Below are 54,399 nucleotides of genomic sequence, written 5' to 3' on the forward strand. Positions count from 1 at the left end.
GAGAGCGGCGAGGCCGGTGAGCACCATCCACGGGCCTACCGACTGCATCACGCTCGGCGCAACGTAGCTCGCGAAGCCGCTGGGACCGCTGGCGTACGATCCGCTGAATAACAGCGTCTGCGACCACGCCTGCCCGATCACCCCGCCGAGAACGAACACCGGGGCGATCACCCACAGCACCCTGATCCAGGGATTCCCCTGAAGCGAGACCGGGAGAGGTTCGGGATGCGCCTGCGCCTGCGCCACCGCCGCGTCTCGCGACTCGAGCGGCTCCAGCGGCGCCGGCCCGACCGGCCCTGCCCCCAACCCGAGCGCTTCGATGCCGCGATACGGCTGCGGCGCGCCGGAACCGTCATCCTTGTATCCGCGCTGGAATGCCGGATCGAACCGGGGGTCGAAATTGCGCGTATCACTCACACGGTAACCCTATCTCCGCGTTCGCCGCCCCTCCAGTGTCGCCCGCGCGATCTAGGCTTGCGGCATGGCCAGAGTCACCACCAACTTCCGCTGCACAGAGTGCAGTTGGCAGAGCATCAAGTGGGTGGGTCGCTGCGGCGAGTGCCAACAGTGGGGCACTGTTCAGGATTCCGCGCAGCCCGCCGCGCGGGTCAGCGCCGTGAGCGTGCCCGAGGGCCGCGCTGCCCGCGCGATCACCGACATCGGCGCCGAATCCGTGGCGCACTGGCCCAGCGGCATCGCGGAGTTCGACAGGGTGCTCGGCGGCGGTGTCGTGCCGGGCGCTGCGATCCTGCTGAGCGGCGAGCCGGGGGTCGGCAAGTCGACGCTGCTGCTGGAGGTGGCCTCCCGGGCCGCGGCCTCCGGCCAGCGCGTGCTCTACGTCAGCGCCGAGGAATCCGTCAGCCAGGTGCGGCTCCGGGCCGAACGTACGCGGGCGCTGCAGCCGTCGCTCTTCCTCGCGGCAGAGACAGATCTCGCCACGATCCTCGGCCAGATCGACCAGGTGCAGCCACAACTCGTGATCGTCGACAGCGTGCAGACCGTGTCATCGGGGCTGACCGACGGGCTCGCCGGCGGTCCGTCACAGGTACGGGAGGTGGCATCCACCCTCATCCGCATCAGCAAAGACCGCAACCTGCCGGTGCTGCTCGTCGGCCACGTAACCAAAGACGGCAGCATCGCGGGGCCTCGCCTGCTCGAACACCTTGTGGATGTCGTGCTGCAGTTCGAGGGCGACCGCCAGACCAGCCTGCGCTTCGTGCGGGCCCACAAGAACCGCTTCGGCCCGACCGATGAGGTGGGTTGTTTCGAGATGACCGGCGACGGCATCGCCGAGGTCGCCGACCCGAGCGGGCTGTTCCTGTCCCGAGCGCGCACACCCACCAGTGGGACATGCGTCACCATCGCGGTCGAAGGCCGACGCGCGTTGCCCGTCGAAGTTCAGGCCCTAATCGTCAAAACGCAGGCGCCCCAGCCGCGGCGGGTCGTCAACGGGGTGGATTCGTCGAGGGTCGCCATGCTGCTCGCGGTGCTCGAGCGGCGCGCAGGGCTGCCGCTCTCGAGCTTCGACGTGTACGTCTCCACCGTGGGCGGCATCCGGGTCACAGAGCCCGGCGCAGACCTGGCCATCGCCCTCGCGATCGCCAGTGCCTACAAAGACAAGGCCTTCCCGGTCACCCAGGCCGTGATCGGCGAGATCAGCCTGGCCGGCGAGATCAGGCCGGCGTCCCAAGCGAAGCAGCGCGTCACCGAGGCGAGGAGGCTCGGTTTTTCCACCGTGATCGACTCAGACGCAATGCACCTTCGGGAGGCGATCCGCCTCGCGTTTGCGAGTTCCACGGCTGAGCGGGTTGACATTCCCGACTTTTAGGTGCCGCGGGTACTCGGGTCAGCTGTAATTTTTGAGGCGGTCTTCCTCATCCTGGGGAAGGTCGGCGTCTTCCAGCTCTTTGGCGTCAGCGATATCCTTCGAATGCTCTTCGGCGCTGTGGATGCGGTTGTCGCCCGTTGGCGTGATGTTTGTCATAGCTCCAGCACACTCGTATCGAGTGTTTCCGTATAGGGCTGTCATTCCGCCCGGATTCGTGGCAGGGCTCGTCGGCGTGGTGGCCGGGCTGGCTAGTCTGCCAGCGTCCAGGAGCCCCAGTCCTTCACGCGCCAGGCGATCCAGCCATTTTCACGCTCGAGTGCGATGGAGACGGAGTCCGTCTCCCCGCTGGCCTTGGTCGCGATACAGGCGAACGTGTCGCCGATGACGAGCGGCGGTGTCGGGCAGGCCAGCGTGATGTCGCCGCCGATCGACAGCGCGGTCGCCTGGGCAGACTGCGCGGCTTCGGCAGCGAAGATGCCCGGCAGCGCCGCGATGAGGATTCCGGGCACCACGAGAATGCCGACCAGCACCGACAGCCCGGCCTGCGTGAAGATCACGAGCGGAACGAACCCCTTGCCCGACTGGCGGTAGGTGCGAATCGCCCTGACGACCAGGTAGGCCGGAGCCGTGAGAATTGCCCAGAAGCCACTGGCGGGTTTCGCATGCCCTCGAACCTCGAGCACAAGCCGGTCATACGATGCCAGCCCGATCACGATGAAATACGGCAGCACAATGGTGACGATGATCAGCGGCCAGTTGCTTCCGAGCTCGAGCACGGTCACGAAGATGACGAGGGCTGCAAGCTGAAAAAGTGGCACCAGGGCAATCGCCCACACCGCAACGGTGTAGGTCTTCACCTTTTTGATGGCGCGCGCTGGTGCTGCCTCTTCGGCAACGGGAAGGTCCTCCGCGAGCGCGGAGAGAAATGACTCCATCGGCAGGGCGTTCGTGTGTGAGCTGGCGCGCCGGGGGCCGGGGGTGGCCTCATCGAGTGTGTCGGTGAGTGGCGGCTCGAGCTCACGCAGGGTCATCGCGAGCAGCGGCTGGGCGCTCAGTTCGTGGTGCTCCTCATCGATGTCCAGACCGAGCTCGATATCGGCATCCGGAGTCGACTCTGTGGCTGCTTCGATCTGCATGTCCGAGGCCTGCAGCAGGTCACCGTTCTCACGACGTTCGCGGGCACGCTGTTCGCGCCGAGAGAGAAACTCCTCCTCGTGCGCCGGGGTACGCCGTTCTTCGTCTTCGTCTTCGTCAGCGAACCCGAGGATGGTCGTGGGATGCACCACGATCGGGGCCCTGGCCTCCGAGGTGTGTTCGGTCCAGGCCTGGGAATCCCACCAGCGAAGCTGTGGAAGACCGAGCGGGTCGGGATACCAACCCGCCGCCACACCGAAATTGTCGTCCACAAGATCAGAGTAACGGCAGAGCGAGTTCATAGAAAGCCTGTTCTACCCGCGGCCCACGCCCAAAAAGGGGGACAATTCGGCCATTATTTCCGGAGCAAAACTCAGTGCGTCATTCGCGCAGCCCGAGCAGGTCGTCATTCATCGCGGCGGTAAGGGCGGAATCCATCGGGACATCCACGGCGTCGATGCGTCGGATCGGCGCCACCAACCTGACGCTCGACACCAGCCACGCGGCATCCGCACCGAGCAGCTCGCTGAGGGTGGGCCGCTCGAACGCGGTGTGCATTCCGCGGGCCTCTGCGAACCGGAAGAGGTTGGCCTGGGTGGTGCCGTCAAGCACACCGAGGTCGTGATCGGGCGTCACCATCGTGTCGCCCCGGCGGAAGACGAGCGTCGACGTCGGACCTTCGAGCAGGATGCCGTCGCTCGAGACGAACACGACATCGTCAGCTCCGCGCCGCGCGGCTTCCCGCATCGCCGCCTTGTTCACCGCATAACTCAGGGTCTTCGCTCCGGCGAGCAGCCACGGCGAGGTGCTGGCCACGTCGTGGCGATACCCGCGGTCGAGGGTGACCACCGAGATTCCTGTCGCCCGCACCTGCGCATGGTCGGGCGAATGGGCCGCGTAGACCCAGCCGGTCGGTGCCTCAGCACCCTCGACTCCCCGGCTGAGCACGATCTTCACGAACGACTCATCGGCGGCGTCGAGCTCGAGCACGGCGGCACGAATCGCCCCAGCCCATGCCACCAGGTCGGGCACAGGCAGGTCGAGCATCGCGGCGGAGCGTGCAAACCGTGCGAGATGGTGATCGAAAGCCTGCGGGTACCCGCCGCAGACGCTGAGAGTCTCGAAGATTCCGTCACCGCGGGTGGCCGCGAGATCCATCACGCTGAGTTGTGGTCGCCCGACGTCGGCGATGGTAAACGACGGCGCTTTCGGGTCGTGCGCGGGGGCTTCGACCGAGGGCTGGTTCAGGATGATCAGGACGTGTTCAGGCACCGGGTCATTCTCTCAGGTCGCGTGACTGGGGGGGTATCCAGCAGCACGGAACGGCTGCGGTCGATCAGTGAGCGTAGATCAGTGAGCGTAGATCAGTGGGTGTCGAGCTGGAGTGCGTCGAGTACGTCCTGCGGAGCCGCCTGCATCGCATGCGGGCCCGCCACATCGAACCAGACAGACTCGAGCACTCCGATGTTCTCGGTGAGAAACTCCCGGAGCGCCGGGGCGTCGTAGCCGAGCATCCGATGGTCGTCCTCCTCGGGCACCATCTGCTTGTAGGCGTCCGGCGAGGAGAAGAGCAGCAGCATGTAGCGGTCGGCATCCCCGCGCCGGAATACCCTCACCTGCGGCGGGCCGTCGACCGGGAGCATCGGCACGACCACGTGATCGTTGCGCAACGCGAAGGCCACCGCCGCGACATCCTGTGCCTCAAGCGCTGCAGCGAGTTGCTCAGAGCCGAGCTGGGATGTTTCGTCGCTCATCAGTTCAGCAGGAACGGCTGCTGCGTGACGGAGTCGAGGTCACCGATGTTGACCTCGACGCGGTAGGTAGCACCGCTGGCATCGACCTGCGGCCGATCGGTCTCGCAGGTGTCCTTAGCAGAGCGGGTGCGATCCCAGGTGACCGAGGATCCGGCGAGAGGAACGCCCGGCAGCAGTGTCGCTGTAGCCGCCACGGGGTCGACCTGGCAGTCTTTGGAACTCCAGATGCGGTCGCTGCCACTGGTGATGATGAATTCCTGCTGGTCAGAGCCCGCTGAGATAGTGCATGGATTGGTCATGCGACTCGTGAGCGCGAAGGACAACACCGGGGCGATACCGGCGTCGTAGGCCGCGGCGTCCGTGGTCGGCTCGAGCGTCACCATGGTCGGGTCGCAGGAGACAGTCTCGCCCGGTGCGGCTGTCGGCCCGGTCGGAGCCGCTGAGAGCGGCGACGTCGTGCTGCCGGGAGTCTGTGTCGCCGCCGGCGTGCTGCCACCCGGCCGGTTCACAATGAGGATCACGATGATGATGACAGCGACCAGGCCCAGCGCGAGGAAGAGGCGGCGGCGCCAGTACACCCTGCTGGACTGGGGGCCGACAGGAGTTCGGAACGTCGACATGCACACAGGCTAGGCGCGGCAGGGCGAAACCCGCGCCAGGGCACGCCCATGCTGGCTGGATACTCAGGCAGCGGCTTTCCGGATGAAATCGAGGTACGCCTCGACGCTCTGCTCGGCGGTGACCGCCCGGAGAACCACCTCGTCGACAGACCGCTCGTATTCTGCAACCCGCGCAGCGAGCGCTCCCGACACCGAGCCGTCGATAGTGGTCTCGATCGCGGTCGCACCGATGCGCTCTAAGTTCGACGCGTATGACGGATAGCTGCCATAGCGCTCCGCCTCCGCGTGCAGCGCGCCACGGGCATCCTCGGTCATAGCGGTTCTCACGTAGAGCACGCCACGCACATCACGGGCGTTGCCGCCGCGGCCGCCCGCATCGCGGCGCAGGTCGTTCATCGCATCGGCACTGGCGGCAGGGGTGAGCCAGTTGAAGAGCACACCGTCGGCGGTCTCGGCGGCCATCCTGCGCATCTTCGGCCCGAGTGCTCCCACGAAAATGGATGCCTCGCTGCGCTCGGTAAGCTCCCGAACTCCCCGCGACACCAGGCCCAGTGGATGCCGGGCAGCACCCGAGCCGACGCCGAGCGACAACCGCCCCTGCGGCAGGCCAGCGAGCGCCCCGACGATCTCGGAGGCATCCCGTCGATCGAGCGGGATCACCCCGGTGCCCAGCCGCAGCGTCGTCGTGACCCCGGCCGCGACGGCGAGACCGGCGAGCGCGTCGCCATCCGGGGTGTCGTTGAGCCACAGTGCACGGAATCCGAGGGACTCGATGGCGGGTGCGAGCTCCGCGATGATTGCATGGTCGAGGGCGCCGGCGAGGCCGATCGACACCCGCGAGACATCCATCACAGCAGTTTAAGCATGCGAGTGTTGCCGAGGGTGTTCTGCTTGACGCGGGAGAGATCGAGGAATTCGGCCACGCCCTCGTCGGGCGAGAGTGCGAGCTGGGCGAAAACCTCGGGCGCCACCACGTCTTCCGCGATCGCGCTGAATCCGTGCCGCCCAAAGAAAGCGGTCTCGAAGGTGAGGCAGAACAGCCGCGTGAGCCCGAGTTCGGCGGCGTGCGTCTCGATGTTTCCGAGAATCGCGTGCCCGGCACCCGTGCCGAGCCAGTCCCGCGCGACGGCCAGCGTGCGAACCTCGCCGAGATCTTCCCACATCACATGCAGCGCGCCACACCCGACGACTTCACCCGCCTCGTTTTCGGCGATCCTGAATTCCTGCACGGCCTCGTACAGCACCACCCGGTCTTTGCCCAGCAGGATGCGCTGCTGGGCGAGCGGTTCGACGAGCGCCTGGATGAGCGGAATGTCGCTGGTGCGGGCTGGTCTGACGGTGAAAGTTGTCACGCTGCAGTTTAAACGGATCGAGCCCGCCGGAACCGCCCGAAGGCAAATTCTGACGGGCTCGAAGCCTGGTGAAGCTTTACGCCTCGACCGCTTCCGGCTCCTTCTCGGGGAGACCGGCCTGGCGACTCGTGGTCAGCACGAACTTCGCATCGACGTAGTCGACGTGCACGTGGTCACCGGCGTTCAACTCACCGTGCAGGATCTGCTCACTCATGCGGTCCTCGATCTCGTGCTGCACAGCACGGCGCAGAGGTCGGGCACCGAGCGACGGATCGAAGCCGATCTTGATGAGCTGCTGCTTGGCGGCGAGCGTGAGCTCGACCGTCAGGTCGCGATCCATCAGTCGATCGCTGAGTCGCTTGATGAAGAGATCGACGATCTGCAGCAGCTCTTCCGGGCTGAGCTGCGGGAAGACAATGGTCTCGTCCACGCGGTTCAGGAATTCCGGCTTGAAGTGCTTCTTCAGCTCCTCGACGACCTTGCCGCGCATCCGGTCATAACCGGAGGCGGTATCTGTCGACGAGGTGAATCCGATCGGGGTTCCCGAGATGTCCCTCGTACCGAGGTTCGTGGTCATGATGATCACGGTGTTCTTGAAGTCGACCACGCGACCCTGGCCATCGGTCAGTCGTCCCTCTTCCAGGATCTGGAGGAGCGAGTTGAAGATGTCGGGGTGAGCCTTCTCGATCTCGTCGAACAACACCACGGAGAACGGCTTGCGGCGCACCTTCTCTGTGAGCTGGCCACCCTCTTCGAAGCCGACGAATCCGGGAGGAGCACCGAACAGTCGCGAGACCGTGTGCTTCTCGCCGTACTCCGACATGTCGAGGGAGATCAGCGCGTTCTCGTCGTCGAACAGGAACTCGGCGAGAGCCTTGGCGAGCTCGGTCTTTCCCACACCGGTCGGGCCGGCGAAGATGAACGAACCACTGGGGCGCTTCGGGTCTTTGAGCCCTGCGCGAGTGCGTCGGATCGTCTTGGAGAGAACCGAGATGGCCTCTTCCTGTCCGATGACGCGCATGTGCAGTGCCTTCTCCATGAAGATGAGACGCGAAGACTCTTCCTCGGTGAGTTTGAAGACCGGGATGCCGGTGGCCGCTGCGAGGACTTCGGCGATGAGACCTTCATCCACCTCAGCGGTGGTCGAGACGTCACCCGACTTCCACTTCTTCTCGAGTCGCAGACGCTCACCGAGCAGCTTCTTCTCCTCGTCGCGCAGCGAGGCCGCCTTCTCGAAGTCCTGGTCTTCGATCGCGCCTTCCTTCTGGCCGCGGACCAGGGCGATTTTCTCGTCGAATTCGCGCAGCTCTGGCGGCGCGGACAGGATCGAGAGGCGAAGGCGTGCGCCAGCCTCGTCGATCAGGTCGATCGCCTTGTCTGGCAGGAAGCGGTCGGAGACGTAACGGTCTGCGAGGTTCGCCGCAGCCACGATTGCGCCGTCGGTGATCGACACCTTGTGGAACGACTCGTACCTGTCGCGCAGCCCCTTGAGGATGTTGATCGTGTGCGGCAGGGAGGGCTCGTGCACCTGCACGGGCTGGAACCTGCGCTCGAGGGCGGCATCCTTCTCGAAGTGCTTGCGGTACTCATCGAGAGTGGTGGCACCGATGGTCTGCAGTTCACCTCGCGCCAGAAGCGGCTTCAGGATGCTCGCAGCATCGATCGCGCCTTCGGCGGCTCCCGCACCCACCAGGGTGTGGATCTCGTCGATGAAGGTGATGATGTCACCGCGCGTGCGGATCTCCTTCGTCACCTTCTTGAGGCGCTCCTCGAAGTCACCGCGGTAACGGCTGCCGGCAATGAGCGAGCCGAGGTCGAGGGTGTAGAGCTGCTTGTCTCTCAGCGTCTCTGGAACGTCGCCGCGCACGATCGCGATGGCGAGGCCTTCGACGACAGCGGTCTTGCCGACGCCCGGCTCACCGATCAGCACGGGGTTGTTCTTGGAACGACGGGAGAGAATCTGCATGACCCTCTCCATCTCCTTCTCGCGCCCGATCACGGGGTCGAGTTTGCCGTCACGAGCCGCCTGGGTGAGGTTGCGACCGAACTGGTCGAGAATCTGCGAGCCCTTGTCGGGAGCAGCGTCGCTGCCGCCGACGGCGACAGCCTCCTTGCCCTGGTAGCCCGAGAGCAGCTGGATGACCTGCTGGCGCACCCGGTTGAGGTCGGCCCCGAGCTTCACCAGCACCTGGGCTGCGACACCCTCGCCCTCGCGGATCAGCCCGAGCAGGATGTGCTCGGTACCGATGTAGTTGTGGCCGAGTTGCAGCGCCTCGCGCAGGGACAGCTCGAGCACCTTCTTGGCGCGCGGGGTGAACGGGATGTGGCCGGTCGGCTGCTGCTGGCCTTGGCCAATGATGTCCTGGACCTGCTCGCGCACGGCGTCGAGCGATATGTTGAGGGACTCGAGGGCCTTGGCGGCGACGCCTTCGCCCTCGTGAATCAGCCCGAGCAGGATGTGCTCAGTGCCGATGTAGTTGTGGTTGAGCATCTTGGCCTCTTCCTGGGCCAGGACGACAACACGACGAGCTCGGTCTGTGAAACGTTCAAACATCTTCTTCACTCCTTTAGCACCGGGGAGGATTCGGTGCCGATATAAAGAGAATAACTTCGTGGCCCGTGAAAAAGTCCGCTGTTCGCCCTAGGCGTGACGGGGTTGTGCGGTGGTCGACGCTACGGAAGCGGAATTAGGCCTTCGGTTCGGCCGAGGTCGTTGCAGGGGCCGCAGGCATGCCGAGCTTCGCGCGTTCCTCGGCCTCGATTTGGGCCCTGACCTTGCGCTCAGTTCCGTCTGCCCTGAGGATCGCGCGGATGATGAACCAGAACACGAGCCCGACAAGGATGGTCGGGGAGACCGAGTAGATCGCGTTAGACCAGAAATCCTGAGGCATACCTCAAGGGTAACTGTTGATGATGAACACCACGGCAATGATCACCAGCATCCCAGCCAACGCTAGGCCTGTCACAAGTCGCGAGGTGCGTCGATTCATTGGTTCGCTTTGACCAGGATCCCGATGATGCCCGAGGCCAGCAGGTACAGGCCCACACCGCCGACGAGCACCCAGATCGCGATGCGGTTGAACGAGGGGCCCTTTTTCTTGTCGTCTTCGCCCGGAAGCTTCAAATCGCTCATCACTTCACCAGGGGAAACAGGATCGTCTCGCGGATGCCGAGCCCCGTGATCGCCATCAGCAGCCTGTCTATTCCGAGCCCGATACCGCCGGTCGGCGGCATCCCGTGTTCGAGCGCCCGCAGGAACTCTTCGTCCAGGCGCATCGCCTCGACGTCACCCTGGGAGGCGAGCAGAGCCTGCTCGACGAAACGTTCTCTCTGGATGACCGGGTCGACCAGCTCGGAATATCCGGTCGCCAGTTCGAACCCGCGAATGTACAGGTCCCACTTCTCGACGACCCCGGCGATGGTGCGGTGATCGCGAACGAGCGGGCTGGTGTCGACGGGGAAGTCCATCACGAAGGTCGGGCGAGTCAGGTTCGGCTTGACGAAGTGCTCCCACAGCTCCTCAACGAGCTTGCCGTGAGTGGGATGTTCGACCTCGATGCCGACCTTCGCCGCCTCGGCCAGCAGGTAGTCGCACGGGCTGTCCGGGGTGATGTCGAGCCCGGATGCCGCGGCTGCCGACTCGTACATCGACACCCGATCCCAGTCTCCACCCAGGTCGTACTCGGTGCCATCGGCCCATGTCACAACGAGCTGTCCGGCCACGGCGAGCGCCGCGTTCTGCACCAGCTGCTGGGTGAGGTCGGCCATGCGGTTGTAGTCGCCGTACGCCTCGTACGCCTCGAGCATCGCGAACTCCGGGGAGTGGGTGGAGTCGGCGCCTTCGTTTCGGAAGTTCCGGTTGATCTCGAACACCCTGTCGACACCGCCGACGACGGCGCGCTTGAGAAACAGTTCCGGCGCGATACGCAGGAAGAGCTCGGTGTCGAACGCGTTGCTGTGCGTGGCGAACGGACGCGCGGAGGCCCCACCGTGCATCACCTGCAGCATCGGCGTCTCGACCTCGAGGTAGTCCTGCGCGGCGAAAGTCGCGCGCAGCGAGGCGTTGACCTTCGCCCTGGCGCGGACCGTGAACCGTGCCTGCTCGCGCAGGATGAGGTCGAGGTAGCGGCTGCGCACGCGGGACTCGTCACTCAGGTCGGAGTGCAGGTTGGGCAGCGGAAGCACCGCCTTCGAGGCGATCTGCCACTGCCTCACCAGAACGCTCAACTCGCCGCGTCGGCTCGAGATCACCTCGCCACTGACGAATACGTGGTCGCCGAGGTCGGTGAACTCTTTCCATTCGTCGAGCGACTCCTGCCCCACCTCGGCGAGACTCACCATCGCCTGCACGCGGGATCCGTCACCGGCCTGCAGCGTCGCGAAACAGAGCTTGCCCGTGTTGCGGGCGAACACCATACGACCGGCGATGCCGACAACGTCACCGGTGGTGTCATCCGTCACCAGGTGCCCGTACTTCTCGCGCAGGGCCGGAATCGTCGTCGTCACCGGCACGGCCACTGGGTACGCCTCGCGACCGCTGGAGATGAGCCGCTCGCGCTTGGAGAGACGCACGGCTTTCTGCTCGCTGACCTCGGCTGCGCTCAGTTCATCGGCGGGCGGTGTGGGCTCAGTGGTTTCGTCGCTCATATCGCTCCCATGTTACCGGGGGTTGCGCAGGTGATCAGGGGGCGCACGTGACGTGGGTCGTCGCCGAGGGCCGAGCCTCGAGTCGCGCGGCCGGGATGGGCAGCCCGCAGACGATGCACATCCCGTAGGTGCCGTCATCCAGCCGCGCAAGCGCCGCATCGAGGTCAACCTGCTGGCGGTGCACCTCCACGATGGTGGCATCGAGCTGCGCTCGCTCGAACGCGATGGTCGCGCCCTCGGGATCGTGCTCGTCGTCGGCATTGGACTCCCTGGATGCCTCGACCATCGCCGAGCGTTCCCGCTCGAGTGTGGCCTCCAGTGCTCGAACGTCGCGCATGCGTTCCTCGAGCCGCGCGCGCTGGACTGCCGCACCCATGTCATCCATCAGGAGACGAAGCCTACGCGCGTTCGGCCGGGTACGCGTCCGGCCCGCACCTCAACGCCGGGCGGATGGAGGGGGTGGGGCGAGCACAGCGGAACCTCGGCCGGACGGCCTCAGCCCAGGTAGATCGGCTCGTTGTCGATGAGGCGCGTAGTTCCGAGCATTGCGGCCAGAATCACGATCGCGGGGCCGTGGTGGCCGTCATCCACCGGCATGAAGGTCTGTGGATGCACGATTTTCAGGTAGTCGAGCTGCACAAGCGACTCGCCCATGAGTGCGCCCTGCGCGGCCGCGAGTGTCGCGTCGAGCCCGCGTTCGGCTGACGACGACGCCGCCTCGAGCGCAATGGAGAGGGATCGCGCGGCCCTGCGCTGGTTCGTGTCCAGGAAACGGTTGCGGCTGGAGAGCGCCAGGCCGTCGGCTTCCCGCACCGTCTCGATGGCTTCGATGCGCACCGGGAGGTTCAGGTCTCTCACCATGCGGCGCACGAGGAAGAGCTGCTGGGCATCCTTCTGGCCGAAAGTAGCGACATTCGGGGTGATGATGTCGAGCAGTTTCGCCACGACCGTCAGCACACCGTCGAAGTGGCCGTGACGTGACGCACCCTCGAAGAGCGTGCCGACCCTGCCCGCGGTGACCACGGTCTGGGTCGGCCCATCCGGATACATCTCCTCGACGGTCGGTACGAAGACATAGTGCACACCCGCCGCCCCGAGGGCGAGCAGGTCGGCCTCGAGGGTGCGGGGATATTTGTCAAGATCTGCCGCATCGCTGAACTGGGTCGGATTGACGAAGATCGAGACCACCATCACGTCGGCGAGCTCGGCGGCGCGATCGAGGTGCGACAGGTGGCCGTCGTGGAGCGCACCGAGCGTGGGTGTCAGCGCTATCGTGCGGCCAGCGGCGCGTTCGGCGGCGAGCGCTTCGCACATTCCGCGGACCGTCTCGATCACGACAGGTTTCTGTGTTGCTCTCACCGTGGATCCTCCCCATAGATCGTATAAGCAGCGAACCAGCACGCTCGACAATGACGATGGGCCGCTCTACTCGGCGCCAGCGCCTGGCCGATGGCTGGGCCGGATAATAGGTTGGGCGATTATTCCAGGATTCCGCGCAACCGGTCGATATCCCCACCGGCCGCCTGGAGCGCCGTCTCGACTGACGACCGCAGCAGCGGCCCCAAAACTGTGGCCGGCGACTCGATACCGAGGTCGGCCAGCAGCGCGGTCGACTGGCGCACGATGGATGCCGAGAAGTTCGACGCCGTCGACACCGCCTCCGCGTAGGCGGCCCGGTCCGTCTCCGCGATCACGATCGGCTCTCCGCCCATCTCGACCACGAGCGCCTGCCCGATCGGGAGCACCGGGGTCGGTGCGGTGACAGCGAAGTAGCTCTCGCGCATCCTGACCAGGTCGAGGGAGGTGCCGGTGAAGACCATGGTCGGGTGGATGGCCAGCGGGATGACGCCCGCCGCGACGGCCGGCGCGAGCACGGAATAGCCGAGGCCCGGCGCCGTATGCAACACGAGCTGCCCGGGCTGCCACGATCCCGTCGCTGCGAGCCCGGCGACGAGCGACTCGATCTCGGCTTCGGGGATGGCGAGGATCACCAGTTCACTGCGCTCGAGCAGCTCAGGAATCTCCAGGATCGGAACCTCTGGGAGCAGTGCGCGCGCGCGATCCCTGTTGTCTTCCGAAATCGAGGCGATACCGACAATGGCATGCCCGGCACCCGCGAGCGCGGCGCCGATCACCGGCCCCACCCGTCCGGCGCCGATGATACCGACCCCGAGCCGACCCGATTGCGTGGCCATCAGGGATACCCCGCCCCGGGAGACAGCGGCGGGGGTGGCGGCCCGGCTGCGGTCCCGGGCTGTTCGGGCTCAGTCGACGGCGACGGCTCGGTCGACAGGCCGGTTGACTGTGACACGGACGGCTGTGGCACGGTCGACGGCCCGGTCGACTGTGGCACGGTCATCCGCCATCGATGGCTCGTGTCGATGTCGGCAGAGCTCACGGCGGCACTCTCGATCGCAGCGAATGCTGCGACGGCATCGTCCCTGTCGATCGCGCCGAGTCGTGCGATCACCGGGCCCGCGACGGTGTGAACGGCCAGCGACGCGAGGCCGAGCCTGCGCAGCAACGGACCCTGTCGTAGATCGAGACTCTGCAGCCTCGCCTGCGGCACGACCACTAGTTCGCGCCAGACCGAACCGGTGCGGAACATGACCGCGCCCGGCACGATCGCGAAACCGTTGCGTCGCCACGAGAACCAGCGGAGGATGCGTGCGCGCTTCGGTGAATTGGTGAAGCCGTCGTCCCCACCCCTGGAGCGCATGCCGCGCTCGAGCAGGCCGATCGCGGCGGGGTCGACCAGCCCCGGCAGCACGAGTTCGAGCACGCGCATGGTGTCTTCGGCGTTGCCCACGGGAAGGATCGTTGTAGTCGCCTGTCCGGCTGCGCCACTGGCAGAGGAGTTGGATGCCCGGTTTATCTTGATCTCCCACCAACCGGCCGGGCGCCAGAGCAACGGCTGGCTGACCTGCACCGCGTGGATCCGGCCGGGAGGAAGCGTCTCATTGCTGGTCGAGAGCAACCCGAACCCCACCCGAATCCCGTCCGATGTCGACGCGATGCTGTAGCGGAGGGAGCGCGTGAACCTCGACACGTAGTATCCGCCCATGCCAATGATGGCCGGCACGAAACCTAGCAGGAAGAACGGCTCGCGCGTAGTGGTCGTGACCACGACGAGCGCGATGATCGCCCCGATGATGATGACCGTGAAGCCACTGAGCAGAAGCGACCCCATGAGGCGGCCGAGATTCATCTGCACCACAGACTCGGGCGGGGCCGCATCCGGGTCGAGCTCGGGGCCGAGAAACTCTGCGACTCGCTGGCCGATGACGCCACCCGGCAGGGGCGTGCCTTTCGCGGCGGTCGACTGGGTGCCGGAGGCTCGCAACAGGATCTCGCGCCTCAGCTCATCCACCGCCGCCGACCTGAGATAGGCGAGCTGCACGTTCGCGTTCTGGCCTGCGACGCTGACCTCCAGCTTCGCGGCACCGAACAGCCTCGCGAGGAACGGCCTCGACACATTGACGCCCTGGATGCGGTCGAGCCTGCCCCTGCGGTTCGTGCGGAACACGACGCCGCTCTGCACCTCGACCTGCTCGTCGGTGATCCTGAACCTGTGCATGCGCCACGACACGTAGAAGCCGCCGACAAACAGCAGCACGCCGGCGAGTAGCGCGAGGGCGATGAGCCCGGCGAACTCGTGCTCGTAGATCCAGACCAGCGGATCGTACTCTTCGCCCCGGCGATCGCCGCCGATCACGGTATTGATAAAAATGTCGCGGATGTTGACGATCACTACACCGACGATCGCAACCAGCGCGATGCCGCCCTTCAGCACGGGTGTCGCGGGATGCAGCCTGTGCCACTCACCATCGGCGAGCCTGGAGCCCGTGCCGATGACATCGCGTTGGGTCACAGCCCTGCCCTGCGGCTCTCCGCCAGCTGCACCAGCCTGTCTCTCAGCTCCTCGGCGTCTGCGGCGACGAGCCCGGGGATGACCACTCCGGTCGCCGCTGCAGCCGTCACGAATTTCAGCTCGCTCAGCCCCACGGCGCGATCAAGCGGTCCGCGGTTGATGTCGACGAGTTGCATTCGCCCGTATGGCACGGCCACGAACCTCTGAAACATCAGTCCGCGACGGAACAGCAGGTCGTCATCCCGAAGCTGGTAGCCGATGGATCGCACCCTGCGCGGGGTCAGCGCGAGCGTGATGACGAAGATCACGGCGAGCGACGCGGGGATGGCCCACAGCAGGACGCTGCCAGACAGGACTGCCGGAATCGACGTGACCGCACAGGCAACGATCGCGAACACGAGGGTGCCGACGAAGTCGACGACGACATACCGCGGCGAGACCCTGCGCCACTCGGTGTTCGGGATCTCGAGCCTGTTCGTCATGCCATACCTCGGGGGTCTGGGGCGCCGTCATCCCGTTTCTCATCGCCAGGAGGGATGCTGCACATGTGTTCGGCGACGAGTCCGGCTACCAGCAGAAGTATCGCACCGGCGGCCGCGACAACCGACATGGTCACGGCATTGGGAGACGCCACCAACGACCGGCTGAGCAGGTAGCCGACGATACCGAGCCCGCCACCGCCGAGCAGCGCGCCACCCAGGCTCGATGCCTTCGCGAGCATCAGCACCCTCGTCGCATAGAACGGATCGACTCGCGCATGGGCAACCCCGCGGGAGACTCGCCGCACCGGCAACGCCATCGCGACGATGATCACGCCGATGAGCAGCAGCGCCACCCCGAGAGTGACGGGAGGAAGGACGACGGCGCGACCAGAGGTGGCAAGCGCGGTCTCGATGAACCACATCACTCCACCGCCGAGAACAGCGAGCAGCAACAGGGAGGCGGGTGTGGTGCGGGTCACAGCAGCGGCTCCGCGGGGTATTCGGCGGGGGTGTCGAGCTCGGCGAGCAGGTCGGCGACCCTTCCGCGACCGGGGATCGCGGCATCCTCGTCCAATTGAAGCCATGGCGTGAGCACGAACGACCGCTCGGCGGCGCGCGGGTGCGGGATGGTGAGGGTGGGCGAATCGAGTTCGAGGTCGGCGAACGAGATGATGTCGATGTCGATGATGCGATCGCCCCAGCGAACACCACGCACCCGACCGAGCTCCGCTTCGATGGCGTTCACGGCCGCAAGCAACTCGAGCGGCGCCAGCGACGTGCGCACGGCGACGGCCGCGTTGAGGTAGGCCGGGGCAGCGAGGTCGACGCCGTCTGGCTTAACTGCGGCCGTCTCCACGATCCCGGAGGCCGCGACCATCACCACCCTGTCGAGCGCCGCGATCTCACGCACGGCCGCACGGAGTGCCTGTTCGCGATCGCCGAGGTTGCTGCCGATCGCCAGGATCGCTAGGTTCACCGCCATGGTCAGCCGAATCCGATGGTCTGTGACGCTGCAGATGCGGCGGCCCGGGTGATCGTCACCGCGACATCGACGAAGGGCACGGTGATCGGGGCCTGTGGCTTGTGGATGGTCACGACGGCGAGCCTAACGGCCCGGTGGGAGAGCACCACGGCAGCGACCCGCTCGGCCACGGTCTCGATGAGGTCGACGGGGTTGCTCTCGACGGCCGCGACGACCTCCTCGGCCAGCACGCCGTAGTGCACGGTCTGTTCGAGATCGTCTGAGCGCCCGGCGGCCGCGAGGTCGAGGTGCGCGACGACGTCGACGATGAATACCTGGCCGTCGCGGCGTTCGGAGTCGAAGACGCCGTGGAACGCGTTTGCTCGTAACCCGGTGAGTGTGATCGTGTCGAGCGGATTCATGCGCTTCGTCCCTTCTCCCAGGCCGACCAGACCCCGAGCGCGGCCATGGTGGATGCCACGTCGTGCACCCGCACCGCCCAGGCTCCCGCGTCTGCGGCCAGAGCCGTCACCACGGCGGTCGGCAAGTCTCGTGCGGCTACGGTGGCGTCATCCGAGAGCAGCTCGCCCAGGAATCTCTTGCGGGAGGCGCCGACGAGCACGCGGCAGCCCAGGGACTCGAGGTCACTGAGGCCCGCCAGAAGTTGCCAGTTGTGCTCGGCGGTCTTAGCGAAACCGAGCCCGGGATCGATGATCACCCTCGACAGGTCGACGCCGGCCGAGGTGAGCGAGTCGATCCGCTGGCCGAGCTCGGCGCGAACGTCGGCGACCACACTGTCGTAGTGGTCAATGGCACCGGCGCCGGCATCCGGGGTCCGCCAGTGCATCGCGATGTAGTCGAGCCCGGTCTCGGCGATGACCCGGTGCATGAACGGGTCGGCCAGCCCGCCGGAAACGTCGTTGACGATGGATGCCCCGGCCGCCGCCGCGACGAGTGCGGTGTCGGCGTTCAGGGTGTCGATGCTCACCGGGACCCCAGCGGCAACCAGCCCCCGGATCACCGGCAACACGCGCGCCTGCTCCACTTCGAGATCGATGCGGGTCGCGCCCGGCCGGGTGGACTCGCCGCCGACGTCGACCACATCCGCACCGTGCTCAAACAGCGTGATGCCATGGCCGATGGCCGCCGCGAGATCGGGATACTCTCCGCCATCGCTAAACGAATCCGGGGTCACGTTCAGGATGCCGAACACCTTTGGTGCGGTTCGCGTCACGACGGGCCGCCGATCATGGCGAGTACTCCGGCGCGCTGCACGGGGTCTGACAGCGAACCGCGGGAGGCCATCGTGACCGTGGAGCTGCCTGTCTGTCGAGGGCCCCGCGCCGTCACGCAGCCGTGCACTGCATCCACCACGACCAGCACGCCCTGCGGGGCGAGCCCGGACTGGATGGCGTCGGCGATCTGCTCGGTGAGTTGCTCCTGTAGTTGTGGTCGTGCCGCGGCGGTCGCGACGACCGTAGCCAGCCTGCCGAGGCCGACGATCCGCTCTCCGGGAACGTAAGCAACGTGCGCGGCGCCGAGGAACGGTAGCAGGTGGTGTTCGCAGATCGACCTGAACTCGATGTCTCGCAACAACACGAGTTCGCCGAGGCCGCCGCTGGCGACGCTGTCGGCGAGCACCGCCGAAGGGTCGACGCCGACCCCTGCGAAGAACTCGGTGTATGCCTGGGCGACCCGCTTCGGGGTCGACCGCAGCCCTGGCCGTGCCGCATCCTCGCCTATTGCGGCAAGGATTTCGGCGATCGCCGCCTCAATGCGTCCGGAGTCGACAGCCATGGCCGACCTAGGCGGTGGCGATGCCGGGCGTCTGGAGCGGGCGCGGCGGGCGGTTGGGTGCCGCTGGGGAGTCTGACTCGACGCCGCCGTCGACCAGGCCGACATCCACCGGCGCCTTAGCCGGTACCTTCACGGGCGGACGGTCTGACAGCGGTCGTGAGTCGCTCGAAAGCCACAGCGGGCGTTCGGGCAGCTTCTCGATGCCGACGAAGATCTCGGCCAGCTGGTTGTGATCGAGGGTCTCTTTCTCGAGCAACTCTGTGGCCAGCCTGTCGAGCGTGTCGCGGTTGGTGTTGAGCACCTGCCACGCCTCGTCATGAGCCTCGTCGATGAGCTTTCGCACCTCTTCATCGATCGTCTCGGCGATCGTGTCTGAATAGTCACGGCTCGCACCCATGTCGCGACCGAGGAAAGGCTCGCCAGCGGTCAGGCCGAGTTTCACCGATCCGACTTTCGCGCTCATGCCGTACTCGGTGACCATGCGTCGAGCTATCGCCGTGGCCTTCTCGATGTCGTTGGATGCGCCGGTCGTCGGGTCATGGAACACGATCTCCTCCGCGACGCGACCACCCATGGCGTAGGTCAGCTGGTCGAGCAGTTCGTTGCGCGTGATCGAATACTTATCCTCAAGCGGCAGCACCATCGTGTAGCCGAGCGCGCGACCGCGGGGAAGGATCGTGACCTTGGTCACCGGGTCGGTGTTTCGCATGCTCGCCGCAGCCAGCGCGTGACCACCCTCGTGATAGGCGGTGATGAGCTTCTCTTTGTCATTCATCAGTCGTGTGCGGCGCTGTGGGCCGGCCATGACACGGTCGACGGCCTCATCCAGGGCGCGGTTGTCGATCAGCTGGGCGTTACTGCGTGCGGTCAGCAACGCCGCCTCGTTGAGCACATTCGCCAGGTCTGCCCCGGTGAAACCCGGAGTCTTGCGGGCGAGAACCTCGAGGTCGACCCCGTCGGCCATTGGCTTGCCCTTGGCGTGCACCTGCAGGATCTGCTTCCGGCCCTGGAGGTCTGGCGCGTCCACGCCGATCTGGCGGTCGAAGCGGCCGGGGCGCAGCAGCGCGGGGTCGAGCACATCGGGACGGTTTGTTGCCGCGATCAGGATGACGTTGGTTTTGACGTCGAACCCATCCATCTCGACCAACAACTGGTTGAGGGTCTGCTCACGCTCATCATTACCGCCGCCGATACCGGCTCCACGGTGACGGCCGACGGCGTCGATCTCATCGATGAAGATGATGGCCGGCGAGTTCTGCTTGGCCTGGTCGAAGAGGTCGCGCACGCGGCTCGCGCCGACACCGACGAACATCTCGACGAAGTCTGAACCCGAGATCGTGTAGAACGGCACTCCTGCTTCGCCGGCTGTCGCGCGAGCCAGCAAAGTTTTACCGGTTCCGGGAGGGCCGTACAGCAACACACCCTTAGGGATGCGGGCACCCACCGCGAGGAATTTCGCGGGATCTTTCAGGAAGTCTTTGATCTCTTCGAGCTCTTCGATCGCCTCGTCTGAACCTGCGACGTCAGCGAAGGTGATCTTCGGCGACTCCTTGCCTACCAACTTCGCCTTCGACTTGCCAAATTGCATGACCTTGTTGCCGCCGCCCTGCATGCGGGTCAGCAGGAAGTAGAAGATCACGCCGATGATGAGGAACGGCAACAGGATACCCAGCAGGCTGGTCAGGAAGTTGGTCTGGGGAACTTCGTCATCGAATTTCGCATTCGATGCGGTGATCGCGCTGACGACCTCCGCGCCTCGCGGGGCGACATAGTAGAACTGCACCTGGGTGCCCTTGTCACCACTCGCGCGCGAGAGCGTGAGGTCGACACGCTGCTCGCCGTCGACGATCTTCGCCGAATCGACGGTGGTGCCTTTCAGCAGGTCGAGACCCTCTTGGGTCGAGATGACCTTGAATCCGCCACCCATGAGCAGGGTCGAGCCAATCCACACGGCGACGATGGCGAGCACAATGTAGACGATCGGGCCCTTGAAGATGCGCTTAAAGTCCATGATGTTCGGGCCGTCAGGCCCAGACCTTTCCTGCTGGAGAAACGTCCTGCAAGGTTAGCGCTACCGCGCTGCACGTCTGCTGGATGTTCGCCTCAGGCGTTACTCACGCATAGATGTGTGGCGCGAGCACCGCGATCCCCCGCAGATTGCGGTACTTCTCGGAATAGTCGAGGCCGTAGCCGACGACGAAGGCGTTCGGGATGTCAAAGCCGAAATACTTGACATCGACGTCGACTTTTGCGGCATCGGGCTTGCGCAGCAGCGCGAGGATCTCGAGCGATTTCGGGCCGCGGCTGGCGAGGTTGCCGCGAAGCCACGCGAGGGTCAGGCCGGAGTCGATGATGTCTTCCACGATGATGACGTGGCGCCCGTTGAGGTCGGTGTCGAGGTCTTTCAGGATGCGCACGACGCCGCTCGATTCGGTGCTGAGGCCGTACGACGACACCGCCATGAAGTCGAGCTCGACGTGGATCTTCAGTTCGCGGGCGACATCCGCCATCACCATGACCGCGCCCTTGAGCACCGCGACCAGCAGCACCCGCTCACCCGCGTAGTCCTGCTCGATGCGGCGTGAGAGATCGGCGATCTTGTCGTTGATCTGCTGCTCAGTGAGCAACACCTCGGTGAGGTCGGCGGTAACGTCCGCGAGTTCCATGGCTTCCCTAATCTCGTGCGCTGAACCTCAGCAGGCCAGCGTGCCGTTCCACCCTAACGCCGGGCAGGTCGATGGCGCCCTGCCCGTGCCAGTCGGTGACCAGCCGCGCGACCTCGAGAGTCTGGCTTCGGCTCAGCGAGACGTGGAACTCGCTCTCGACCGCGAGCCTGATCAGCCTCTGCCTGAGCGCCGCAGGGTTCGCGGCAAGCGCCTCCGCTGGCAGGGAGATGCCGGCTTCGGAATGCTCCGCGAGGTCTTCGGCGATCTCCTCGGCGAAGTGGTCGAGCGCAGCGGCGTCTTCTCGCAATTGCTCGGCCGTGCGTGCGAGGGCCTCACTGATGCCCGGGCCGAGCTCGGCTTCGAGCATCGGAAGCACCGTCGTCCGCACTCGCACGCGCGTGAACGCCGGGTGGTCGTTCTGCGGGTCATGCCAGGGCGTGAGCGCGGAGTCGTCGCAGAATTGCACGGTCTGCTGGCGCCGGATGCCCAGCAGCGGTCGCCGGTAGATCCCCGTCTCTGCCGCCATCCCCTGCAGGCTCGCGGCGCCGCTGCCGCGCGCGAGGCCCAGCAGCACCGTCTCGGCCTGGTCGTCGAGCGTGTGGCCGAGCAGCACGGCTGTCGCGCCCAACTCCTTCGCCGCCTCGGAGAGGGCGCGGTAGCGAGCTGTGCGGGCCGCTGCCTCGGGGCCGCCGTCCACCCCCACGGTGACGGTCTTCACCCGCACCGGGTCGAGCCCGAGGGCTTCGGCCTGGTCGCGGGCCCGTGCCGCGGCATCCGCCGACCCCGCCTGGAGCCCGTGGTCGACGATCACCGCGCCTGCTCGTGCGCCAACCCGGGAAGCTTCGAAGGCCACAGCGGCGGCAAGCGCCAGGGAATCGGGGCCGCCGGACAGCGCGACGAGCACGAACTCTCCCTCGGTGAGAGCCGAGCGCACTGCGCGACGGACATCGGCGATCACGGGAGACAGTCTCGGACGCTCGTTCTGCATCCGATAACGTTATCGGCAGCAATCACCAGATTTTTAGGAGTACAGCCATGACCGCTTACGACGTTGTTGTCGAGATCCCCCGTGGGAGCCGCAACAAATACGAGGTCGACCACGAGACCGGTCGCGTCTTCCTCGACCGCTACCTCTTCACGAGCTTCGCGTATCCCACCGACTACGGCTACTTCGAGAACACCCTCGGGCTCGACGGTGACCCCGTCGACGCGCTGATCCTGCTCGACGCCCCCACGTTCCCCGGCGTCGGCATCTCGGTCCGCCCAGTCGGCGTCTTCAACATGACCGACGATGGCGGCAGCGATGCCAAGGTCATCTGCGTTCAGGCGAAAGACCCGCGCTGGGCGCACATCCAGGATCTGAATGACATCCCGGAGTTCACCCGCCGCGAGATCGAGCACTTCTTCGAGCACTACAAAGATCTCGAGCCCGGCAAGTGGGTCAAGCTCGACGGCTGGGGCGACGCAGCAGAAGCCGATGCCATCGTGCAGGCCGGCATTGCGAAGCTCGCCGAGGCTAAGCACTGAGCGCTGCGCGCTGCGCGCTGAGCACTGCGCACTGCGCACTGAGCAAATGGGGCGGCTCCGGATTTCCGGGCCGCCCTTTTTGCAGCCCGAACCAGTCAGGCTGGGCGCCCCACGTGCGACATGAGGTCGTAGCTGCGCACGGGGGCGATTTTCACCGGCACGCCCTCATACTGGGCCTCGATCATTCTGCCGCCGCCGACATAGATGGCCGTGTGGTAGACGTACGAGCCGTCCTCCGAGTAGAAAATCAGGTCCCCGCGCTGGATCTGGCCGATCGGCACGAGCCTGCCCTGGCCGCCCAGGTAGCGATACTGGCTGGTGGATCCGTGCGCACCGATGTACACGCCAGCCTTCGCATACGACGCCTTCGTAAGGCCTGAGCAGTCCCAGTCGTCCGGGCCGTAACCGCCGTACTGGTACCGGTCGCCGAGCTGGGCCGTCGCGAAGGCGATTGCTGCCTCGACCGTGGACGGGGCCGGAGCTGGCGCTGGTGCCGGTGCCGGAGCTGTAGGCGGCGTCACCACGGGCGGCGTCACCACGGGTGGTGTCACCACGGGTGGTGTGACGACGGGCGGCGTGATGACGGGTGGGCTGTCCACGGGCGGAACAACTACGGGCGGTGGTGTGCCCGGCAGCGGGGTGCCGGGCAGCGGCGGGGTCGGCACTGTGGGCGTCGTCGGGGCGGCAGGTCCCGTGGGGGCCACCGGCCCACCCGGTGTCGGCCTCGTCGCAGTCTTGCCCTCGATGTACTGGCGCTCGAGGTCGGCGGTCGTGCCCTTGAGCGTCGCGAGCTGTGCATACAGCTGGTCGGCGGCCTCCTGCTGGTCGGCGATCTTCGCGGCAACGGCCTTCGAAGCATCGCTCGCATCATCGAACGCGGCCTTCGCGTCATCGGCGAGAGACTTGCGGGCAGCCTCGGCCGCCGTCGCCTGCGCCTTCGACGCGGTGGCGACGTTCCTGTCCTGGTTGGCTTCGGCGAGCAGGTGAGCGGATTGCTCCGTCAGCCGGGTCATCGATGCGAGGCTTCCGAGCAGGTCGTCGACGTGCGGGCTGGTCATGAGCGTGACACTGAGGTTTGCGCCACCGCTGCGAGCGAGTTGGGCGATGATCTGCCCCGCACGGCGGCCGGACTGCTCTGCCCGCGCCGCGGCATCCTGAGCCTGGGCGTCGAGCCGTGCCGAGGTGCTGGATGCCGCATCCAGGGCCCCGCGTGCGACGTTGTACGACTCGCCTTTGATCTGCGCCGCGCGACCGAGCTTCGCCGCCTCGTTCTCGAGACTGACAAGCATCCCCTCGATCCTGGCGGCCGTCGCCGCTGTCGCCGTCTGGTTCTGGCGAGCGTTCTGCACGTCGTCCCACGAGGGATATTCGACGGCGTAGGCCGGCCCCGCGACGAGCGTGGCCAGCACCAGGCCCGCCGAGACGACGACAGTGAGCGCCCTCCAGGGGCGGTGATGCGCAGGCATTACCGCTCGGAGACCGCGCCGCGTCGACTAGCCAAGCGAGATGCCCTGGTTGGCCATGAAGGGTACGGGGTCGGTGGGGTAACCATTGACCAGAACCTCGAAGTGCAGGTGGCAACCGGTGGACTTCCCGGTGCTGCCGATGCGCGCGATCTGATTGCCGACCCCCACGGATTGCCCCGCGCCAACAAGAATGCCACCGTCGACGATGTGGCCGTAGCGGGTGGTGATGCCGTCGCCGTGGTCGATGAGGATCATGTTGCCGTAGCCGCCGTTCCAGCCCTGCGCCGCGAACGTGACGACTCCGGATGATGCGGCGAAGATCGGTGCGCCGCATCCACCCGCAATGTCCGTGCCCTTGTGGTAGTTGCTGCCGTAGCCGATGCTCCAGCCGTACACGGCCGAGATGTAGCCGCCTGCGGGGCGAACCCAGCCGCTCGAGCTGATCTCGCCGGCGTCGAGGCTGGCGGCCGCGGCTGCTGCCGCATCCCGCGCTTCCTGGGCCCGTCGAGCTTCCTCGCGAACCTGCACGCCCTGGAGGTAGCTCGCCTCGGTGACGGCGGTGGCGGCGGTTAGAGCGTTGAGCTGTGCTTCCAGCTCGAGCTTGTGCGCCTGCTGGGCTACGACGGCGGCAGCGGCGGCGGCCGATGCGGCCTGTGCCTCCATGAAAAGTTTCTCAGCGGCTTTTTTCAGCTCTTCGAGTTCGGCCTTGGCAACGTCAGCGGCATCCGTCTGCGCCTGCGCGGTGTTGCGGTCGACGATCGCACGCTCGTAGATGGCGTACGCCTGCTCGGAGACCTTGCTCGACAGCCCGAGGTTGTCGAGCAGGTTGTCGGCATCCTGCGCGTTCAGCAGGAGGTTGGTGGTGAGATCGCCGCCGCCGTTACGAACGAGCTGTGCGGCCATCTGGCCGGCGCGCTGCTCTGAGGCGGCCGCTTTGGTATTGGACGCATCAGCCTGCTGCTGCAAGGTGGTGGCGCGTGCAGCAGCCGCAGCGAACTTGCTCTCGGCATCCTGCCAGAGCGTGGCTTTGGCCTCGGCGTCAGCCTGGGTGCGGATTGCTTCGGCCTCGAGCTGGGCGAGCAGAGACTTGATGCGCGCAACCGCATCCGCTGTTGCTGCCTGGTTGTTGCGAGCGTTGGTGACGTCGCCCCAGGTCGGATAGTCGTCAGCGAACGCGTTCTGCGTAGAGATGGTGGTGGCCGTGATGGCGATGCACAGGGCAGCAACGACCGCGATGACACGACTGCGAGACGATCGCAGCGTCACCGCCGCCGCCCCCCGGCGAATATTCGTGTTGCCCATTGCTCCCCATATCGTGTTCCGCGTAGCCCCAGTCACGCCAGTAACACTGTCAACAGTGATCACAGTAGCAACGCAGAGCCCGAATGCCCAGCACAAAGTTGCGCAACCCCATCCGTAAAGGTTCAACAACGGATTGAAACTACCGCGACCTTGATCGGATCCCCCGGACATCCTCACCTTTAGCGCATGTGGGCTGGTTTGGCTTTTGCCCGAAGCGCCCCTATGCTTATCCCTCGGTAGCTAAGAAGTTCTGTGACTTCGCGGCCCCATCGTTTAGTGGCCTAGGACACCGCCCTTTCACGGCGGCAGCACGGGTTCGAATCCCGTTGGGGTCACCAAACACAGACAGTAATGTTTGAGCAGAACTAAATAGCTAGGCCCTGTAGCGCAGTTGGTTAGCGCGCCGCCCTGTCACGGCGGAGGTCGCCGGTTCAAGTCCGGTCAGGGTCGCAAAGCAAAAAGCCTCTTCGAAAGGAGGGGCTATTTGTGCAGTATGGGTGAAAGCTCGTACGGCTCTGTAGCTCAGTTGGTAGAGCGCACGACTGAAAATCGTGAGGTCACGGGATCGACGCCCGTCGGAGCCACCATGAACCCGCCAGTGGTTACGCGGAAGCTCAGGCTCATCGCCGCTGAGGCGCGCCCAGGCGCGCGCTGCACCGCCTTCACGGTTCGCGCCCCCCGCCACGGCGGGCGACGCCCCGGGTCAGAGGTTCTCGCCGCCGCGATACCGCGCGGCGGGGTGCGTGTCGGCGATACGCGCGTGACCGGCGCCGAACAGTTGCTCACGAAATGTCGGGTGCTCGTAGCGCTCGCGATACAGTCCGCGCTTCTGCAGCTCGGGTACGACGAGCTCCACGAAGTCCTCGAGTGTTCCCGGGGTCAGGAACTGGCGCAGGTTGAATCCGTCTAAGCCCGTCTCCGCCACCCACTGCTCCACCGAGTCGGCGATACGCGACGGCGAGCCGATCGCGACGAACGGACCCGCGTCGAATCGGGTCGCATCATCGAGCGCGTCTCCGATCGTTGCATCCTCGGCATAGAAGCGGCGACCCGTCTGCTGGTTGTCGCGACCCGGCTTGGCCTCGGCGAGCAGGATGTCAGCGATGCGCGCCTCGCGAGGATACGCTGCGAGGTCGATGCCACCACCACCGGCGTGCGCGAGATAGCCCTCGGCCCGCGTGAGGCGTTTGAACTCCTCGACCTTGCGCCAGGCGGCATCGTCGTCTTTACCGGCGATGATCACGGCGCTCGCGAACGCTTTGATATCGCCCCGCTCGCGGCCGTAGCCGAGTGCCTTCGTCCTGATGTCTTCGACGTTCTCGCGATAGACCTCGCGCGTGCGCCCGCCAACGAACACCCCTTCGGCGTGCTTCGCCGCGAAAGCCCGCCCCCGATCCGAACTTCCCGCCTGGAAGATGACCGGTGTGCGCTGCATGCTCGGCTCCGACAGGTGCGGGCCGGCCACCGAGAAATGGGCGCCTCGATGATTGATCGCCCGAACCCGGGTGGGATCCGCATAGACAGGGGTGCGCCGATCCTGAACCACCGCGTCGTCATCCCAGGACCCCTCCCAGAGCTTGTACAACACCGTGAGGTATTCGTCGGCGAGGTCGTAACGATCGTCATGCGGGATCTCATCGTCGAAGCCGAAGTTGCGCGCGGCGCTCGGCAGGTACGAGGTCACGACGTTCCAACCGAAGCGCCCCTTGGTGAGGTGATCGAGGGTCGAGGCTCGCCGCGCGAACGAGAAAGGAGGCTCGTAGGTTGTAGAGAACGTCGCGGCGAATGACAGGTGCTTGGTGACTGCCGCCATCGCCGGAATGACAAGTAGCGGGTCGTTGCTCGGAATTTGGACCGCCTCGCGAATTGCGGTGTCAGCCCCCGCGCGGTAGCCGTCGTATGCGCCCAAAACGTCCGCGATGAAGACTGCGTCGAACAGGCCGGCCTCCAACAGTTTCGCCTGCTCGGTCCAGAACTCAAGATCGTTGAAGCGGTGCCGGGTGTTATCCGGGTGCACCCACAGCCCGTGTGAAATGTGTCCGACCGTGTTCATTTCGAACAGGTTGAATCCGACCTGCTTGGCCATCAGCGCCTCATCACTTTTCTCGCGAGCCCGTTACCGAAGAACTGCACCACCTGCACGAGAACGATGATCAGCAGCACTGCGGCCCACGTTACCCAGGGGTTGAACTGGCGATACCCGTACAGCAAAGCGAATGCGCCCAAACCGCCCCCACCCACGAGGCCGGCGACGGCGGCCATGTCTACTACAGCCACGAAAACAAAGGTGTACCCGAGAATGAGTGGCCCGAGCGCTTCGGGCAACAGAATGGTCGGGATGATGCGCAACGGCCCCGCGCCAACCGACCGAGCGGCCTCGATAACGCCGGGCTGTACCGTCAACAGGTTCTGTTCGACCACTCGTCCAATGAAGAAAATCGACGCAAGCGAGAGAGTGAAAATGATCGCAGTATTGCCGATCCCGGTGCCGACGATCGACCGCGCGAGCGGCTGGAAGGCGACGAGGAAGATCACGAAGGGGATCGGGCGGAACGTATTCACAATCACGTTCAGCACAGCGAACACCGTTTGATTGGGCAACAGGCTCCCCCGCCGGGTCGAATAGAGCCCAAGACCGAGTAGCAGTCCGCCCAGTCCGCCAAAGAACAGCGTGAGCGCGACGATGAACAGGGTCTCGACGGCCGACTGCCACAGCAATCCCTGCAGTTCGATGAGCCGATCCATTAGCGCACCTCTGAGACGACGACGAACGACTCGATGGATGCGATCGCCTGGTCGATGACGTCGTCGGGGCCGGTCAGGGCAAGTGTGAGGTGCCCGAATGTTCGTCCCTGGATGTCGTTGATCCCGCCGTAGATCAACTCGAACCCGACAGCGCGCCGACCCAGCTCCAGAAAGACGGAGGATTGCGAGTCGTTCCCGTCCTTGAACGAGAGCGTGACGATCCGACCCGGATGACGCACGCGCAGCAGCGCGAGTTCATCAGGTCCCGGTACCGCCTGCACGACCGTCGATACGAACCGCCTGCTGGCCTCGGTCTGCGGATCGGAGAAGATGTCGAACACCGGTCCGACCTCGATGATTCGTCCGGCATCCATGACGGCGACCCGGTGCGCTATCGACTTGATGACCTCCATCTCGTGCGTAATGACGACGATGGTCGTGCCGAACTGCTCGTTCACCCGGCGCAGCAGCGCGAGTACCTCCTGGGTCGTTTCGGGGTCGAGGGCGCTGGTCGCCTCATCCGCCAGCAGGATGTCCGGGGAGGTCGCGAGGGCGCGCGCAATCCCGACTCGCTGCTTCTGCCCACCCGAAAGCTGGTCAGGGTAACTGGCCGCCTTGTCGGCGAGGCCGACAAAGTTGAGCAGGTCGGAGATGCGCGCGTTTCGCTCGGGCTGTTTGATCCCCGCGACCTGAAGGGGGTACTCGATGTTGCCCCAGACAGTCTTGGAACTGAAGAGATTGAACTGTTGGAAGATCATGCCGATGCCGAGGCGCAACGCGCGCAGCCGGCGCTCGGGCTGGCCAGTGATCTCGGCGCCCTTCACCTCGATGCGACCCGAGGTCGCGGGCTCGAGGGCGTTGATGAGGCGAACGAGAGTGCTCTTGCCCGCACCCGAATAGCCGATGATCCCAAAGATCTCGCCCGCCTGGATGTCAAGGTCGACCGAGTCGATCGCGACGAGCGGAGCGGAGCCGCGCTGAGTGGGCGGGAAGGTCTTGCTGACGTTGCTGAAAGACACGATGGTCATGGAAATCCTTCGCTTTACGGAAGCACCGATGGCGACCGCACGAAGCGACCGCCACCGGTGGGCGGCGTGTGGGCTAGCCCTGGGCCTTCGTGTCGGCGATGACCTTGGTGAGGGATGTCTCAAGGTCGGCCACAGGAACCTTCAGGAACACCGCGGTGCCGCCGAAGCTGTCCTGCACACCGTCGAGAACGTCCTGGTTGTTCTGATAGATCTCGACGAGCTTCAGGAGCACGGGGTTGTCCTTATCCTTCGCCTTCGCGGCCCAGATGTTGACGTAGGGCAGCGCGTTCGGGTCGGACGCGTCATCCTGCGCGATCACGTCGGATGCCGTCAGGCCGGCGTTGCCCACGAATTCGTTGTTGATGATCGCCGCGGCGACATCGGGTAGCGACGTAGCCGTCAGAGCCGCTTCGAGAGCGGTGACCTTGACGCGCGAGTTTGCCTCGTCGACCTGGTCGAGCGTCGCGAAGATGCTGCCGCCACCGTCGAGCTCGATCAGGCCAGCCGACTGCAGCACGAGCAGACCGCGGGCGAGGTTGCTGGGGTCATCCGGAACGGCGACGGTCGCCCCATCCGGAATCGTGTCCACCGAGTCGTACTGTGTCGAGTACAGGCCGAGCGGGTAGATCGCCGTCGAACCGATCGGCACGATGTCGTCGCCCGTCGCCTCGTTGTTCGCCCCGAGGTAGACGTTGTGCTGGAACTGGTTGACGTCAAGCTCGCCAGCGGCCAGCGCCGGGTTTGGCTCGGGATACGACGCGAAGTCGATGATGTCGACGCTGATGCCCTCGGCCAACACAGCATCCTTGAAGGTCTGCCAGTACGGCTCGCTCGCGCCGACCGTGCCGATGCGTACGGGTTGAGCAGCGGATCCGAGTCCCTCGGTAATAGCCGCGGAGTCGGTTCCGTCGACAGCCGCCTCATTCGCAGGATTGGCTGACGTGAGGTTGACGACGCCGATGATCGCAGCGACAATCGCGAGCACGGCGACGATCGCGATTGCGATGAACGCTGGCCTGCGGTTCTTCTTCGGGGGCTGCACCACGGTGGCGGCCTCGGGAGTGTTGGCTGTGGACATGAGCGGCCTCTCGTGGAGTGTAAAACGGGTGGTAGGACGATCTGTCCCACAGTCCACACTGAGGGGCGCGGGAGCACACGCCAAATTGCGGTCCCTACTTTGACCCCATGTGACGAAATGTGGCGATCGGCCAGAAAATGCAACTCGTAGAGCGTCAGGACGCGTTTCGTAACCCACCAGTTCTTTGCGTCACCTCACCGTGCATGCGCCTCATGGGCCTGCCGTCCTGGACAGGCACGAGCAACGTCCCACTCGGGGAAGTGACCTCTCCCGAGCGACATCCAGCCCGAACTGGACGCGCTGCGTAAGGCCCGCGCTCTCCCGCGCGAGGACGCGGTCACGGGTTGGAGAAGCCCGTCGAAGAAGCCCGTGACGCCCCGGTCCACGCCGACGCGCTAGCGCTGCAGGCCGGGCCCCGGCCCGGCCTGCAGGTCGGCGCGGGGGCAGGCGCTCGGCGCCCACCCCCGTGACGACTTAAGCCGCTACTTCCTCAAGCTGGCCCGTCGAAACGTTGAACACAAACCCGCGGATTGAATCCTTCTTCGGGATGAACGGGCTGCTCTTGACGCGTTGGATTGACTGCTTCACGTCGGCGTATGCATCCGGGAAGGATTCGGCAGCCCATGCGGGTCGTGCGCCGGTGTCATCGAGGATCGACTGCTTGAACTCGTCATCGGTGAAGGTCTGCATCCCGCAGTCAGTGTGATGAATAAGGATGATCTCTTCGGTGCCCAGCAATCGCTGGCTGATCGCGAGCGACCGGATCTCGTCCTCGGTAATAACACCCCCCGCATTGCGGATGACGTGGGACTCGCCCTCGTTCAGCCCCAGGATCCGGTAGACATCCAGCCGCGCATCCATACACGCGACGACCGCGAGGTGCCTGCTCGGCGGCAGCGGCAGAGGGCCCGTGAACTGGGCCGCATATGCCTCGTTGTTTTTCAATAGCTCGTCAGTGACGCTCATGTTTCCTCGATGTGATCGGTGGCGCGCCCCGCGGTGGAGCGCGTCGCCATTCTGACGTGAACATACGGCGGATCTCACTTCACGACCGAACATGACGCCCGGCGACGCTCCGTTACAGGGGACCCAATCCGATCACGCGAACACTCCGGCTTCTATCGGCCGGGATGCGCTGCGTGAAGAGCGGTACCTTACTCGATCAGCACCGCCAGCACCAGCATGCCCTCGACCTCGACCTTTGCATAGATTTCCGTTTACTTGTGTCGTACCGTTTAAACAGTTGCTCCAGACCTTGGCGGCGGTAATCCAAACCGTGCTCGGGGGGAATAACCATGGTCTCAAGCCCACGTATCGCGCAGACACTCCAGCAGTTCGATGCTGAGATCAAATTCTGCGCCGATCACAGCCTGCAACTCGAAAGAGCATCCGACTACGGATGGCTGGTGCGCGCGGGAGCCGACGCCCACGTCCTCGGGTGCATCGACCAACTGGATGATGCCGTCGAATTGATGCGTCTGGATGGCGGCTTCACCTGGACGACTTTCCCATCCCTCCACGACGCACTGAAAGACCTGGTGTATTCGTGACCGCCCCGGAGCTCGTCCGTGCAGCCGCACCTCGTCGCTTTGCCGCCCCGCGTTCTTCGACCGCAACCAACGAGGACGCGCTGGCAAACGAGCTGGTGCGCGTTCTTCACCGTTGGATCGAAGACATTGCACCCGCTGAGCCGAAAGACGAGAACCATGGGCCAGTTCTTCTACGCTAACTCCCCCGACGGATTCGACATAGATGATCGAGCACTCACGCATCTCAGAATCGTCATCTATGCCAAACTTCGCCGCAACGAATCGTTCGGCTTCTCCTGGGACAACACGCAAGGCCCTGGCGTGGAGCGCATATCCGTCTGGCTGAACGCATCGGTTCCGCTGAGATTCAGTTTCGCGAGCGGAGAGCCACTCGCAGTGAACCGCTCCTGGCTCGAGCAACTGACGCAAAGCGCAGACACCCCTGCTGGCTTGTATCTGTCGCCTGAACCCTCGACTTCCCGGGCACTTTAACCCCGACGCAGTAATCCCGGACGCCCCGCGGCATCCGAAGCCGCACTGCGACCACTTAGGGTCGGGGCGTGACGAGCATGTGCCGGTCCCGGATGCTCGTGCCCCTGGTCGCAGGTCTCGCCGGCGCCACGGCAGCAGTTGTGGTCGTGCTCGACCGGCAGTTGCGTCCGGGTTCGATGGGCATCGTCGCCGGAGTACTGCTCGCGCTGGGAGTGCCAGACGGCTGGCTCGCGCTGCCAGCCCTCGGGGTGCCGACTCTCGCGCTCCTGGCCGGGGGCCTGATCAACCCGGAGCAGTAACAGTCGCGGTACCTCGGTATGGTCACGATGCCCCCGGCGCCGGTTGCAGCAGCGGCCGCTGTGCCGCATTTACCCGCACCGCGATCGCGGTCAGGAAACTGCCGGCCCGACGTATTTTCCGCACCACTTGATGAGCGGCTCCACCTGTGTCCAGCTCTGGAAGATCCTGGCGGCCGACGTGGAGAGCGGCAGCTTCTCGATCGCCGCGAAATGCTTGAGTCGCAGCAGCTCGATCTGGGGATGCTCTCTGCCGTAACCGCGCGGCGCCGTTTTCAGCGATGGCCCGGCAATCTCGAATCCGTCGCCGGTCAGTTTCGTCACGATGTCATGAAGCGCCGTTGCCCCACGCAGCCGCCGCGAATCTATTGCGATGCGGGCACGCTTGAGTTGGTCGCGGCTGGGTTCGTAGAGGCCGCCACCCACCTCGAGCCCCTCCAGGGTGAGGCTCATGTAGACGCCCCCGACGGCCCCGGCCCACATGCTCGCGTTGGTGCGGTACGGCTCCTTGTTCGGGCTGAAGCGCACGTCACGGTTCGGTCGCGTGACGCGGCCGCTGCCGTATTTTTCCTCGGCCGCTCCCAGCAGATCCTCCATGGGCTGACGGATGCTGCTCTCGTATTCGTCCCGGTGCGCGTCGAAGAACGCTTTCGTGTTGTCCCGCTTCAGGCGCGCGAAGAACCGCAGCGCGGCGGGGTCGAAGCCCTCAAAGGTCATGATGGGACTGTTCGTTGCGATTACTCCGCATCAAGGTCGGTCGGTCCATCGTCAGAATCGTCGGAATGCTCGTCGTACACGGGAGTCGCCTCGAGAGGCTCCGAACCTTCCGGCCCCGCATAGTGGCCGGTTGGCTCGACAGGCTCGCCAGCGACCGCATCATTGGTCACGATCTCTTTCGGATCGATCGACTCATCGGGATATTCGAATCCTGTACCTGAACTCATCATTACCTCCGTTACCGACGTCGCGAGTTGCGCGCCCACCACCAGTCTTGCAGGCAGACTCTGGCGCTGTCATTCGCCGTGGGGCCTGACGATGATCTTCACGGCCGTTTCCTTGTGATGGATGAGGGTCTCGAACCCATCCTCCACGAGCCTGTCGAGCGCGATTCGGCCGGTGATGAAGGGTTCGAGATTGATCTTTCCCTCCTGGACGAGGGCAATGGTGGCCGGATGATCGTTGACATAGCCGATCGTGCCACGCAGATCGATCTCCTTGAGCACCAGCTTCTGCATGTCGACCTTCGCTGGCGAGCTCCAGATCGAGACATTGACGATCACGCCGGCAGGCTTGACGGCGTCGAAGAGCTGGTCGAGCACCGCGTTGATACTCGAGCATTCGAAGGCGACATCTGCTCCGGCCCCGTCGGTCAATTCGAGCACTCGCGCCACTGGATTTTCGGCTAAGGGGTCGATCACGTGGTGCGCGACCCCGGCCGAGAGAGCCATGTCGCGGCGAGCGGCGCCCGGCTCGGACATGATCACGGTGATCCCCTCCGCGGCGAGAACTGCGGCCAACAGCAGCCCGATGGGGCCTCCGCCGCCGACGAAGGCGATGTCGCCCTCCTTCGCACCGCTTCGTACGAAGGCGTGGTGGCCGACGGCAAGCGGTTCGATGAGGGCGGCCTGATCCAGCGGGATATCACCGACAGGATGCACCCACCGGCGGTCCACGACGATCTTCTCGCTCAGGCCTCCGCCGCCCCCGGCCAGCCCGATAAAGCCCATCTTCGTGCAGAGGTTGTAGTGCCCGGCGAGACACGGTGCGCATTCGTTACATACGAAATACGGTTCCACAACCACGCTGTCACCAATGGCCAGGCCGGTGACGCCGTCACCGAGCGCGCTGACGGTTCCCGAGAATTCATGACCCATCGTCACAGGGACCTCTTCATGAGTGAGGGGGTGCGGGTGGTCGGCGGCCGGGATGAAGATCGGTCCCTCGAGGTATTCGTGCAGGTCTGTGCCGCAAATGCCACACCACGCGATATCGATCGTCACGGCACCAGGTCGCAGTTGGGGCTCGGGAATATCGTCGATGCGGATGTCGTGGCGGCCGTGGAAACATGCAGCTTTCATGATGTCAACTCTCTGGCTGGATGATGAGTGCGCTCGGCGGACTGATCCAGCGTGAGAGTCGTGCGGATGATGGTCACGGCAGTCCCTGGACGAGAGCGGAGCAAATTCCGCTGCCGGGGATCGGAGCAACCAGCTGGACAGTAGCACGGCGGGCTGCGGCCCCATAGCGCTGGATTCAGTGCCGAGCACCGCCGACGATATCGCGAGCGCCTGCGCCACCGCGGCATCCCTCGCGCTGACCTCGCCCGCATGCGTGCCGAACAGGTTCATGGTGCCGATGATCCTGCCCCTCAGCTTCATGGGGGTGGCCAGTACCGACCGAAAACCCTGCTGTGACGCAGAGGCACGGAACGCGGGCCAGGGGGCCGATTCGGAGATCTCCTTCACCGAGACTGCCGTGCCGGTTCTGAAGCAATCAATGCACGGCCCAGCTGACACGTTGAGTTGCATCCCCTCGACGAAGCCCGCTGCCTCACTCGTGGAGGTCATGAGCTGGAGTTCGCCCGTGTTGTCGACAAGCATCAGTCCGCCAGCCTGCATCCCGAGTATGCCGACACACTCCTGCACCAGGGTGTGCAGCAGATCGACTATGTCGCAGTTGGTGGCCAGCGTGTCAGCGACCGCCACGAATGCGGCGTTGACACGAGTTTCACGAGAGGTGCCGTCCATGGTGTTCCCTTCCCTCACTGCCGTCGGGAGAGTGCTCCGATGCTCGACACCGATATCGCCTGTATCGTGAAGTCATGTTCTTTCGCACAATCGGCGCCCTCGGTCTCGTCGCACTCTCCGGCATCGGTATCGTCGTGATCCTGACCGCACTGGCGATCATCGCCGCGATCGCGTTCCCTGGCCTCGTGCCGAACTTCGCGAACGAACCTGTTCTTACGAAATAGCTCCCCTCGGGCCATCGGTGGGGCCACTGGATGTCGCGGCGGCGGTGGCGTCGTCATCCTGAGCCTCTGTGTAGGGCTGGCGGAGCTTCACGGGATCGACATGCGTGCCCGACTTCTTCTCCTGGCGTGACCTGTACCTCAGGTTCAGGGCCTCGACGATGATCGCGAACGCGATCGGCACGTAGATGAGGGCCTTGTCGATCTTCACCTCGAAACCGTCGGCGATCAGGGTCACGCCGATCAGCACGAGGAACGCGAGCGCGAGCATCTTCACGGTCGGGTGCTTATTGACGAAGGCGAAGATGTACTTCGACGAGAACAGCATGACGCCGAACGACAGCACGACGGCGACGACGATCACCAGGAGGCTGTCCACCATGCCGACCGCCGTGATCACCGAGTCGAACGAGAACACGATGTCGAGCAGCAGGATCTGGGCGATGACCGCACCGAAGGTCACGGCCTTCCCGTTGCCGCCCTTCTCCCCGCCACCCTCGAGCTTCTCGTGGATCTCGAGCACAGCCTTGTAGATGAGGAACAATCCACCGACGATCAGGATCAGGTCGCGCCCGGAGAAGCCCATCCCGAACAGCTCGAACAGGTCGTTCGTCAGCGAGATGATCCACGAAGCGACGAAAAGCAGGCCGATGCGGGTGATCATCGCGAGCGACAGCCCGAGGTTACGTGCCTTCGCCTGCTGCTCGGCTGGCAGCTTGCTCGCCAGGATCGAGATGAAAATGACATTGTCGATGCCCAGTACGATCTCCAGCACGAAGAGCGTAAGGAAGGCGACGATCAGGTCGGGCGAGAATTCCAAAGATAAGTCCACAATAAAACACTATAGAAATCCGAGGCACGGAATCCACGAATCCACGAATTCACCGACATTCCGGCCGACGCTCAGCGAGCAGTCCCCACGGCCGTCTCGCGGAGTTCGGGGTCGAGGTCATCGCCCGCCGCAAGCAACCGTGGCAGCAGCTCACGCTCCAGCGTGAGCGCGCGATAGCTCAACTCGATCGTCACGTCGTGGTCAGGGCGATGGATGACCATGACCGCATCCCCCGCGCTGATGAAGCCCGGCGTGACCACGCTCAGGTACGCGCCCGGCCGCGCGGCGGCCGTGAATGTCTTCAGCCATCCTCGCTCACCCACCCACCCGCGGAAGGTGTTGCACGGAATTCGCGGCGTGGTCACCCTCAACTGCACGATGTCGCCTACCTGCCAGACCTCACCAAGCCGCGCGCCGTTGACATCGAGCCCGGTCGTGGTCAGGTTCTCACCGAAAAACCCATTGGGCAGTTCGCGGCCGAGCCGAGACTCCCAGTCATCCAGCTCTTCGCGACCATAGGCGTAGAGCGCCTGCGAATCTCCGCCATGGTGGCGGGGGTCGCCGACGAAATCACCCACGAGGCCGCTACGGAGGCCGCCCTGTTTCGGGCCGGGTGCCCGTACCTCCCACCGGCCGGGCTGGGCGAGCTTGTTGATGCCGGTGAGGTGCGTCTTCTTGTGCGGGTTGGCAATGCCCGTGCCGATGTTCACCGATGCGAGGCGGGCGTCGTTCATGGGTTCGCGACCTCGAAGGTATTGCACGCGCCCGGGCCACCATTCAGGCCGGTCGTGAACCACTGCTGGCGCTTCTCGCCAGAGCCGTGGGTCCAGGTCTCGGGCGTGACCTGCACCTGCGTCGATTGCTGGATACGATCGTCGCCGACCGCGATGCCGGTGTTGCGCCCGCGTCGCGACACCCTGCCTGGGTTGATGCGGGCGTTGTCGTTGAACGTCATGGTCAGACGGTACTACCAGCGACCTTCTGACGAACGATGGATGATCTCAATCAGTTGCGCGCGCAAGTGGTCGGGGTGCTCGAGCCGGGGAAAGAGCTCGGCCTCGAGGTCGCGAGTGGATGCCCACGCCGCCGTTCCCGCCTCAGTCCGGCTCACGATCTGCCGCCGACGGTCTCGGGGATCTGCCTCGCGCCGCACGAGCCCTTCGCGCTCCAGTCGCTCCACCGTGCGCGACATGGTCTGGTTCTCGACCCTGGCCGACCGCGCGAGCTCCGTCTGATTGAGGGGCCCCGCATCGAGGAAGTGCAGCGCGATGAGCCCGGCATGAGTGAGGCCGCGCTGCTCGAGCGCATCATTCCAGGAGTGCTCCACGAGCCGCGCCGCCATCGACAGCAGCCGCCCGAGGGGCCAGTCATCGACAGACTCTGACATTCCGGGCCTCCAGTGCTGCGGCTTCTTCAATGCTACGGTCAATTAGTAAGCCAGCTTATCAATTGTTGCCGAGGAGGCTACCGTGAGGGAAATGCGAGACATAGTCCGTCAGATCACCGTCGGCGCGAGCGCAGTCGTCGCTGTGATCGGGTCTTTCGTCGGTTCGGGAGCTGCGGGAGGCACGCCGATACAGGATGCCGCCGGCGGAGCCCTGAGCGCGACCTCGACCCTTGTCGCGCCAGACACTCCCGCCTTCTCGATCTGGAGTGTCATCTACCTCGGGCTCATCGCGTACGCGGTGTGGCAGTTTCTGCCCACACAGTCGAGCGCCGAGCGTCACCGCCGTCTCGGCTACTGGGTCGCGGCATCCCTCATCCTGAACGCGGCGTGGATTCTCAGTGTGCAGTTCGACCTGCTGCCGCTCAGCCTGCCGATCATCGCCATTCTTCTCGGCGTGCTCGGCTGGTCGTTCGTGCTCTGCCTGCGGTACCGCCCGAGCGGCGCGATCGATGCCCTGCTGACCGACGGCACGATCGGGCTCTATCTCGGCTGGGTCAGCATCGCGACCGCCGCCAACGCTGCTGCCGTATTGACGGCGGCCGGATTCGACGGCTTCGGGTTGTCGCCGGATGCATGGGCGGTGTTCGTGCTGGCCGTGGCAGCCGCCGTCGGGGTGATGCTCGCCATCGTCGGCAAGGGTCGCATCGCGCCGGCCATCTCACTCAGCTGGGGCATTGCCTGGGTGTCCGTCGGGCGACTCACGGGTGAGCTGATCTCCACGCCGACAGGCATCGCGGCCATCGCCGGCGTCGTCGTGATCGTCGCCGTCACCGCGATCATCCGCCTCACCCCCGGTGCGGTGAAAGCAGCATGAGCGAGACCGCACAGCCCGACCGCAGACGCTGGATCGGTCTCATCTTCATCAGCGTCGCCGTTGCCCTGATCATCGTCGACTCGACGATCGTCAACGTCGCGATCCCCTCGATCGTCGACGAGCTCGGCATCACCTCGACCCAGGTGCAGTGGGTGCAGGAGAGCTACACGCTCGTGTTCGCCTCGCTGCTGCTCGTGTTCGGCACGCTCGCCGACCGGTTCGGCCGCCGCCGGGTGCTGCTCATCGGCGTCGTCGTTTTCGCCCTCGCCTCGATCCTGGCCGCGCTGTCGTCCAGTGGTGACCTGCTGATCGCCTCACGACTCGTGCAGGGAGTCGGTGGCGCCATGATCCTTCCCTCATCACTGTCGATCATCAACTCCACATTCCGTGGCAAGGAGCGCGCGATAGCGTTCGCGGTCTGGGGCTCGACCATCGGAGGCATGGCGGCCGTCGGCCCCCTGCTCGGCGGCTGGCTGACCACCTACTTCTCCTGGCGCTGGGCCTTCGGCATCAACGTGCCGCTCGGCGTGATCATCGTCATCGGCGTGCTGGTGTTCGCCCTCGAATCCCGCGAGCCTGGTGCGCCCGGACGAGTGGATATCGTGGGTGCCGCGCTGTCTGTTGTACTCTTCGCTTCCCTCGTCTTCGGGCTCATCGAAGGCCGGACCTTCGGCTGGTTCTTCAGCGACACCCCGCCCTCGTTCTGGAGCTTCGAGGTCTCACCGATCCCGTTCGTCTTCGCCCTGACTCTGGTCTCCCTCGTGGCGTTCATCGCGTGGGGCCTGCGCCGTGAGCGGGCTGGCCAGTCAACGATGCTCGCATTCGGGCTGCTGCGCATCTCCTCCTTCCGCAACGGAAACATCGCCGCGATGATCGTCTCGCTCGGCGAGTTCGGCATCATTCTCTCCCTGCCACTCTGGCTGCAGAACGTGCTCGGCTACGACGCGCTTCAGACCGGGCTGGTCATCCTCGCCCTCGCGATCGGTTCATTCGTGGCCAGTGGATTCGCCGGCGCTTTCGGCAACCGCATCGCGCCCGTGCTGATCGTGCAAGTGGGCATCGTCGCCGAGATCGTGGGAGTCGTGATGGTTGCGCTCTCCATCAGCCCTGAAGCTCAGTGGTGGCAGATCGTGCCCGGCCTCTTCGTCTACGGTTTCGGCGTCGGAAGTGCGACCGCCCAACTGACGGGAGTCGTGCTGATGGATGTTCCGGTCGAGCAGAGTGGGCAGGGTTCTGGCACACAGTCGACGGCCCGGCAGGTCGGCTCAGCGCTCGGCATCGCCATCCTCGGAACCATCCTGTTCGCCTCACTCGGGGCTGGGCTCACGGCCAGGCTTGACGATCGGCCCGAGATCCCGCAGGCGGTACGCACCCAGATCGTGGATGCCGTCGTCGACTCGGCCGGCACAGCGATCCCCGGGCTCGACGCACAGTCTCCGGATGCCGCTGCTGACGCTCGCGCCGCCTTCAGCGACTCGACCCGGTATGCGGCCCTCGCAGCCGCCGGCTTCCTCGCGCTCGGCTTCCTCGCCACCCTCAGGCTCGGCGGGGCCCCCTCCGCGCAGCGGGAACAGCGAGAGCAGCGGGAGAAGCAGCAGCAGGGCTGAGCCTTCCGGAGAACCGGAGGAGGCAGCCGCACGAAGGTGGTGGAAAGCCGCACCGAGGTCGAACCATCGTCCCGGTCGCGGATCGACCTCAACCGCCCGGACTACGGTCGAGACCACCTTGCCCTCCTCGCCCACACCCCACGTGGTGAGGTGCGGCAATGACATCTTCGGCGGCACGCTGAGCATGCTTTTGCCGCACCTGAGCCCGTGGACGGCGATGGGTGGGGTGCGGCCGGTGCCTAGTGGCGGCCGCGGCGGCGGAAGACGCGGCGCACACGCTCCGCAACGTTCGCAGGCGGCGGCTCGTTGTATTCGTGGGCAAACTCCTGGCCGCTCATGCGCTGGATCCCCTCCATCACATCGTCGGTGGCGGTGCGACGTGCGCGCCCGGAGGTGGCCGGCCCGTGAGCGGCCAGATCCATCGGGGGCCCGAACTCGACGGTCACCTGCGCCAGCCGAACCCACTTCGCGCCGGGGGGCTGAAGGTTCTCGGTGCCGGTCAGCGCGACGGGGATGACGACACTGCCTGCGGTGAGCGCCAGCCAAGCGACGCCGGTGCGGCCGCGGTAGAGCCGGCCGTCGCGAGAGCGCGTGCCCTCCGGGTAGATCGCGAAGGCGCCGCCATCCTGCAGCACCTTGAGTCCGCTGTCGAGCGCCTCCTGCGCGGCGTGGCCGGCGCCACGCTCGACGGGGATCGCCCCGATTCCGGAGAAGAAAGAACGCGACAGCCACCCCTTGAGCCCGGTGCCGGTGAAGTACTCGGACTTCGCGAGAAAGGAGATGGAACGCGGCGCGACCAGCGTCACCACCACACTGTCGATGAACGAGAGGTGGTTGCTGGCCATGAGCACCGCCCCGGATCTTGGCACATTGCTCTTACCGAGGATGCGCGGGCGAAACACCAGCCGTGCGACCGGCGCGAAGAACGCCCGAGCCATGAATTTGATCATCGGGTCAAGCCTAGGCGCGTAGGCCCTTTATGAGGCTCTTCTCGTCGACCGGCAATGTGCCCGCGTCACGCCGTGCACGGTAGTAGTCCCGCGCCTCGGCCTGGCGCGCCTTCTCTTCACCGAGGGCGATCGGCGCGCCGATGTGCTCGGCGGTGAATTCGAACGCAGCGACCAGGTCGAGCGCGTGCACACGAAGTCGCGGCAGCAAGCGGTCGTCGATGTACGACGTGATCGCCTGAGCCCGTCTGCCCGAAATGCGACCGTGAATGAGATACCACGCAGCATTCTTCTCGATGAGGGACAGGCCGAACAGATCGCGAAGCCAGGTGAGCACCTGCCTGGTGCCGGCATCCTCGATCGCGTTCACGCCGTCGGTGAAGGCCTCCCACTGCAGTAACTCACCATGGGCCCGCGCCGCTTCGATGAGCGCGTTCTGGTTGGAGTTGAAGAGAGCAGCAGCCTCAACCTTCGAGAGCCGTGATGCCGGGCGGAGTCGACCGGCGATCTCGGCGACCATGGACTGCACCCGATCGGTGAGCAGCTGGCGCTGGGAATCCTCATCCCTGATGTTGCCAACGGATCGCGCGGTCGAGCCAAAATCGCGCACGCTCTGCGCCAGGCCCCTCAGCCCGGTGCGGTTGATGGCGGCGTCGTTGACCTGGTCGACGACGAACTGGGCCATCACGCCTGCACCGGCATGGGCGAACTTGCGGCTGTAGTCGGTGAGCAGTCGCTTGGCGACCAGCTGCAGCAGCACGTTATTGTCGCCCTCGAACGTGGCGTAGATATCGAGGTCTGCACGCAGCGACGTGAGGCGGTTCTCGACCAGGAATCCCTGGCCCCCGCAGGCTTCGCGCGACTCCTGCAGGATGTCGAGCGCAGCCCAGGTGCTCAGCGGTTTGAGCGCTGCGGCGATCGTCTCCAGGTCCTGGCGGTCGGCGTCGGTGTCATGTGCGCCGCTGAAGACATCGTCGAACTTGGCGAGGAAGACCTCGTGAGCGAATGACATCGCATACGTGGTGGCGAGCCTCGGCAGCAACCGGCGCTGGTGACGCTGGTAGTCGAGGATGACCTCCTCGTTCGACTCGCTTCCGGCGGTGAACTGCCGGCGTTCAGCCCCGTATGTCAGGGCGATGGTAAGCGCCAGCTTGCTCGCAACCACTGCCGCACCATCCAGCGACACCCGACCCTGCACGAGCGTGCCGAGCATGGTGAAGAAGCGGCGACCGGGGCTCTCGATCGGCGAGGAATACGTGCCATCCTCCGCGACGTTGCCGTAGCGGTTGAGGAGGTCCTCGCGCGGGATGTGCACGTCGGTGAAGTGCAGTCGACCGTTGTCGATGCCGTTCAGGCCGCCCTTGAGCCCGTCATCCTCACCCCCGATGCCGGGCAGGAACCCGTTGTCGTCGCGCAGTGGCACGAAAAAGGCGTGAACGCCGTGATTGACGCCCTGGGTGATGAGTTGCGCGAACACGACTGCGGCGCGGCCGTGAACTGCAGCGTTGCCGAGGTAGTCCTTCCAGGCGGCACGGAACGGGGTGTTCAGGATGAAGCTTCCGGTGTGCACATCGAAGGTCGCCGTGGTGCCGACGGCCGCCACATCCGATCCATGTCCCGTTTCGGTCATCGCGAACGCGCCGGGGATCTCGAGGTTCATGATGCCGGGGAGGTACTTCTGGTGGTGGATCTCGGTGCCGAGGTGCATCACGGCAGCACCGAACAGGCCCCACTGCACGCCGGACTTGATCTGTAGCGATGGATCCGCGAGCACGAGCTCTTCGAACCCGGCGATGTTGCCGCCGTGATTCTCATCACCGCCGACGGATTTCGGGAATGCACGGTGCACGGCCCTCTCGTCGACCAGCACGCGCAACTGGCCCATGGTGCGCTCGCGATGCTCAGCCATGGACTGGCCCTCAATGCGTTTGACGTCGGGCCGTGCGGCGAGGGCGCGAGCCGTGCGACGGACGTCGCCCCAGCGGCCCATGAGGTGCTCGCCGAGTGCTGCGACGTCGACGGTCGGTGTCGCTGGCGACTCCGCGCTGACGCTCGGTGCTGGCTGCGTGGGGCGGTCGGTGAGCTGGGTCATAAAGTTACGGTACGTCGGGCCCTCCGCGACCGCACGAAGTCGGTAGAGAGGCACCAAATGGCAATCGGAACGATATCGCGTGGGTTGTGGGGATCCCACAATTCGAGTTCTATCAATTTGTGGGGTAGCAACTGATGGCGGGGCGGCAACTGTTGATCGGGGCGACTGGATAGAAGGAACCGGTCGACCCCGCAGTGCCGACCGGTAATTTCAGCGATGCAGCGGGATTACTTACCTTTGAAGGCGTCTTTCACGTCTTCGACGCGACCCTTCGCGGAAGCCTTGACCTGGTCGGCCTTACCATCAGCGACAAGTTTGTCGTTGTTGGTGACGTTTCCGGTAGCTTCCTTGCCCTTGCCGAGCAGGTCCTGTGCGGCATTTTTGATCTTGTCGTCTGCACCCATGAGGTGCTCCTTTCGTTAGTAGTGCGCGCACCCGGCCAGGTGACGCGCTGTTCGCGTGCAAAACTCGCACGCACCCGGATGTCACGTGCAGCAACACCGGAACTCTCTACTCCAGCATTGCATCCAGTGGCCTCGAGGCCGCCGTGACCGTGCGGATCAGTCGCAGCCTCAGCTGACGAGCACAACGTATGGTGGGTTCATGGCTACCGTTGCACTCACCTCCGAAGCGTTCGGCGACACCGTCGCCGCATCCGGCATCACCCTCGTGGATTTCTGGGCGGAATGGTGCGGCCCCTGCCGCCAGTTCGCACCCATCTTCGAGGCCGCAAGCGAGGCCAACCCCGACATCACGTTCGCCAAGGTCGACACCGAGGCCGAGCGGGAGCTCGCTGGCGCGGCCGGCATCAACTCCATTCCTACGCTGATGGCATTCCGGGATGGGGTGCTCGTGTTCTCGCAGCCCGGCGCCCTCCCCGCTCCGGCGCTCAACCAGGTGCTCGACGCCGTGCGGGCGCTCGACATGGTCGAGGTGCACAAGCAGGTCGCGGCGCAGCAGGAAACCGTCTCGGAGTAGCTGGTCGCCCTCTATCTCTATATAGATAGAGTTGCAGGATGCAGCCCCTCTCTCGAATCACCCCGGCCACCGTCGACGTACTCCAGTCGCTGCTCTCGGCAGCGGCGCCGACGTGGGGGCTCCTGGTCATCCGGCAGTCGGGCAGGCCGGCCGGCAGCGTCTACCCGATCCTCGAGCGGCTCGAACGCAGCGGCTGGGTCACCTCGGAATGGGATGACGACCGGAACCGACCGGGACCGCGCCGGCGCCTCTACGAACTCACGGGCGACGGGGCGAGCGCTGCACGACAGGCGGTGAGAGCTCGACCGGCACTCGGCGGTGCCGCGGGAGTGACGGCATGAGCCGCACAGCTCGATTCGTGGTCCGGACCGCCGCCCGTGCCCTTCCGCTCGGAATCCGCGAACGATACCGCGGAGAATGGCTGGGAGACATCGCCGGATCAGCAGACGCTGGAGTGCGGGCATCCAGCATCGCCGCCGGGGCCGTGCTGTTCACAGCGACCCTTCGTCGCGATAGGCCGGAGGTTCTCGGGATGCCGCCGTCGGTTGCCGCGCGTCGCCACGCCCGGTGGGCCACCGCGGCCCCTCGGAGCTGTCGCGCCGCAACCTGTTCAGGCGCCCGGTGAGAGCGGGTGAAGCTCGCGCTGCAGGCGCGACCGCGCTCGGTGCTCGACGAGATTCGGGATGTACGTTCGGATGCGGCTATCGGAGAGAGCCGCATACTCTTCCGCGACGGTCGACTCGATGTGCGCCCGATGGCTTTTCGGGAACCGCAGCGCCAGACGTTCCACAAGCCGATCGATGGACGCTTTCGAGGTAAGCGGGGGCATAGCGCAAGTGTGCGCCCCCCGACGAAGCACGTCAACGTATGCTCGCCGTGGCCGTACCGATGCTGCACGAGTGCTGGTCATGCTTCGGATGCCACGACCGCAAGCAACGCCTCACCATACTGTTCGAGCTTCTTCTCACCGACACCACTGATCGTGCCGAGTTCGGCCAGAGTCGACGGCTTCGTCACCGAGATTCCGCGGAGCGTCGCATCCCCGAACACGATGTAGGCGGGCACGCCCTGCGCCTGCGCCTCGGCCGAGCGCCACGCGCGCAGCAACTCGAACATGCCGACCGCCGCCACAGGAAGCTGCGCAGCGACAGCGCGCTTGGCAGCCTTCGACCGCTTGGGGGCTTCCCTGCGCAGCAGCACGGTGCGCGAACCACCGAGCACGGTCGCCGAAGCCTCGGTCAGCACGAGGATGCCGTACTCCCCTTCGACTGCCAGCAACCCCTGGGCGAGCAACTGCCGCACGACGCCCCGCCACTCCTGCTCGCCGACATCCTGCCCGATCCCCCACGTGGCGAGTGCATCGTGACCGTGCTGCGCGACGCGGGGAGTCTGCTTCCCCAGCAGGATGTCGATCAGGTGGCCCGCCCCGAAACTCTGGTTGCGCTCGCGCTTGAGTCGCACGATCGTCGACAGCAGTTTCTGCGCGGGAACCGTGCCGTCCCAGGTCTCGGGCGGTGACAGGCAGGTGTCGCAGTTGCCGCAGGCGCTGGACGGCTGGCCGAAATAGCCGAGCAGCTGCACACGGCGGCACTGGATCGTCTCGCACAGGGCGAGCATCGCATCGAGGTGGGCCGTGAGGTTGCGACGGTGGGCCAGCTCACCCTCGGACTGGTCGATCATGCGGCGCTGTTGCACCACATCCTGAAGCCCGTATGCCAGCCAGGCCGTCGCGGGCAGGCCGTCACGACCGGCGCGACCCGTCTCCTGGTAGTAGCCTTCGACGCTCTTGGGCAGGTCGAGGTGGGCGACGAAGCGCACGTCGGGCTTATCGATGCCCATGCCGAACGCGATAGTTGCCACCATCACCATGCCCTCTTCCCGCAGGAAGCGACTCTGGTTGGATGCCCGCACCCTCGCGTCGAGACCCGCGTGGTACGGCAGCGCGGTGATGCCGTTCTGCACCAGGAAGTCGGCGGTCTTCTCGACCGACGCCCGCGACAGGCAGTAGACGATGCCAGCGTCACCCGCGTGCTCGCTCGACAGCAGCGACAGCAGTTGCTGCAACGGCTGCTGCTTACCCTCGATGCGGTACTGGATGTTCGGCCGGTCGAAGCTCGACACGAACTGCCGCGCATCCTCCAGGTCGAGGCGCTCGGCGATCTCGCGACGCGTGGTCTCGGTCGCGGTGGCCGTGAGAGCTATGCGCGGGATGCTGGGCCAGCGCTCGTGCAGCACAGACAGTTGCAGGTAGTCGGGCCTGAAGTCGTGCCCCCATTGCGACACGCAGTGGGCCTCGTCGATCGCGAACAGGGCGATCTTTCCGCGGTCGAGCAGGGTGGTGGTTGATGAGACCCGCAGTCTCTCCGGCGCGAGATAGAGCAGGTCGAGCTCACCGGCAAGGAACGCTGTCTCGACCCTCAACCTCTCGTCGGACGACTGGGTGGAGTTGAGGAACTCGGCGCGTGCCCCCACGGCGGAGAGGGCATCCACCTGGTCCTGCATGAGGGCGATGAGCGGGGAGATGACGATGCCGGTGCCATCGCGCACGAGCGCCGGAATCTGGTAGCAGAGGGACTTGCCACCGCCGGTCGGCATCAGAACGAGAGCATCGCCACCGTCGATGATGGTCTGGATGATCTCAGCCTGCTGGCCGCGGAAACTGTCGTAGCCGAAGGTCTTCTCGAGAACGCCGAGGGCAGGAAGAGTGGCGGCAGGAGTCACTAGACGAGTGTACGAGCGACCGCTGACGATCAACGCCCATCATCGCGATGTATGGAGGCATCGCACAGGGCGGGCCGACGTGAGCCGACCCGCCCTGTGCAGCACCAGTGGTGGCTGCCTAGAACCTGATCACCGGGTCCGGGGAGCCGATTGAACCCTCCAGGGTGTCGCTACCGAGGTAGCGAGCCGTCAGCAGGTGGATGCCACGCCCGAGGCTCACCGGAACCGTGATGCGACCGTTGTCGGCCGCCGTCAGGGTCACGGTGGTGATCTTGCGGGTGCCGTCGTAGATCGCGACCTCACCGGTCGGAACGACACCGTCATCACCACGAACTGTCACCGTGTACGTCACCGGCTGGTTGCCGAACACGACGGTGCGGTTGGTCGAGCCCGAGGTCGAGCTCTTGCCCTTCGGCACACTCACCTCGGCGGAAGTGGCGGCACCGTCGAGGCTGCCCGCCTTGCTCGCGGTTACCGTGACGGTGATCTTCGCGCCGGCGTCGGCCGCGACGAGCGTGTAGCTCGCTGCCGTGGCGCTGGAGATCGCCGTCCCGTTGCGGTTCCACTGGAACGCGAGGGTGGGGCTCTCGACGCTCCAGGTCCCCCCGGTCGCGGTCAGGGTGCGGCCGATCTTCGGCTTCCCGCTGATCACCGGTGCCATGACGTTCTCGATCACGGTCGCCACTGCGGTGACAGTGATCGGCACCTCAATGGAGGTTCCAGCCTCCGGTACGCTCACCGTCAGCACCAGGATCCCGGCGGGTGTTCCCGCCGGGATGGTGATGGCGACGGAGGCCCGGCCACTCTCGTCCGTGGTGTCGACGATCGCGGGGTCGATGGCGGCGCGCCCGAGTTCGACGTTGCCAGCACTCACCACAGCAGTCCCGGCCCGCGGAGCCGAGGTGCTGAACAGCAGCGATGACAGCGACAGCGTCACCTGGTCGCCCGACGAGTATCCGTCGGCGTCAGGAGCAGAAAGGCTCACGCCTACCGCACGCTGGGCCGAGTCCGGGCTGGCTACCGGCTTCGCCTCGAAGTAGTCGACCATACTCTGCAGGTCGATCTTGCCCGAGTCGGTCGGGTTAGTTCCGGCTCCGAAGGCTCCGAAGTTGTCGCCGCCCGAGGCCAGGAAGGAGTTCACCGTGACCGTGAAGACATCGGTGGGGGCGATGGCGACACCGTTCAGGCTCATTCCCGTGACGGTGCCCGTGACCGGTGTGCCGGCAACGATCGGATTGACGACGTAGGTGTACTCGAAGCCCTCAGACACGCCGAGCTTCAGGAACGGCCGGGAGGCCGCGGCGGGCTGCCATTGCTGCTCGAGCACTGCTTTCAGCTGTGCACCCGTGAGTTCTTTTGTGACAAGCGTGTTGGCGAACGGCTGAACGGCCGCAGCCTCGGCGAACGTCACGTTGCCATCGGGATCATTTGCACCGGTCGACGCGTAGGTCAGGTCGGCACGAAGGCCGCCGGGGTTCATAAACGCGATGTCGGCGCCGACCTCTTTGGTGGCTTCGAGCTGCACGTCGGCAACGAAGTTGCCGAGCGTCGACTCGCCGCCGCGGTTCTCCGCACCGGCCGTCTGCCTGGCGCGGGTGAACGAGGCGGTGATGTCACCGACCTTCACGGCCCCCAGCACCTTGGCGACGGCGACAGCGTCTGCGACGATGGCGGCCACCGCGGGGTCGGGTGCGGCTGCCCCCGCGAGATTCAGAACCTCGGTGTTGAACGACAGCAGCTCACCGGTCTTCGGGTCGACAGAAATCGCGGAGTGAGCGAACTTCTCCCCGTACTGGCCGGACGAGATCACCGGTCGTAGTGTGTCTGTCCCGGTGATCGGGATGAGGTGGTTGTACGCGAGGTGCGTGTGGCCGGAGATAATCGCATTTACGTTCGCGTTGGTGCCATTGACGATTCGACCGAAGGCCGAGTCGTCGGTGGCGCTGGAGATGTTCGTGGTCGCGGCGCCCTCATGCACGAGAAGCACGATCACGTCGGCCTCGCCGTTGGACGGGTCGCCGTCGCTCAGAGCGTCCGCGACCCGGTTGACCTCCGGCACGACAGGCCTGATCTCCAGGCTCGCGATACCGGCGGGGCTGACCAGGCTGGACAGCTCATCCGTCGTCGCACCGACGAACCCGATGGTCACATCGCCGAAGGTCTCGATCGAGTACTCGTCATACGCCGCCTCGCCCGTCGCCTTGTCGAAGAGGTTCGCCGAGAGGTAATCCCAGCTGGCCGCCGGCAGGATGCGGTTGTCGAGGTCAGCGCGACCCTGATCGAACTCGTGGTTACCCAGCGCGCTGGCATCCAGTCCCATCGCGTTGAAGGCATCGATCGTCGGCTGGTCGTTCTGGATGAACGAGGTGAACGTCGATGCACCGATCAGGTCGCCCGCACCGACGAACGCGGTGTTGGGGTTCGCGGCACGGTATTTATTGACGGTTCCGGCGAGTACTGCGGCACCGGCGACGGATCCCGACGCTTCGAGGCGCCCGTGGAAGTCATTGATGCTCACCAGGTCGATGTTGACGGGCGGAAGAGCCGAGCTCAGGCCGATCTTCACCGGGTCGTGGTCGCTCGAACGGAACGGAGTGCCTGCCTCGGCAGCGTCGAACTCGTAGCCGCGGTCTGACCACTCTGACGAGTTGATGTTCCAGACGTCGACGCCGGTGACGGATTCCGCAAGCGCGGGTGACGCGAACGCGTGGTCGAGCGAACCGAGCTCGCCGTTGAACGTGTACGTGTACTCGTCGGTGTTATCCGGGACGAGGTCGACGAAGCCGGCAGCGGTCAGCACCTGCGACGGGTCTTCCTCGTGGTAGGCGTTGAAGTCACCGAGCAGCATGACGTTCGGCCCCTTGGCGGGGTCGCCGATGATGCCGTCGACGAAGAGTTTCACTCGATTGGCCTGGGCGACGCGCTCGGCATTGAAGAAGCCCTGCAGATCGCTCGGCTCCGCGCCACCACCGCTGGGCGGGCTCTTCGACTTGAAGTGGTTCGCGACCACCGTGATGACCTTGCCGTCGACCTCGAAGGTCTGGGCGATCGGCTCGCGCGCGATGTTCCACACGGTCTCGTCGATATCAGCCATGCTGGCCCCGACCGGCGTCGCCGTGGCGGTCTTGTAGATGATCGCGTTGGTGATGAAGTCGGTCGTGGCGGCGTCGAGCAGCGGGGCAGGGGTAGGGACGAACGCCCAGACCGTGGATCCTGCAGCAGCATTGAGCGCGTCGACCAGGTTGCCGAGCGCCTCGTCTGCCGGTTCGCCCAGCTTGACCGAGTTCTCGATCTCCATGAGCGCGACCACGTCGGCGTCGAGGGCGTTGATGGCCGAGACGATCTTGGACTGCTGGATAGTGAAGTCGGCCGCATTGTCGGCTCCACGGGCATTCCCGCCGAACGTCGTGAAGTAGTTGAACACGTTGAACGCGCCGACCGAGAAGTCACCACCCACGTCGATGGGGGCATTCGTGCGGGGGTTCAGGCTCTCGAAGGTCGGCTCGAACGCTGCGTACTCGGCTGGCGAGGTGCTGCTCAGCGGACGCTGCGGCTGCAGGCGCCAGTCGGAGAAGCCCCAGCCGAGGATCATGCCGGCGGCGGGCGAGACGAACCTGTCGCCGTTGCGCACCACCGTCGCCGTGTCGAAGTACGGCTGAGTGCCGGAGTGTGCCGCGTTGGAGACCTGGATGCTGTATCCGTCGTCCACCAGGAGACGGTTCGCGCGGTTGCCGGCCGCGATGACGTTCGCGGCGACTCCGGCATCCGTCGTCTCGGTCGCCTTGACGGCAAGCCCACCGACGTTCAACCAGAGGCTGCCGAAGTTGAACAGCTGGTGGCTCGACGAGAGGTAGGCGCTTTCGGGGGTGACGAGCATCCCCTCGAATGCTTCGCGAGCATTGCCGACGGCAGCGTCCGGCAGCACCGTGGAGGCGGGAACGCCGACACCGGCCGTGACGAGACCGTAGGCCGCGTCGGTCGTTGCTGAGATCTGGGTCTGTCCATTGAACTCGCTGGCCGCTCCGGTGACGGTGATCAGGTCACCGATCGAGACCGCCGGGTTCGCGGTGGCCGAGAAGACGAAGATGCCATCTGAACGGTTGTCAGCGGCATCCCCCACCGGGTCCTGCAGGTAGAAGCCGCGATAACCACTCGCTGTGCTGTTGCGGTAGTCGCCGGTGACTACGCCCTGCACTGTGACGACACTGCCGGAAAGCGGCGTGACATCTGTCGTGCCCTGCACGTCGGCGATCGTGGCTGTCACGTCGGCGGCGGTCGCCGGCACGGCCGTGAGGCTCGTGAACACTAGGGCCAGGGCGGTCGCCGTCGCAACAGCCACCATCCGGCGGTGGGGGCGGGAAGGCAGTTTCTTCTCCGGCTGGGGTGTGAAAGATCGCATGACCTGGCAGTCTCCTTTTTCGCACAGCGTTCTACCCCCCTTCGGGGGATTATTTTCACCATAGGGGTGACGCGGGGAAAAGTCGACCGTGACCTCCGATTGGTAACCTGACCTTCATCGGGCAGCCACCCGATTCCCTCAAGAGACCCAGTCCCGATTGGTTGTCATGCTTACTGTCGTGATCGGGTTCACCAGCGCACTCATCTACGGCTCTGCGGATTTCCTGGGTGGGCTCGCCGCCAGGCGCATGAGTGCCGTGCTCGTCACCGCCATCGCGGCGCTCACCGGCCTCGTCGTGCTCCTGGTCGCGATGCCCTTCTTCGGGGGAACCTGGTCGGCTGGCGCGGTGCTGCTGGGCGCGGCATCCGGAGTCTCAGGGGCGATCGCGATAGGGCTGCTCTACGCCTGCCTCGCGGTCGGGCCCATGAGCATCCTGTCTCCGCTGACCGCGGTCGTCACGGCCATCGTTCCACTCACCATCGGGTTGATCGGAGGCGAGCAGCTCGGCACGATCGGTTACGTGGCGCTCGGCCTTGCGGTCGTCGCGGTCGTCATGGTCGGTTTCGTGCCCGAGAAAGGCGCGGTGCGACCGACGCTGAAGGCGGTGCTGATGGCCGTGGGATCGGGCACAGCGATCGGAACAATCCTGGTTATCATCGACGCAGCCCCGGATGACTCGGGGCTGATCCCCCTCGTCTTCAACCGCGCGGTCAACGCCGCCATCATGTTCACCATCGTCGGGATCACGGTGGTCATGGCCCGACGCAGGAACTCAGGGCCGGCACACGCGACGTGGCGGGACGGGCTTTATCTCGCCATCGCATGCGGAGTGGTTGACACGATCGCCAACGTCGGGCTGCTCATCGGGGTGCGGCTCGGAGACCTGTCGGTGATGGCCGTGCTCACCGCGCTGTACCCCACAGGCACGATCATCCTGGCGGCCGTGGTGCTGCGGGAGCGCATCGCGCCCGTGCAGTACGCAGGGCTCGTGCTGGCGGTTGCAGCCGGGGCGATGCTGGCGCTCAACTGATCCGAGGCAGCAGGTCAGATGTAGTAGATCGTCGAATCCGAGTATGAATCGGTCGCGGCGGGGGCACGCGGCCTCGGCACCGCGGGGGATCCGACGAGCAGTGAACCTTCGGGCGCATCCGTCACCACGACCGCGTTCGCACCGATCATGGAGTGCGACCCGATCGTCACGTTACCGAGCACGGTTGCGCCAGCACCGATCACGATGTCGTCACCGAGGGTCGGATGCCGCTTCTCGTGTTTGACGCTCGTGCCACCGAGCGTCACCCCGTGGTAGAGCAGCACGTCGTCGCCGATGATCGTCGTCTCGCCGATCACGATCCCCATCCCGTGGTCGATGAAGAACCGGCGGCCGATGACAGCACCCGGATGGATCTCGATGCCCGTCAGGAACCTCGTGAACTGCGACATGGCGCGGCCCGCGGTCTTCGCGCCGCGCATCCACAACCAGTGAGCGAACCGGTAGCCCCAGACCGCGTGGAGCCCCGAGTAGGTCAGCCAGATCTCGAAATTCGATCGTGCAGCAGGGTCACGCCGTCGAGCGTTCGCGATGTCCTCCCGAAGCCGGGAGAACGGCGCCGTCACGCGAGATCTTCGTACAGGACAGTGGACAGGTAACGCTCGCCGTAGCTGGCCACGATGACGACGATCGTCTTGCCGGCATTCTCGGGGCGAGCGGCGAGCTGCAGGCCAGCCTCGACCGTGCCACCCGACGAGATTCCGGCGAGGATGCCTTCTTCCCTCGCGAGGCGGCGGGCCATCGACACCGACTGGGCGATGTTGACGTCGATGATCTCGTCGTAGACCTCGCGATCGAGGATCTCGGGGATGAAGTTCGCTCCGATGCCCGCGATCTTGTGCGGTCCGGGGGCTCCACCGTTGAGGATCGGCGACTCTTCGGGCTCGACGCCCACAACAATCACGCCGGGATTCTGCTGCTTGAGGTAGTTTCCGGTGCCCGAAAGGGTTCCGCCCGTGCCGATACCCGCGACGAAGATGTCGACGGCGCCATCTGTGTCGTTCCAGATCTCGGGGCCGGTGGTGGCGAAGTGGATGGCAGGATTCGCGGCGTTCTCGAACTGCTTCGTCAGCACGGCGCCGGGAGTATTCGCGGCGATCTCCGCCGCCTTCGACACAGCACCCTTCATGCCCTCACCGGCCGGCGTGAGCACGAGCTCGGCGCCGTAAGCCTTCAGCAGAGTCTTGCGCTCCTGGCTCATGCTCTCCGGCATCGTCAGGATCACCTTGTAGCCGCGGGCCGCGCCCACCATCGCGAGCGCGATGCCGGTGTTGCCGCTGGTGCCCTCGACGAGGGTGCCGCCCGGCTTCAGATCGCCCGACTTCTCGGCCGCGTCCACGATCGCGACACCGAGTCGGTCTTTGACGCTCGACGAGGGGTTGTAGAACTCAAGCTTGGCCAGCACAGTGGCACCGAGTCCCTCCGCCACCCTGTTCAGGCGAACGAGAGGAGTATTGCCGAAGACCTCGGTGATGTCGTTGTGGATGCGGGCCATGGGAGCGCCTTTCTTGGGAAACCAGTGAGCACCAGACTAGGCAATGCCGCCTGAATGTGTCTCCCGGTTACAGCGTTCATATAGCCCGCTCTATTCCCACGGGGCAGCCCTCGTCAGATCGAGAGCGCACTTCCTGGCGGAAAGGATGCCGTGAAGCGACAGCGGGCGCCCTGACGACGCGACCGGATGGGGTCAATCGTCGCGTGCGGCCCCAACGACGATGGCACCCACCCTGTCGAGTGAGTGCCATCGTGCTACTGCATGCTGTGCAGTCGGGCGGGTGTGACTGGGTGAGACCTACAACGCTGCGAGCTCGGCGAGCATCGCGTCGCCGGGAGCCGCGAAGTCCGACCTGGCGTCGATCTCGGCACGGCCGAGCAGCTCATCCATCTTGCGACGGCGATTGCGGTTAATCAGGGTGACGACGGTTCCAACCTTGCCGGCGCGGCCCGTGCGGCCCGAACGGTGCAGGTAGG

General features: G+C 65.4%; 60 protein-coding genes, 3 tRNA genes and 1 pseudogene (2 of these 64 only partly in view). 15 read left to right on the top strand and 49 right to left on the bottom strand.

The window, feature by feature from the left end; genetic code table 11:
- Positions 1 to 417, bottom strand: partial view of a hypothetical protein gene (locus tag IEW81_RS06010; RefSeq protein WP_097059993.1) — the 5' portion only. Its footprint begins 48 nt before the window's first position; the window shows 417 of its 465 coding nt (coding positions 1–417); it begins with the start codon at positions 415 to 417; its stop codon lies beyond the left edge, outside the window.
- A gap of 64 nt (positions 418 to 481) precedes the next feature.
- Between IEW81_RS06010 and radA the strand changes: the two genes are divergently transcribed.
- Positions 482 to 1,828: a DNA repair protein RadA gene (gene radA, locus IEW81_RS06015; protein WP_097059992.1), complete on the top strand. Its 1,347-nt coding sequence runs from the start codon at positions 482 to 484 to the stop codon at positions 1,826 to 1,828.
- An 18-nt stretch (positions 1,829 to 1,846) separates the two neighbouring features.
- Here radA and IEW81_RS06020 read toward each other — a convergent pair whose 3' ends face one another.
- The 24 genes from IEW81_RS06020 to tilS form a co-directional block, all read right to left on the bottom strand.
- Positions 1,847 to 1,984 (bottom strand): hypothetical protein, encoded by a 138-nt coding sequence (locus tag IEW81_RS06020; RefSeq protein WP_179691780.1) that lies wholly within the window; start codon positions 1,982 to 1,984, stop codon positions 1,847 to 1,849.
- A gap of 92 nt (positions 1,985 to 2,076) precedes the next feature.
- Positions 2,077 to 3,234, bottom strand: a complete 1,158-nt coding sequence (locus IEW81_RS06025; protein ID WP_229671254.1) for a DUF2510 domain-containing protein — start codon at positions 3,232 to 3,234, stop codon at positions 2,077 to 2,079.
- A 109-nt stretch (positions 3,235 to 3,343) separates the two neighbouring features.
- Positions 3,344 to 4,234: an aminodeoxychorismate lyase gene (locus tag IEW81_RS06030; protein ID WP_143544634.1), complete on the bottom strand. Its 891-nt coding sequence runs from the start codon at positions 4,232 to 4,234 to the stop codon at positions 3,344 to 3,346.
- Between the two features lie 92 nt (positions 4,235 to 4,326).
- Positions 4,327 to 4,716: an SseB family protein gene (locus IEW81_RS06035; protein WP_097059990.1), complete on the bottom strand. Its 390-nt coding sequence runs from the start codon at positions 4,714 to 4,716 to the stop codon at positions 4,327 to 4,329.
- Positions 4,716 to 5,336 carry a hypothetical protein gene (locus tag IEW81_RS06040; protein WP_097059989.1) on the bottom strand — a complete coding sequence of 207 codons (621 nt, stop codon included), beginning with the start codon at positions 5,334 to 5,336 and terminating at the stop codon, positions 4,716 to 4,718. Before IEW81_RS06040 ends, IEW81_RS06035 begins: the two co-directional genes overlap by 1 nt.
- A gap of 63 nt (positions 5,337 to 5,399) precedes the next feature.
- On the bottom strand, positions 5,400 to 6,185 hold the full coding sequence (locus IEW81_RS06045) for an LLM class flavin-dependent oxidoreductase (protein WP_097059988.1): 786 nt from the start codon (positions 6,183 to 6,185) through the stop codon (positions 5,400 to 5,402).
- Positions 6,185 to 6,688, bottom strand: coding sequence for an amino-acid N-acetyltransferase (locus IEW81_RS06050; protein WP_097059987.1), 504 nt, complete (start codon positions 6,686 to 6,688; stop codon positions 6,185 to 6,187). Before IEW81_RS06050 ends, IEW81_RS06045 begins: the two co-directional genes overlap by 1 nt.
- 76 nt (positions 6,689 to 6,764) lie before the next feature.
- Positions 6,765 to 9,242: an ATP-dependent Clp protease ATP-binding subunit gene (locus IEW81_RS06055; protein WP_097059986.1), complete on the bottom strand. Its 2,478-nt coding sequence runs from the start codon at positions 9,240 to 9,242 to the stop codon at positions 6,765 to 6,767.
- 133 nt (positions 9,243 to 9,375) lie between these two features.
- Positions 9,376 to 9,579: a hypothetical protein gene (locus tag IEW81_RS06060; RefSeq protein WP_097059985.1), complete on the bottom strand. Its 204-nt coding sequence runs from the start codon at positions 9,577 to 9,579 to the stop codon at positions 9,376 to 9,378.
- A gap of 95 nt (positions 9,580 to 9,674) precedes the next feature.
- Complete coding sequence (locus IEW81_RS06065; protein WP_179691779.1) at positions 9,675 to 9,821, bottom strand: hypothetical protein; 147 nt, start codon at positions 9,819 to 9,821, stop codon at positions 9,675 to 9,677.
- Positions 9,821 to 11,335: a lysine--tRNA ligase gene (lysS, locus tag IEW81_RS06070; RefSeq protein ID WP_097059984.1), complete on the bottom strand. Its 1,515-nt coding sequence runs from the start codon at positions 11,333 to 11,335 to the stop codon at positions 9,821 to 9,823. Before lysS ends, IEW81_RS06065 begins: the two co-directional genes overlap by 1 nt.
- 34 nt (positions 11,336 to 11,369) lie before the next feature.
- Positions 11,370 to 11,720, bottom strand: a complete 351-nt coding sequence (locus IEW81_RS06075; RefSeq protein ID WP_373285375.1) for a TraR/DksA family transcriptional regulator — start codon at positions 11,718 to 11,720, stop codon at positions 11,370 to 11,372.
- A gap of 110 nt (positions 11,721 to 11,830) precedes the next feature.
- Positions 11,831 to 12,694, bottom strand: coding sequence for a pantoate--beta-alanine ligase (gene panC, locus IEW81_RS06080; RefSeq protein ID WP_097059982.1), 864 nt, complete (start codon positions 12,692 to 12,694; stop codon positions 11,831 to 11,833).
- 119 nt (positions 12,695 to 12,813) lie between these two features.
- The gene (locus tag IEW81_RS06085) at positions 12,814 to 13,530 is read right to left on the bottom strand and encodes a Rossmann-like and DUF2520 domain-containing protein (protein WP_097059981.1); all 717 of its coding nucleotides are present in this window, start codon (positions 13,528 to 13,530) and stop codon (positions 12,814 to 12,816) included.
- A complete protein-coding gene (locus IEW81_RS06090) occupies positions 13,530 to 15,206 on the bottom strand; it encodes a PH domain-containing protein (RefSeq protein ID WP_097059980.1) in 1,677 nt (558 codons plus the stop codon). The genes IEW81_RS06085 and IEW81_RS06090 overlap by 1 nt, the downstream gene beginning before the upstream one ends.
- A complete protein-coding gene (locus IEW81_RS06095) occupies positions 15,203 to 15,688 on the bottom strand; it encodes a PH domain-containing protein (protein ID WP_097059979.1) in 486 nt (161 codons plus the stop codon). The genes IEW81_RS06090 and IEW81_RS06095 overlap by 4 nt, the downstream gene beginning before the upstream one ends.
- Complete coding sequence (locus tag IEW81_RS06100; protein WP_218839980.1) at positions 15,685 to 16,167, bottom strand: DUF3180 domain-containing protein; 483 nt, start codon at positions 16,165 to 16,167, stop codon at positions 15,685 to 15,687. Before IEW81_RS06100 ends, IEW81_RS06095 begins: the two co-directional genes overlap by 4 nt.
- Entirely contained in the window at positions 16,164 to 16,670 is a 507-nt protein-coding gene (folK, locus tag IEW81_RS06105; protein ID WP_097059977.1) for a 2-amino-4-hydroxy-6-hydroxymethyldihydropteridine diphosphokinase, read from the bottom strand. Before folK ends, IEW81_RS06100 begins: the two co-directional genes overlap by 4 nt.
- Positions 16,671 to 16,672: 2 nt before the next feature.
- On the bottom strand, positions 16,673 to 17,071 hold the full coding sequence (gene folB / locus IEW81_RS06110) for a dihydroneopterin aldolase (protein WP_097059976.1): 399 nt from the start codon (positions 17,069 to 17,071) through the stop codon (positions 16,673 to 16,675).
- Complete coding sequence (folP, locus tag IEW81_RS06115) at positions 17,068 to 17,883, bottom strand: dihydropteroate synthase (RefSeq protein ID WP_097059975.1); 816 nt, start codon at positions 17,881 to 17,883, stop codon at positions 17,068 to 17,070. Before folP ends, folB begins: the two co-directional genes overlap by 4 nt.
- Positions 17,880 to 18,446: a GTP cyclohydrolase I FolE gene (gene folE / locus IEW81_RS06120; RefSeq protein ID WP_097059974.1), complete on the bottom strand. Its 567-nt coding sequence runs from the start codon at positions 18,444 to 18,446 to the stop codon at positions 17,880 to 17,882. Before folE ends, folP begins: the two co-directional genes overlap by 4 nt.
- A 7-nt stretch (positions 18,447 to 18,453) precedes the next feature.
- Positions 18,454 to 20,457, bottom strand: coding sequence for an ATP-dependent zinc metalloprotease FtsH (ftsH, locus tag IEW81_RS06125; protein WP_097059973.1), 2,004 nt, complete (start codon positions 20,455 to 20,457; stop codon positions 18,454 to 18,456).
- 103 nt (positions 20,458 to 20,560) lie between these two features.
- A complete protein-coding gene (gene hpt, locus IEW81_RS06130; RefSeq protein WP_097059972.1) occupies positions 20,561 to 21,112 on the bottom strand; it encodes a hypoxanthine phosphoribosyltransferase in 552 nt (183 codons plus the stop codon).
- Positions 21,113 to 21,119: 7 nt separating this feature from the next.
- A complete protein-coding gene (tilS, locus tag IEW81_RS06135; protein WP_097059971.1) occupies positions 21,120 to 22,100 on the bottom strand; it encodes a tRNA lysidine(34) synthetase TilS in 981 nt (326 codons plus the stop codon).
- A gap of 47 nt (positions 22,101 to 22,147) precedes the next feature.
- Between tilS and IEW81_RS06140 the strand changes: the two genes are divergently transcribed.
- Positions 22,148 to 22,639 carry an inorganic diphosphatase gene (locus IEW81_RS06140; RefSeq protein ID WP_097059970.1) on the top strand — a complete coding sequence of 164 codons (492 nt, stop codon included), beginning with the start codon at positions 22,148 to 22,150 and terminating at the stop codon, positions 22,637 to 22,639.
- Positions 22,640 to 22,734: 95 nt separating this feature from the next.
- Here IEW81_RS06140 and IEW81_RS06145 read toward each other — a convergent pair whose 3' ends face one another.
- Positions 22,735 to 24,105, bottom strand: coding sequence for a C40 family peptidase (locus IEW81_RS06145; protein WP_097059969.1), 1,371 nt, complete (start codon positions 24,103 to 24,105; stop codon positions 22,735 to 22,737).
- Positions 24,106 to 24,132: 27 nt separating this feature from the next.
- Entirely contained in the window at positions 24,133 to 25,407 is a 1,275-nt protein-coding gene (locus tag IEW81_RS06150; protein ID WP_097059968.1) for a M23 family metallopeptidase, read from the bottom strand.
- A gap of 262 nt (positions 25,408 to 25,669) precedes the next feature.
- Here IEW81_RS06150 and IEW81_RS06155 point away from each other — a divergent pair.
- The 3 genes from IEW81_RS06155 to IEW81_RS06165 all read left to right on the top strand — a co-directional run bounded on the left by IEW81_RS06155 (position 25,670) and on the right by IEW81_RS06165 (position 25,994).
- Positions 25,670 to 25,745 (top strand) — tRNA-Glu (locus IEW81_RS06155).
- 38 nt (positions 25,746 to 25,783) lie between these two features.
- Positions 25,784 to 25,857: transfer RNA gene (locus IEW81_RS06160), tRNA-Asp, on the top strand.
- 61 nt (positions 25,858 to 25,918) lie between these two features.
- Positions 25,919 to 25,994 (top strand) — tRNA-Phe (locus IEW81_RS06165).
- A 116-nt stretch (positions 25,995 to 26,110) separates the two neighbouring features.
- Here the strand turns inward: IEW81_RS06165 and IEW81_RS06170 are convergent.
- From IEW81_RS06170 to IEW81_RS06190, 5 genes are all read right to left on the bottom strand, one after another.
- Positions 26,111 to 27,493, bottom strand: coding sequence for an LLM class flavin-dependent oxidoreductase (locus tag IEW81_RS06170; RefSeq protein WP_097059967.1), 1,383 nt, complete (start codon positions 27,491 to 27,493; stop codon positions 26,111 to 26,113).
- Positions 27,493 to 28,152, bottom strand: a complete 660-nt coding sequence (locus IEW81_RS06175; protein WP_097059966.1) for a methionine ABC transporter permease — start codon at positions 28,150 to 28,152, stop codon at positions 27,493 to 27,495. Before IEW81_RS06175 ends, IEW81_RS06170 begins: the two co-directional genes overlap by 1 nt.
- The gene (locus IEW81_RS06180) at positions 28,152 to 29,180 is read right to left on the bottom strand and encodes a methionine ABC transporter ATP-binding protein (RefSeq protein WP_097059965.1); all 1,029 of its coding nucleotides are present in this window, start codon (positions 29,178 to 29,180) and stop codon (positions 28,152 to 28,154) included. The genes IEW81_RS06175 and IEW81_RS06180 overlap by 1 nt, the downstream gene beginning before the upstream one ends.
- 73 nt (positions 29,181 to 29,253) lie before the next feature.
- Positions 29,254 to 30,258 (bottom strand): MetQ/NlpA family ABC transporter substrate-binding protein, encoded by a 1,005-nt coding sequence (locus IEW81_RS06185; RefSeq protein WP_097059964.1) that lies wholly within the window; start codon positions 30,256 to 30,258, stop codon positions 29,254 to 29,256.
- 474 nt (positions 30,259 to 30,732) lie between these two features.
- Entirely contained in the window at positions 30,733 to 31,224 is a 492-nt protein-coding gene (locus tag IEW81_RS06190) for a beta-class carbonic anhydrase (protein ID WP_097059963.1), read from the bottom strand.
- A 329-nt stretch (positions 31,225 to 31,553) separates the two neighbouring features.
- On the opposite strand from IEW81_RS06190, the gene IEW81_RS06195 reads away from it, so the two are divergent.
- The 3 genes from IEW81_RS06195 to IEW81_RS06205 all read left to right on the top strand — a co-directional run bounded on the left by IEW81_RS06195 (position 31,554) and on the right by IEW81_RS06205 (position 32,578).
- Positions 31,554 to 31,808 carry a hypothetical protein gene (locus IEW81_RS06195; protein ID WP_097059962.1) on the top strand — a complete coding sequence of 85 codons (255 nt, stop codon included), beginning with the start codon at positions 31,554 to 31,556 and terminating at the stop codon, positions 31,806 to 31,808.
- A 156-nt stretch (positions 31,809 to 31,964) separates the two neighbouring features.
- Positions 31,965 to 32,279 (top strand): DUF7882 family protein, encoded by a 315-nt coding sequence (locus tag IEW81_RS06200; RefSeq protein WP_097059961.1) that lies wholly within the window; start codon positions 31,965 to 31,967, stop codon positions 32,277 to 32,279.
- 68 nt (positions 32,280 to 32,347) lie between these two features.
- Positions 32,348 to 32,578 (top strand): hypothetical protein, encoded by a 231-nt coding sequence (locus tag IEW81_RS06205; protein ID WP_143544632.1) that lies wholly within the window; start codon positions 32,348 to 32,350, stop codon positions 32,576 to 32,578.
- Between the two features lie 90 nt (positions 32,579 to 32,668).
- On the opposite strand, the gene IEW81_RS06210 is transcribed toward IEW81_RS06205, so the two are convergent.
- From IEW81_RS06210 to IEW81_RS14635, 4 genes and pseudogenes are all read right to left on the bottom strand, one after another.
- On the bottom strand, positions 32,669 to 33,292 hold the full coding sequence (locus tag IEW81_RS06210; protein WP_097059959.1) for a DUF2461 domain-containing protein: 624 nt from the start codon (positions 33,290 to 33,292) through the stop codon (positions 32,669 to 32,671).
- A gap of 20 nt (positions 33,293 to 33,312) precedes the next feature.
- A complete protein-coding gene (locus IEW81_RS06215) occupies positions 33,313 to 33,519 on the bottom strand; it encodes a hypothetical protein (RefSeq protein ID WP_143544631.1) in 207 nt (68 codons plus the stop codon).
- Positions 33,520 to 33,588: 69 nt separating this feature from the next.
- A complete protein-coding gene (locus IEW81_RS14480) occupies positions 33,589 to 34,653 on the bottom strand; it encodes a 2,3-butanediol dehydrogenase (RefSeq protein ID WP_229671286.1) in 1,065 nt (354 codons plus the stop codon).
- Positions 34,654 to 34,860: 207 nt separating this feature from the next.
- Positions 34,861 to 35,322: pseudogene (locus tag IEW81_RS14635) on the bottom strand (GAF domain-containing protein); the annotation flags it as partial.
- 74 nt (positions 35,323 to 35,396) lie between these two features.
- Here IEW81_RS14635 and IEW81_RS06225 point away from each other — a divergent pair.
- On the top strand, positions 35,397 to 35,546 hold the full coding sequence (locus tag IEW81_RS06225) for a hypothetical protein (protein ID WP_179691778.1): 150 nt from the start codon (positions 35,397 to 35,399) through the stop codon (positions 35,544 to 35,546).
- Here the strand turns inward: IEW81_RS06225 and IEW81_RS06230 are convergent.
- The 4 genes from IEW81_RS06230 to IEW81_RS06245 form a co-directional block, all read right to left on the bottom strand.
- Entirely contained in the window at positions 35,536 to 36,375 is an 840-nt protein-coding gene (locus IEW81_RS06230; protein ID WP_097059956.1) for a TerC family protein, read from the bottom strand. The two genes, IEW81_RS06225 and IEW81_RS06230, sit on opposite strands and share 11 nt — an antisense overlap.
- Positions 36,376 to 36,446: 71 nt before the next feature.
- Positions 36,447 to 37,109 carry an MOSC domain-containing protein gene (locus tag IEW81_RS06235; RefSeq protein ID WP_097059955.1) on the bottom strand — a complete coding sequence of 221 codons (663 nt, stop codon included), beginning with the start codon at positions 37,107 to 37,109 and terminating at the stop codon, positions 36,447 to 36,449.
- Entirely contained in the window at positions 37,106 to 37,330 is a 225-nt protein-coding gene (locus IEW81_RS06240) for a neutral zinc metallopeptidase (RefSeq protein WP_268236632.1), read from the bottom strand. The genes IEW81_RS06235 and IEW81_RS06240 overlap by 4 nt, the downstream gene beginning before the upstream one ends.
- Before the next feature lie 12 nt (positions 37,331 to 37,342).
- Positions 37,343 to 37,762 (bottom strand): MarR family winged helix-turn-helix transcriptional regulator, encoded by a 420-nt coding sequence (locus IEW81_RS06245; protein ID WP_097059954.1) that lies wholly within the window; start codon positions 37,760 to 37,762, stop codon positions 37,343 to 37,345.
- 91 nt (positions 37,763 to 37,853) lie between these two features.
- Here IEW81_RS06245 and IEW81_RS06250 point away from each other — a divergent pair, with 91 nt between their 5' ends.
- Together IEW81_RS06250 and IEW81_RS06255 are read left to right on the top strand one after the other, a co-directional pair.
- Entirely contained in the window at positions 37,854 to 38,636 is a 783-nt protein-coding gene (locus IEW81_RS06250; protein ID WP_097059953.1) for a TspO-related membrane protein, read from the top strand.
- Entirely contained in the window at positions 38,633 to 40,243 is a 1,611-nt protein-coding gene (locus tag IEW81_RS06255; protein WP_097059952.1) for a DHA2 family efflux MFS transporter permease subunit, read from the top strand. Before IEW81_RS06250 ends, IEW81_RS06255 begins: the two co-directional genes overlap by 4 nt.
- 239 nt (positions 40,244 to 40,482) lie before the next feature.
- On the opposite strand, the gene IEW81_RS06260 is transcribed toward IEW81_RS06255, so the two are convergent.
- The 3 genes from IEW81_RS06260 to IEW81_RS06270 all read right to left on the bottom strand — a co-directional run bounded on the left by IEW81_RS06260 (position 40,483) and on the right by IEW81_RS06270 (position 43,686).
- The gene (locus IEW81_RS06260) at positions 40,483 to 41,193 is read right to left on the bottom strand and encodes a lysophospholipid acyltransferase family protein (protein WP_097059951.1); all 711 of its coding nucleotides are present in this window, start codon (positions 41,191 to 41,193) and stop codon (positions 40,483 to 40,485) included.
- Positions 41,194 to 41,203: 10 nt separating this feature from the next.
- On the bottom strand, positions 41,204 to 43,282 hold the full coding sequence (locus IEW81_RS06265; protein ID WP_097059950.1) for an acyl-CoA dehydrogenase family protein: 2,079 nt from the start codon (positions 43,280 to 43,282) through the stop codon (positions 41,204 to 41,206).
- Positions 43,283 to 43,509: 227 nt separating this feature from the next.
- On the bottom strand, positions 43,510 to 43,686 hold the full coding sequence (locus tag IEW81_RS06270; protein ID WP_097059949.1) for a CsbD family protein: 177 nt from the start codon (positions 43,684 to 43,686) through the stop codon (positions 43,510 to 43,512).
- Between the two features lie 199 nt (positions 43,687 to 43,885).
- Between IEW81_RS06270 and trxA the strand changes: the two genes are divergently transcribed.
- Genes trxA through IEW81_RS06285 form a run of 3 tightly spaced genes read left to right on the top strand, consistent with a single transcriptional unit; the run spans position 43,886 to position 44,885 of the window.
- Complete coding sequence (gene trxA / locus IEW81_RS06275; RefSeq protein ID WP_097059948.1) at positions 43,886 to 44,260, top strand: thioredoxin; 375 nt, start codon at positions 43,886 to 43,888, stop codon at positions 44,258 to 44,260.
- Between the two features lie 38 nt (positions 44,261 to 44,298).
- Complete coding sequence (locus IEW81_RS06280; protein ID WP_097059947.1) at positions 44,299 to 44,601, top strand: PadR family transcriptional regulator; 303 nt, start codon at positions 44,299 to 44,301, stop codon at positions 44,599 to 44,601.
- The gene (locus tag IEW81_RS06285) at positions 44,598 to 44,885 is read left to right on the top strand and encodes a hypothetical protein (protein ID WP_143544630.1); all 288 of its coding nucleotides are present in this window, start codon (positions 44,598 to 44,600) and stop codon (positions 44,883 to 44,885) included. Before IEW81_RS06280 ends, IEW81_RS06285 begins: the two co-directional genes overlap by 4 nt.
- Here IEW81_RS06285 and IEW81_RS06290 read toward each other — a convergent pair.
- From IEW81_RS06290 to IEW81_RS06300, 3 genes are all read right to left on the bottom strand, one after another.
- Positions 44,871 to 45,089, bottom strand: coding sequence for a three-helix bundle dimerization domain-containing protein (locus tag IEW81_RS06290; protein ID WP_097059946.1), 219 nt, complete (start codon positions 45,087 to 45,089; stop codon positions 44,871 to 44,873). The two genes, IEW81_RS06285 and IEW81_RS06290, sit on opposite strands and share 15 nt — an antisense overlap.
- 77 nt (positions 45,090 to 45,166) lie before the next feature.
- On the bottom strand, positions 45,167 to 46,981 hold the full coding sequence (gene recQ / locus IEW81_RS06295; RefSeq protein WP_097059945.1) for a DNA helicase RecQ: 1,815 nt from the start codon (positions 46,979 to 46,981) through the stop codon (positions 45,167 to 45,169).
- Between the two features lie 118 nt (positions 46,982 to 47,099).
- A complete protein-coding gene (locus IEW81_RS06300; protein WP_097059944.1) occupies positions 47,100 to 51,380 on the bottom strand; it encodes an ExeM/NucH family extracellular endonuclease in 4,281 nt (1,426 codons plus the stop codon).
- Between the two features lie 166 nt (positions 51,381 to 51,546).
- On the opposite strand from IEW81_RS06300, the gene IEW81_RS06305 reads away from it, so the two are divergent.
- Positions 51,547 to 52,410, top strand: a complete 864-nt coding sequence (locus tag IEW81_RS06305; RefSeq protein ID WP_097059943.1) for a DMT family transporter — start codon at positions 51,547 to 51,549, stop codon at positions 52,408 to 52,410.
- Between the two features lie 14 nt (positions 52,411 to 52,424).
- Here the strand turns inward: IEW81_RS06305 and epsC are convergent, their stop codons facing one another.
- The 3 genes from epsC to IEW81_RS06320 all read right to left on the bottom strand — a co-directional run.
- Complete coding sequence (gene epsC, locus IEW81_RS06310; RefSeq protein WP_097059942.1) at positions 52,425 to 52,994, bottom strand: serine O-acetyltransferase EpsC; 570 nt, start codon at positions 52,992 to 52,994, stop codon at positions 52,425 to 52,427.
- Positions 52,991 to 53,923 carry a cysteine synthase A gene (cysK, locus tag IEW81_RS06315; RefSeq protein ID WP_097059941.1) on the bottom strand — a complete coding sequence of 311 codons (933 nt, stop codon included), beginning with the start codon at positions 53,921 to 53,923 and terminating at the stop codon, positions 52,991 to 52,993. The genes epsC and cysK overlap by 4 nt, the downstream gene beginning before the upstream one ends.
- 297 nt (positions 53,924 to 54,220) lie before the next feature.
- Positions 54,221 to 54,399, bottom strand: partial view of a DEAD/DEAH box helicase gene (locus tag IEW81_RS06320; RefSeq protein ID WP_097059940.1) — the final stretch only. Its footprint extends 2,131 nt past the window's final position; 179 of the gene's 2,310 nt are visible here — the last part of the coding sequence; its start codon lies off the right edge, out of view — the gene reads right to left on this strand; its stop codon occupies positions 54,221 to 54,223.

Origin of the sequence: Salinibacterium xinjiangense (genome assembly GCF_014645015.1) — a bacterium.
GTDB lineage: Bacteria > Actinomycetota > Actinomycetes > Actinomycetales > Microbacteriaceae > Rhodoglobus > Rhodoglobus xinjiangensis.

Excerpts from the sequence above, each read along its gene's own strand:
- radA (WP_097059992.1), top strand. The coding sequence starts at position 482 with ATGGCCAGAGTCACCACCAACTTCCGCTGCACAGAGTGCAGTTGGCAG.
- IEW81_RS06020 (WP_179691780.1), bottom strand. The coding sequence starts at position 1,984 with ATGACAAACATCACGCCAACGGGCGACAACCGCATCCACAGCGCCGAA.
- IEW81_RS06035 (WP_097059990.1), bottom strand. The coding sequence starts at position 4,716 with ATGAGCGACGAAACATCCCAGCTCGGCTCTGAGCAACTCGCTGCAGCG.
- IEW81_RS06040 (WP_097059989.1), bottom strand. The coding sequence starts at position 5,336 with ATGTCGACGTTCCGAACTCCTGTCGGCCCCCAGTCCAGCAGGGTGTAC.
- IEW81_RS06045 (WP_097059988.1), bottom strand. The coding sequence starts at position 6,185 with ATGGATGTCTCGCGGGTGTCGATCGGCCTCGCCGGCGCCCTCGACCAT.
- IEW81_RS06055 (WP_097059986.1), bottom strand. The coding sequence starts at position 9,242 with ATGTTTGAACGTTTCACAGACCGAGCTCGTCGTGTTGTCGTCCTGGCC.
- IEW81_RS06060 (WP_097059985.1), bottom strand. The coding sequence starts at position 9,579 with ATGCCTCAGGATTTCTGGTCTAACGCGATCTACTCGGTCTCCCCGACC.
- IEW81_RS06065 (WP_179691779.1), bottom strand. The coding sequence starts at position 9,821 with ATGAGCGATTTGAAGCTTCCGGGCGAAGACGACAAGAAAAAGGGCCCC.
- lysS (WP_097059984.1), bottom strand. The coding sequence starts at position 11,335 with ATGAGCGACGAAACCACTGAGCCCACACCGCCCGCCGATGAACTGAGC.
- IEW81_RS06075 (WP_373285375.1), bottom strand. The coding sequence starts at position 11,720 with ATGGATGACATGGGTGCGGCAGTCCAGCGCGCGCGGCTCGAGGAACGC.
- IEW81_RS06085 (WP_097059981.1), bottom strand. The coding sequence starts at position 13,530 with ATGGCCACGCAATCGGGTCGGCTCGGGGTCGGTATCATCGGCGCCGGA.
- IEW81_RS06095 (WP_097059979.1), bottom strand. The coding sequence starts at position 15,688 with ATGACGAACAGGCTCGAGATCCCGAACACCGAGTGGCGCAGGGTCTCG.
- folK (WP_097059977.1), bottom strand. The coding sequence starts at position 16,670 with ATGGCGGTGAACCTAGCGATCCTGGCGATCGGCAGCAACCTCGGCGAT.
- folB (WP_097059976.1), bottom strand. The coding sequence starts at position 17,071 with ATGAATCCGCTCGACACGATCACACTCACCGGGTTACGAGCAAACGCG.
- folE (WP_097059974.1), bottom strand. The coding sequence starts at position 18,446 with ATGGCTGTCGACTCCGGACGCATTGAGGCGGCGATCGCCGAAATCCTT.
- ftsH (WP_097059973.1), bottom strand. The coding sequence starts at position 20,457 with ATGGACTTTAAGCGCATCTTCAAGGGCCCGATCGTCTACATTGTGCTC.
- hpt (WP_097059972.1), bottom strand. The coding sequence starts at position 21,112 with ATGGAACTCGCGGACGTTACCGCCGACCTCACCGAGGTGTTGCTCACT.
- tilS (WP_097059971.1), bottom strand. The coding sequence starts at position 22,100 with ATGCAGAACGAGCGTCCGAGACTGTCTCCCGTGATCGCCGATGTCCGT.
- IEW81_RS06140 (WP_097059970.1), top strand. The coding sequence starts at position 22,148 with ATGACCGCTTACGACGTTGTTGTCGAGATCCCCCGTGGGAGCCGCAAC.
- IEW81_RS06145 (WP_097059969.1), bottom strand. The coding sequence starts at position 24,105 with ATGCCTGCGCATCACCGCCCCTGGAGGGCGCTCACTGTCGTCGTCTCG.
- IEW81_RS06150 (WP_097059968.1), bottom strand. The coding sequence starts at position 25,407 with ATGGGCAACACGAATATTCGCCGGGGGGCGGCGGCGGTGACGCTGCGA.
- IEW81_RS06170 (WP_097059967.1), bottom strand. The coding sequence starts at position 27,493 with ATGGCCAAGCAGGTCGGATTCAACCTGTTCGAAATGAACACGGTCGGA.
- IEW81_RS06175 (WP_097059966.1), bottom strand. The coding sequence starts at position 28,152 with ATGGATCGGCTCATCGAACTGCAGGGATTGCTGTGGCAGTCGGCCGTC.
- IEW81_RS06180 (WP_097059965.1), bottom strand. The coding sequence starts at position 29,180 with ATGACCATCGTGTCTTTCAGCAACGTCAGCAAGACCTTCCCGCCCACT.
- IEW81_RS06185 (WP_097059964.1), bottom strand. The coding sequence starts at position 30,258 with ATGTCCACAGCCAACACTCCCGAGGCCGCCACCGTGGTGCAGCCCCCG.
- IEW81_RS06190 (WP_097059963.1), bottom strand. The coding sequence starts at position 31,224 with ATGAGCGTCACTGACGAGCTATTGAAAAACAACGAGGCATATGCGGCC.
- IEW81_RS06195 (WP_097059962.1), top strand. The coding sequence starts at position 31,554 with ATGGTCTCAAGCCCACGTATCGCGCAGACACTCCAGCAGTTCGATGCT.
- IEW81_RS06200 (WP_097059961.1), top strand. The coding sequence starts at position 31,965 with ATGGGCCAGTTCTTCTACGCTAACTCCCCCGACGGATTCGACATAGAT.
- IEW81_RS06210 (WP_097059959.1), bottom strand. The coding sequence starts at position 33,292 with ATGACCTTTGAGGGCTTCGACCCCGCCGCGCTGCGGTTCTTCGCGCGC.
- IEW81_RS06215 (WP_143544631.1), bottom strand. The coding sequence starts at position 33,519 with ATGAGTTCAGGTACAGGATTCGAATATCCCGATGAGTCGATCGATCCG.
- IEW81_RS14480 (WP_229671286.1), bottom strand. The coding sequence starts at position 34,653 with ATGAAAGCTGCATGTTTCCACGGCCGCCACGACATCCGCATCGACGAT.
- IEW81_RS06225 (WP_179691778.1), top strand. The coding sequence starts at position 35,397 with ATGTTCTTTCGCACAATCGGCGCCCTCGGTCTCGTCGCACTCTCCGGC.
- IEW81_RS06235 (WP_097059955.1), bottom strand. The coding sequence starts at position 37,109 with ATGAACGACGCCCGCCTCGCATCGGTGAACATCGGCACGGGCATTGCC.
- IEW81_RS06240 (WP_268236632.1), bottom strand. The coding sequence starts at position 37,330 with ATGACGTTCAACGACAACGCCCGCATCAACCCAGGCAGGGTGTCGCGA.
- IEW81_RS06245 (WP_097059954.1), bottom strand. The coding sequence starts at position 37,762 with ATGTCAGAGTCTGTCGATGACTGGCCCCTCGGGCGGCTGCTGTCGATG.
- IEW81_RS06250 (WP_097059953.1), top strand. The coding sequence starts at position 37,854 with ATGCGAGACATAGTCCGTCAGATCACCGTCGGCGCGAGCGCAGTCGTC.
- IEW81_RS06255 (WP_097059952.1), top strand. The coding sequence starts at position 38,633 with ATGAGCGAGACCGCACAGCCCGACCGCAGACGCTGGATCGGTCTCATC.
- IEW81_RS06260 (WP_097059951.1), bottom strand. The coding sequence starts at position 41,193 with ATGATCAAATTCATGGCTCGGGCGTTCTTCGCGCCGGTCGCACGGCTG.
- IEW81_RS06265 (WP_097059950.1), bottom strand. The coding sequence starts at position 43,282 with ATGACCCAGCTCACCGACCGCCCCACGCAGCCAGCACCGAGCGTCAGC.
- IEW81_RS06270 (WP_097059949.1), bottom strand. The coding sequence starts at position 43,686 with ATGGGTGCAGACGACAAGATCAAAAATGCCGCACAGGACCTGCTCGGC.
- trxA (WP_097059948.1), top strand. The coding sequence starts at position 43,886 with ATGGCTACCGTTGCACTCACCTCCGAAGCGTTCGGCGACACCGTCGCC.
- IEW81_RS06280 (WP_097059947.1), top strand. The coding sequence starts at position 44,299 with ATGCAGCCCCTCTCTCGAATCACCCCGGCCACCGTCGACGTACTCCAG.
- IEW81_RS06285 (WP_143544630.1), top strand. The coding sequence starts at position 44,598 with ATGAGCCGCACAGCTCGATTCGTGGTCCGGACCGCCGCCCGTGCCCTT.
- IEW81_RS06290 (WP_097059946.1), bottom strand. The coding sequence starts at position 45,089 with ATGCCCCCGCTTACCTCGAAAGCGTCCATCGATCGGCTTGTGGAACGT.
- IEW81_RS06300 (WP_097059944.1), bottom strand. The coding sequence starts at position 51,380 with ATGCGATCTTTCACACCCCAGCCGGAGAAGAAACTGCCTTCCCGCCCC.
- IEW81_RS06305 (WP_097059943.1), top strand. The coding sequence starts at position 51,547 with ATGCTTACTGTCGTGATCGGGTTCACCAGCGCACTCATCTACGGCTCT.
- cysK (WP_097059941.1), bottom strand. The coding sequence starts at position 53,923 with ATGGCCCGCATCCACAACGACATCACCGAGGTCTTCGGCAATACTCCT.